The following is a 57,671-nucleotide window of genomic DNA, read 5'->3' as shown; positions in this document are numbered from 1 at the left end:
ACCGAGGCGATCGCCGCGGTCGGGGCAATGGTGCCGTCGTCGAAGTTCTCGCGCAGGCCGGCGCCGCGCGAGGAATAGTGCCGGAACTGGCGCTGCTCGCCACGGAATTCCTGCGTGGTGTTCTGCGGGCCATCGCTGGCGGTGAGGCCCCACACGTTTTCGCCATACTCCTTCCACTGTGCCGGGTTGGCGATGGCGTATTCGCGCTGGGCCAGCGCGGCCGAACGGCTGTTGAGGAAGTAGGTGCTGCCGCGCTCGCGCATGTACGCATCCTGGATGTCGCGGAAGTCGATCCAGACGTGGGTGTACTGGTGGCCGAACAGCGGGCCGAAGGACAGGTATTCCTGGCCCTGGAACACGCCCCAGTCGTTGTCGTAGGTGCGCGTCCACACCGTCCACGCATCCGGGCTCACCGGGTGGGTGGGCGAGCCGAGCGCCAGGATGTAAACCATCATCGCCTCGTTGTAGCCCATCCAGTCGTGGTCGATGAAGCCGCTTTCGGGGAACCAGCCCATCGAGATCAGCGGGGCGCGCTGCTGCAGCCACGGCCAGTCCACGCGCTTGTACAGCGTATCGGCGATGGCGCGGATCTCTTTTTCGCGCGAATCATCGCCGGTGTAATAGGACTGGGCGAACAGCACGCCCATCATCAGCAGTGCGGTGTCCACGCTCGACAGTTCCACCCAGCTGTCATAGCGGTGGCCCTGCTGCATGTCCAGGAAGTGGTAGTAGAACCCCTTGTAGCCGCCCTTGCCGGTGCGCTGCGGGCCCATCGGCATGTCGCGGAAGAACTTCAGCGTGGTCAGCGTGCGGTCCACGGCCTGGGTGCGGCTGACCCAGCCGTTCTCCACGCCGATCGGATAGGCGGTCAGCGCGTAGCCCACCGAGGCGATACTGGCGAACGGGCGCGACGGATAACGATCCGGGCTGAGCCCGTTCACTTCATTGGTCGTGTCCCAGAAGAACTGGAACGTGCGGCGTTCGATATCGTCGAACAGCGGAGGCAGTTCTGGTTTCATCGGGCGCGGGGGAACGTCGGCCTCTACGAGGATGACCGGCGGCTTGGGTTTGGCCGGCGTTTCCTGCGCCTGCGGCTTGCAGCCGACCACGGCTGCCGCCATTACTGCCAGCGCCAATACGCGGGGTACCTTCATCGTGCCAACCCTCCGGAATCTGGAAATCCAGGCCAGCATAACGGGCCTTGGAGTGAAATCGTTTACAGCTGGGGTTCATTAAAAGCCGGTTCTCCCCAGCCCGCGTGACACGCATGGCGTGTCACTACGGACTGGGGGACCGGCCTTCATTCACATCAGAAGCGGAAGCCCACTTCTGCCTTCACCTGGCGCGGCGTACCGACGATATCGCCGGTCTCGTTGTAGCTGGCCAGCAGCTTGCCGTTGGACTTGGTGTAGTTGTAGTTGGAGAAGTTGTCGAAGTTGAACACGTTGATGATGTCGATACGCGCATACAGCTCGGTGTCGCCCGGCATCTTGAACGTCTTGGTCGCCTGCAGGTCCACCGAACGGTAGCCCCAGATCTTGCCCCCCACCAGGAAGCGGCCGTTGCCGTCCGGCACGGCGGCGCCCGGGGTCGGCAGGTCGAAGCCGGTGGACTGCTGCACCGGGTACCAGTCGTTCACCGCGGTCGGGGTGGCCAGGGTGATCTTGCCGCCGAAGGTGATGTCCCAGAAGCCCGCGTACGAACCGGTCAGCACGATGCGGTGGCGCGGTGCACCGTTGGAACGGATGGTCGGGTAGTCCTCGATCAGGCCGCGGTCAAAGGCGTAGTGCTCGTTGATGTCGCGGTTGTGGCGGGCCGTGGTCCAGGTGTAGGCGATGGAGGTACCCCAGCCGCTTTCCTTGGTGAACGGCTTCTGCGCCGACAGCAGCACCTGCGTGGCACGGGTCTTGATGCCCTGCTGGCCGATGATCAGGCTGCCGAAGCCCGGGATGTTGCAGCTCCATGCCTGGCTCAGGCCCGGCTCGGTGCCGCCGCACAGGCGCGGGTCATCGAAGAACTGGCCGGTCGGGTAACGGTTGCCCAGGGTGAAGGCGAAGCCGTCATAGGTCAGCGTGCGGGCGATGGTGGCGTCGGTCAGCCAGTCGCCGATCTGGTTGGACATGCCCAGGCTGAACTGGTCGGCGTACGGGGCCTTCAGGTTGTTGTTGAGCAGGTCCACTTCCAGGCCGGCATTGCTGGTGGAGCCCACCAGGGCCTGCAGGTTTTCGATGCCGTTGAGCAGGTTCGGATCCCAGTCGTAGCAGGCGGCCTGGCCATTGAGGCAGGCGCCGGTGCCCGGGTTGCGGAAGTAGATGGTCGGCTGCGGCAGGGCCAGCTTGGTGGTTTCCAGCTGCAGGTAGTCGAACAGGTCGCGGTCGTAGGAACGGCCGGCACCGCCGTGGATCACGTGCTGCTCGTCGGCATTGATGTCATACGAGAAGCCCAGGCGCGGCTGCCAGGCATTCTTGAACGCCTTGCGGTTGTGGCCGTTGCTGATGTAGTCGTTGATGTTCAACCCGCTGGCAGCCAGCGAATCGGCATAGGTCTGGCCGGCGGGGCCGCGCGGATCCTGGCTGTAGATCGCCGCCACCACTTCCGGCGGGGTCACGAAGTCCAGGTAGCTCGGGTTCTTTTCATAATCCCAACGCAGGCCGAGGTTCAGTTGCAGGTGGTCGTTGACCTGCCAGTCGTCCTGGATGAACAGACCGATCTGCTTGACCTTCGAGCGCACTTCACCGGTCACGCCGGAAACACCCGTCACCGGCTTGACGAACTGGGCCTTGTACGGGATGTCGGACGGGAAGTCCGGATCGCCCAGGGTGTAGGTGAACTGCGGGTTGATCTCCTGCGCGTCGGACGCGTACAGGTCGATTTCCTTGTACTTCGCACCCATCTTGATGGTGTGGTCGCCGGCCCATTCGATGCCGTCCAGGGTCAGGTTGTCTTCGATAGACCAGCCCTTCTGCCCCTTCACCTGCGAATCCAGCGCCGAGGCGCCGCCGATCTGCACCAGGGTGCGGTCGTCGGTGCCGTCCGGCGCGGTGTACACGTAGCCGTTGCCGATGGTCAGCGGCACCGGGTTGTTGAACGAATCTTCGTGGGTGAGCATCAGTTCGTTGTAGAACCGCTCACCGCTGTGGTTCCAGCGCAGGGCGTAACGACGGTCGGTGTTCTCGGTTTCCTTGCCGTGCGACGGCGCGGTCTGCCCACTGAACTGCTGCTGGGTTTCGTCGCGGTCCTGGAAGGTCAGCTCGATGCGATCATTGTCGGTCGGCTCCACATCGATCTTGGCGAAGATCAGGTCCTGCTGGAACGGCTGGCTGGCCGGGCCCAGCTGGGCGGCCGCATCGGCCGGCAGCAGGCCGACCCGGTTGGTCACCGAGCCTTCCGGGGCGATGGTGACCGGCAGGTCGAAGCGCTTGGCTTCGTAGGTCACGAAGAAATGTGCCTTGTCCTGGACGATCGGGCCGCCCAGGGCGAAGCCGTATTCCTTCTCGGCCGAAACTTCCTTGGTCTTGCCTTCCTGGCGCTCGGCCGGGGTCTTGGCGCGCATGTCTTCGTCGGTGTAGCGGTAGAACGCTTCACCCTTGAATTCGTTGGTGCCCGACTTGGTCGCGGCGGTCACTGCGGCGCTGGAGACCTGGCCGTATTCGGCCTTGTAGTTGCCGCTGATGACCTTGTATTCGCCAATGGCCAGCTGCGGGAATGGGTTGCCGGCGCTGCCGGACTGGCCGGCCACGCCGCCGCCCTTGACGTAGCTCTTCTGGCCCACGCCGTCGATGTAGACGTTGGTGCCATCGGCATTGGTGGCACCGCCGCGCAGCGAGGTGTTGCCCTTGGCGTCGCGGGTGAAGATCATGCCCGGCACCGCGTCGGCGAACTCCAGGAAGTTGCGCGACACCTGCGGGGTGGTCTGGATCTGCTGCAGGCTCACCGTCTTGCCCACTTCGGAGGTTCGCACTTCCTGCAGCAGCGTCGGCGCGATCACGTTGACGGTGTCGAGGTTGGTGGCGTTGGCGGTGCTGCCGTTGGCCGGGGCGCCGCTGAAGTTCAGCGTCGCGGTCGAGGCGACGGTCACGGTCACCTTCTGGGTCTGGCCATTGGCCACCACGTCATAGGTGCCCGGATCCAGGCCCATCAGCGAATAGCTGCCATCGGCGCGCGTGGTGGCGCGGCGCACGCTGCCACTGGCGACATTGGTCGCGGTGACTTCGGTGCCGGCCCCGGCCTCGGCGACCTGGCCGCGCAGCGAAGACGTGGCCGACTGGGCCATCAGGGAAGGCGCAGCACCCAGCAACAGGCAGCTGACCAGTGCGCTCGACAGCAGGCGGCGGGCCGGCATGCGGGTGCGGTGATTGGAATACGTCATGTAAATCTCCGGGTGGTGGAAGCCGTCATTGCGGCCGCCTGTCTTTTTTCTGGTTACGTGAATCAGCGATACCGCGTTCCGAACATCCAACGTGTCACGACCAACGGTCGTGACCTACCGCGTTCCGAACATCCAACGTGTCACGACCAACGGTCGTGACCTACCGCGTTCCGACCTTCGGTCGGAACGCTGGAATCACGCACGATCAGGCGCGGTACAAGGGTCTGCTTGTCACCGGCCGTTTCCGTGTTGTTGCCATCCATCAACTGCAACAGACGCGTCGCCGCCTTATCGCCAAGCTCGGCGATACTCACCTGCATCGTTGTCAACGACGGGTGAACGAAACGCGCCAGCGGGATGTCATCGAAGCCTGCCAGCGCCACGTCGGCAGGCACGCGTACGCCAGCCTGCGCGAAGGCATACAGGCACCCGAGCGCCATCATGTCGTTGGCCGCGAACACCGCATCCGGCAATGCACCGGCGGCCAGCAGCTCCTGCCCGGCGCGGTGGCCGGACGCTTCATCGAAGTCGCCGGGCAGCTCGATCCCGTCGGCGGCAGTGCCGAACGCCGCCAGCGCATCGCGGAACCCGCGCAGGCGCTCGCGCGCATCGAAATTCAGCTCGGGGCCCCCGATGAACGCGATACGCCGGTGGCCGGCATCCAGCAGATGCCGGGTCATCGCCATCGCTCCGGCATGGTCATCGATGCTCAGCACCGGATGATCCTGCTCGGGCAGATAGGTATTGATGAGCACCGTGGGCAGCGACTGCGGCAGGTTGTCGGTCAGGAAGCCGGGGCTCTCCGCATACGGAGACAGCACCAGCAGCCCATCGACCCGGCCGCGCATGGCCCGCAGGGCCGCGCCCTGCTGCTCCTGGTCGCCGTGGTAGCTGGACACCAGCAGGTGCTGGCGGCGTGCGCGCGCCACCCCGTCGATGCCGCGCATCAATTCGGAGAAGAATTCGCCGTAGAGGTCGGGCAATACCACACCAATGGTGTTGGTACGCCGGCTGCTCAGGCTGCGCGCCGCCGCATGCGGGGTGTAGCGCAGGCGTGCGGCCACCTCCAGCACCAGCTTGCGCACCGGTTCGGCGACGTTTTCATGGCCGTTGAGGGCACGCGATACCGTCGCCACAGAGACGCGGGCTTCGCGGGCTACATCTTTGATTGTGATGGCTGCCTTGTTCACCTCGCCGCCCTCCACGGCTTAGAGATCTGGGCTTGGCGCGGAATGTAAGCGTTTTCAAACCCAGATGTAAACACTGCGTTAGGCAAATGTCGCACGGCGGTAACCTCGGGATGTCCTGGATAGGTCGGCCCGGGACTCACCGGGACAAGGCGGGACAAGCGTTTCAGCCCTTTTTTGACGGTGCTTCGGCACGAATGGACAGCGCGTGGATATCGGTCTCCATCAGCGTGCCCAAGGCGTTGTAAACCGCGCGATGGCGCGCAAGGGGCAGCTTGCCGTCGAAGGCGGCGCTGACTACGTGCACATTGAAGTGCCCGCGCCCATCGCGCGCGCCCTCATGGCCGGCATGGCGGTGGCTGTCGTCCTCCACCTCCAGCAGTTCCGGATCGAACGCAGCCTGCAGGGCCGCCCGGATCAGCTCGACCCGGCTCATGGCAGGACCTTGCGGAACGGACGGACCTCGGTGCGCACATAGACGCCCGCATCCACGTAGGGATCGGCCGCCGCCCAGTCCTGGGCCTCGGTGAGCGAATCAAACGCGGCAATCACCACGCTGCCGCTGAAGCCGGCCGGGCCCGGGTCTTCACTGTCGATGGCCGGGCACGGGCCGGCCAGCAGCAGCCGCCCTTCGTCGCACAGGGCCTGCAGGCGGGCCAGATGGGCCGGCCGGGCCGACAGGCGGGCGGCCAGCACATCGGTGCCGTCATAGCCTTCAATCACATACCACACGGGCAACTCCTGGGGTTCAGCTAAACAAACGCCGCGATTCTAGCCCGCCTCGCTGGACACTGCCGTTGTGAAGCCGTACTCTTGACCACATTGCACGTGGCTGGACGCAGCAACCCTGTGGCTACAGGGCCCCACTGCCCCACACCAGCACACGTAGACGACCTCCCGTAGTTCTGTCGCTGCATCTGAGCAGCGCGTCCTGCTGCTGTTTGAAATGTCATGGCTAGCGATCCTGCCGCCCGGGTTGTCCGGTTGCGGGCCAGGCGCAGCAAACTGGTCCGTTGCAATACCGACGTCAATCTTGATGACCTCCGAACTCGCGCTCGACGCGAACCCGCAAATCCGGCCGACCGCCCCTCAGCAGCAGGAAATGCCGCTGGCCGTGGTGCATGGGCAACCGGTGCTGCAGATTCCGCAGGACCTGTACATCCCACCGGATGCGCTGGAAGTCATCCTGGATGCGTTCGAAGGCCCGTTGGACCTGCTGCTGTACCTGATCCGCCGGCAGAACCTGGATATCCTGGATATTCCGGTGGCCGAGATCACCCGCCAGTACGTCGAATACATCAACGTCATGCAGGAACTGCGCTTCGAACTGGCGGCCGAATACCTGGTGATGGCGGCGATCCTGGCCGAAGTGAAGTCGCGGATGCTGCTGCCGCGGCCGCCCAGCGTGGAGGGCGAGGAAGCCGACCCGCGTGCGGAGCTGGTGCGCCGGCTGCAGGAGTACGAACGTTTCAAGCAGGCTGCCGAAGACATCGACGCCCTGCCCCGCCAGGATCGCGACACCAGCCTGGCCCATGCCTTCGTGCCCGACCGCGCGGCGATCAAGCTGCCGCCGCCGGTGGACCTGAAGGAGATGCTGATGGCACTGCACGACGTGCTCAAGCGCGCCGAGCTGTTCACCGGCCATGCGATCAAACGCGAGGCCCTGAGTGTCCGCCAGCGCATGGGCGATGTGCTGGGCCGTCTGGAAGACGGCAGGTTCTACCGCTTTGAAACGCTGTTCACCGCCGAAGAAGGCAAGCTTGGGGTGCTGGTCACCTTCCTGGCCCTGCTCGAACTGGCCAAGGAGCAGCTGCTGGACATCGTCCAGGACGCTCCGCTGGCGCCGATCTACGTCAAGTCCCTGGCCGCCGGCAATACCAACGAACCGCTGCAGTTCAACAGTGAGTTCGACGACAACGACGCCGCCAACGAATCCGACTGAGCACCCGACCCACGCATGGATCAACCGCTGATCAACCGTATTGTCGAAGGGGCGCTGCTGGCCTCCAGCCAGCCACTGACCCTGGCCCAGCTGCAGGGCCTGTTCCCGGAAGAGGAACCGGCCCCGCCGGGCAGCATCGAACGCGCGCTGGAACTGCTGCGCGAAGGCTGCGCCGACCGTGGCGTGGAGCTGGTCGAGGTCGCCTCCGGCTTCCGCTTCCAGGTCACCAACGAAGTCCATGGCTTCATTACCCGGCTGTGGACCGAACGCAAGACCCGCTACACCCGTGCCACCCTGGAAACGCTGGCGCTGATTGCCTACCGCCAGCCGATCACCCGCGGCGAGATCGAACAGGTCCGTGGCGTGGCGGTCAGCAGCAACATCATCCAGGCCCTGGAAGAGCGCGAATGGATCCGCGTGATCGGCCACCGTGACGTGCCCGGCAAACCGGCGCTATTCGGTACCACCAAGGGCTTCCTGGACTATTTCGGGCTCAAGCGCCTGGACGAGCTGCCGCCGCTGTCCGAGCTGCGCGACCTGGGTGAACTGGAACCGCAGCTGCCGCTGGACAACGACGGCCAGCTGGCTGGCCGCATCACCGCAGGTGTATCGAACCCGGACGGCGAGGAAGGCACCGCTGACCCTGCAGAGGCAGGTGACGCACAACCGGAGCCGGAAACCATCCCGGAACCGGAATCCGGACCGGAGCCCGAACAGGACCCGGCCACCGCCCGCTCCGCTGCCCGCGCCGCCTTGATGGCCGCACGACTGGCGGAACAGGACGCCGAGTCAGACAATAGCGATACCCCATCCCATGCGTCGCCGTCGCCCCCCGACGACGACGCGGATACGACTGCCAGCGATGGCGACCCCGATACCGCGCCGGGAACACGCGCGGGGTACCAGAACGAAACCGAAAACAACGCCGTCGCGAAGACGACCGTGGCTGTTGACGAAGCCGATCCCGAACCAGAGGCCGACGAAACCGTCGCCGGCCGGAGCCAAGTAAATGAGTGACACCCCCCGCAAGCTGTCGTTGAACAAGCTTTCGCTCAAGCGCGAGAACGAAACCGACCAGCCCAAGCTCGAAGAGCGCCTGCACAAGGTGCTGGCCCAGGCCGGCCTCGGTTCGCGCCGTGCGCTGGAACAGCGCATCGCCGACGGTCTGGTCAAGGTCAACGGCGAAGTCGCCCAGACCGGCCAGTCGATCAAGAGCGGCGACAAGGTTGAACTGGACGGCCGTGGCTTCGTCGCCACCGCGCTGACCGAAACCTCGCGCGTGCTGGCCTACAACAAGCCCGAAGGCGAAGTGACCACCCGCGAAGATCCCGAAGGCCGCCCGACCGTATTCGAGGCGCTGCCGGCCCTGAAGGGCGCACGCTGGATCGCGATCGGCCGCCTGGACATCAACACCACCGGTCTGCTGCTGGCGACCACCGACGGTGAGCTGGCCAACGCGATGATGCACCCCTCCTACGAGGTCGAGCGCGAATACGTCGTCCGCGTGCGGGCACCGGAAGGCGAAGAAAAGGTGCCCGACAGCATCGTCGACCGCCTCTCCCGTGGCGTGGCGCTGGAAGACGGCCCGGCCAGGTTCGACGAGATCGAACGCATCGGCGGCACCGATTCGCACGACTGGTTCCGCGTGGTCGTCAAGGAGGGCCGCAACCGCGAAGTGCGCCGCCTGTGGGAATCGCAGGGCTGCCAGGTCAGCCGCCTCAAGCGCACCCGCTACGGCAAGGTCTCGCTGCCACGTGAACTGCTGCGTGGCCAGTCGGTGGAACTGCCGGCCAAGCAGGTCGAAGCGCTGCGCGCCGAACTGAAGCTGGAAGAAGGCGCGCCGTCGGCGCTGACCCTGCAGCCGGTGATCGGCCAGCGCCGCGCCGCCAAGACCACCGTGCGCGTGTCGCGCGAAGGCGGCCGGGGCAACGCTTACGTCAACGGCCACAACCAGGCCGATGAGGGCCGCGAACTGCGTCGCTTCGACAATGTCCGCGAAGAGCGCGGCCGCGGTCGCGGCGGCAAGGGCGGCGGCTTCAAGGGTGGCCTGACGGTCACCGGTGAAGCGGCGGCCAAGCAGTCGCAGCGTCCGTTCAAGCAGCGCCCCGACAAGGGCAACCGCGCGCTCCCCGAAGGCAACCCGGCCGCGTTCCGCAGCTGGTACGTGCCCGATGGCGTGAGCACCGGCCCGAGCAACCACCGCAATGCCGGCCCGGGCGCAGCCCGTGGCCCGGGTGCGCGCGGCCCGGGTGCCGGCGCGGGTGGCCAGGGCCGTCCGTACGGCAAGCCGAAAGGCCCGGGCGGGGCCGGCGGCCAGGGTCGCGGCGCTTACGGTGAACAGGGTCGTGGCGGCTTCGGTGGCGAAGGTCGCGGCGAAGGCCGTGGCGGCTATGCGGGCCAGGGCCGTCCGGCCGGGGCCGGTGCGGGCAACCGCAGCGGCCAGGGCGCACAGCGCCACCCGTACGGTCATCCGGGCAATGCGCCGAGCTTCCCGTCCGACCACGCCAATCCGGGCGCCAGCCCGTATGGCACGCCCCGCCCGGCCGGCCGTCCTGGCGGTAACCGCGGTCCCGGTGGCAACCGTGGTCCGGGTGGCCCCGGCGCACGAGGCCCCGGCGGTCCCGGCGGCAACCGCGGCCCGGGCGGTCCCGGCGGTCGTCCCGGCGGCGCACGCCCGGGTGGCAGCCGCGGTCCGGGTGGCGGTGGCCACCGGGGTGGCGGCCCGCGTGGCGGCTGATTGAACAGAAAAAACCCGGTCAATGACCGGGTTTTTTTTCTGGAGATCGCGCTGGCACGGGTTACCGGGGCCTGCTCCAGTCCGTGACCTTGAAGAAGCTGCCGTAATGGTTCGGGGTAACGTACACCGCGTGCATGCCGCCGCTGTAGCTGCTGGCGGTAACGATGCGCCAGCTTTCGTACCCATGCCCCCTGCCCTGATACACCGGGTAGCGATGATAGAAGCTACTGCCACGCGCCGGGGGCAGCAGCCTGTCTTCATTGAAGAATGGCTTGGCTTTCGGCACCCTGCCCGGATCCGGAGCAAGCCCGCGGGGGCCGAACTCACGGATCTCGGTGATCTTGCGGCTGACTGGCGAGGGCAGCTCGGACATCGATTTGACCACCGTCCCGCGTTCGTCACGGCGGACGGCATCCACCGACGAATGAGGACTGGGCGAGCGGCTGCGGGGGGTCGTCGCGCGTGAGACAGGCGCTGAGGGGGCGGTGCGCACGCTCGGCGATGCGGCACCCACTCTGCTTGCCCACGACCCGCCCGGTGCACCCGCACTTGAATTGCCCAGCTTCATCAACTGCTGCCGGCCGGCCATCCCGACGCTCGCAATCAACCCCACCGCTGCGATCGCACCGCCAATGATCCAGGGCAGCGGGGAATTGCCCCCGCCTTCGCGGTCACCTGCGCCGGCCGCGGCCGCGATGCCCGCTCCGCCTGCCCCGGCCAGCAGGCCAAGCAGCATCACCGGAAGCGCGAATCGTCCGCTGGGATCGCGGAAGTTGAGCGGATCGCAGCCGCAGTAGGCGTAGGCATTGATCCCGCCGCGGCCGAACGGACTGAGCGGGTCCGGACTGTGGAACCGGTGCAGTATCGGGTTGTACACACGTCGCCCGTTACCCAGCATCTGCCAGTGGGCACCGGCCTCGTGCAGCTCGCCGTTGAAGCCGATGCGGGCGAAGCGGTTCCCGCGTTCGATGTGTTGAAGCGACATCCGCTCACCCCATCCTGGTACGGCCGGGCCTCACGTGTCCCCCGCAGGCACAGCAAGTGTCGGGAGAGGCGCGTTGTGCCCATGTGAGGGATGTCGCCTGCGTCGGACTGGAGCGGTCAGCGGCGCTCGATGGTGAAGCGGCTGCCGGCCACCCCCAGGTCCCAGCCCTTGCCGGTGCCGGCCAGCGCCAGTGAGACATCGCCCTTGGTCACTACCTGCGCGCTGCTGGATTTGTCGGCGCCGGCGTGGGCTTCCACCGCCGCGTAGGAGCCGATCAGGTCGTTGGTCGAATACGCGCCAGAGAACTTGCCCTTGCCATCGGTGATCTTGGACTTGCCCACGGTCAGGCCGCCGCCCTTGACGCTGATCTTGACCGGGATGCGGGCGCCGTTGTCGCAGGTGATGGTGCCGGTACCCGAGGCCGTCTTGTAGATCACCGACCAGCCGGCCAGGTTGTAATGCAGTTCGCAATCGATGTTGCCGGCGGCCTGCGCGGCCGGGACCGCGCCCAGGCCGGCCAGCGCGATCAGTGCCAGGGAAAGCTTCTTCATAGCCATGCACTCATGCAAAGGTGGGAACGGCCCCGAATCTAGCAGCGCGCGCGTAGCGCCGGCATGAGGCTTCCGGCCTGCATGTGGCAACCATTCACGTAGTGACAGCCCATGGCTGTCAACCACGCACACTGGATTCAATCGCGCTCGTGCAGGCTGAAGGTATCGGCATCCAGCATCGCCGGGAACCGCGCCCGGTGCGCGGCCAGCGCGGCAGCGGAGATGGTGGTGGTCACCACCTGTTCGCGCTCGCGGATTTCCACCTGCGGCTGCCCCAGGAAATCAATCACCGCGCTGTCGCCGGCATAGTGCAACTCGTTGCCATCCACACCCACGCGATTGACCGCCGCCACGTAGCACAGGTTTTCAATCGCCCGCGCACGCAACAGCGTCCGCCACGGATACGCACGCGCCGACGGCCAGTTGGCCACGAAGATCTGCAGGTCGAAATCGAGGTCGTCGGCACGCTCCACGTTGTAGCGGTTGCGGCAGAACACCGGGAAACGCAGGTCATAGCAGACCAGCGGATTGATCCGCCAGCCCTTCCATTCCACCGTGAGGCGCTCGTTGCCCGCCGCATAACGCAGGTGTTCGTTGCCATACCGGAACAGGTGGCGCTTGTCGTAATGCTTGAGCTCGCCGTCCGGGGTGGCCCACAGCAGCCGGTTGTACACGCCCTCGCCCACCCGCAGCTGCACGCTGCCCGTGAGGGCGGCCCCAAGGGTAGCCGCCTGTTCGCGCATCCACGCCACGGTCGGGCCCGTCATGTCTTCGGCGCGGAAGATGGCGTCGTTGGAAAAGCCACTGGTGAAGGTTTCCGGCAGGATCACCAGATCGGTCCGGCCGGCCAGCGGGGCCAGCAACGCAGCATAGTGCTCGCGGTTGCCTTCCGGGTCGTGCCAGCGCGTGTCGCCCTGGACCAGGGTGATACGCAGGTCGGTGCGGGCAGTCTCAGCCATCACAGCACCTGCAGGCGTTCAATCGCCGCATCCAGGGTGGCGGCGTTCTTGGCGAAGCACAGCCGCACCAAGCGCTGGCCGTCCGGCGCGGTCTCGTAGAACGGCGACAGCGGAATGGCGGCCACGCCCTTTTCGATGGTCAGCCACTTCACGAACTCATGGTCCGGCAGGTCGCTGATGGCCGAATAGTCCACCAGCTGGAAGTAGCCGCCCGGCACCGGCAGCGGCTTCAACCGGGTGGTGAGCAGCTGCTCGCGGAACGCGTCGCGCTTGGCCTGGTAGAACGCGCCCAGTTCCAGGTGATGCGCGGGTTCGTCGCGGATCATCGCGGCAAAGCCGTACTGGGCCGGGCCGAAGCTGGTGAAGGTGTTGTACTGGTGCACCTTGCGGAACTCGACGGTCATCGCCGGCGGGGCCACGGCGTAGCCGATCTTCCAGCCGGTGCAATGGTAGGTCTTGCCGAAGCTGGAGATGACGAACGCGCGCTCGCGCAGTTCGGGGTAGCGCAACGCCGACTCGTGGCGGCGGCCGTCGTAGATGATGTGTTCGTAGACTTCGTCGGAAATCAGGTAGATGCCGGTGCCGCGCAGCACGTCGGCCAGGGCCTGCATGTCCTGCGCGGTGAGCATGGCGCCGGACGGGTTGTGCGGAGTGTTGACCATCAGCAGGCGGGTGCGCGGGGTGATGGCGGCACGCACGCGGTCCCAATCCACCGCGAAGGTCTGCGGGTCCAGCGGCACGTGCACGGCGCGGGCGCCGGCCAGATCGATGGCCGGTTCGTAGCAGTCGTACGCGGGGTCCAGCACGATCACTTCCTCGCCGGGGCGGACCACGGCGTGGATGGCGTTGAAGATGGCCTCGGTGGCACCGCTGGTGACGGTGATTTCGGTATCCGGATCGATCCGGGCGCCGTACAGGTCCAGCGACTTCTGCGCGATGGCCTGGCGCAGCGGCGCCACGCCGGTCATCGGCGGGTACTGGTTCAGGCCGCCGTGCATCGCCTTGACGGTTTCATCGACCAGCCGCTGCGGGGCGGAGAAATCCGGGAAGCCCTGCCCCAGGTTCACGGCGCCGTGCTCGGCAGCCAGCTGGGACATCACGGTGAAAATGGTGGTGCCCACCTTGGGCAGCTTGGTCTGGGGGTTCATCGGCAACCGGGGATCAAAGGCGGAGACCCTGAAGTGTACGAAATCCACTCCGGGCGTGACGGCCGGATCTGGCCATTGGGTTCGGCCTCCCTGCACCGGTACACTGCGCCGATGCTGAATTCTTCGAATACCCCTCCGTTGCTGGCCGCGCATGGCCTGGCCTTCAGTCGCAACGATGAACCGGTGTTCGGGCCGCTGGACCTGCAGGTGGATGCCGGTGAGGCATTGCTGGTGCAGGGCGACAACGGCGCCGGCAAGACCACCCTGCTGCGGGTGCTGGCCGGGCTGCTGCGCGCCGGCAGCGGCAGCATCCAGATCGATGGCCGCCGCGCCGGTCATCGGGAGCGGGCCCAGTTCGTGGCCTACCTGAGCCACATGACCGCGCTCAAGCCCGACCTGGACACACTGGAGAACCTGAATTTCCTGTGCGGCCTGCACGGCCGGCGCGCCCGGCAGATGCCCGGCAATGCGCTGGCGATCGTGGGCCTGGCCGGCTTCGAGGACACGTTGGTGCGGCAGCTGTCGGCTGGCCAGAAGCGACGGCTGGCGCTGGCGCGGATCTGGTTGTCGCCCGCCCCGCTGTGGCTGCTGGATGAGCCGTACGCCAACCTCGACCTGGACGGCATCACTCTGGTCAACCGGATGATCTCCGCGCACCTGCGCAGTGGTGGCGCGGCCTTGATCACTACCCATGGTGCCTATGCGGCCCCGCCGGTGCGCACGCGGCTGGTGACGCTGGCGGGTGCCGGCCAACGGCCAGCGTTTTCCGGGGATGCTGCATGATCGCGCCGGGGACCCAGCCGGGCCTGTGGCAGACCGCGCGCGCCTTGGCCGGGCGCGATCTGCGCCTGCTGTGGCGGCGCCGTGGCGATGCGCTGCAGCCGCTGCTGTTCGCGCTGCTGGTGGTGGTGCTGTTCGCGCTGGCGCTGGGCCGCGATCCGCCGTTGATGGCCAAGGTGGCCGCCGCCGTGCTGTGGCTGGCGGTGCTGCTGGCCGGGCAGCTGTCGCTGGACAGCCTGTTCCGCAGTGATGCCGAGGATGGCTCGCTTGAACAGTGGCTGCTGGCCCCGGTGCCGCTGGCCTGGCTGGTGCTGGTGCGCGTGCTGGTGCACTGGGCCACCACCGCCCTGCCGGTGATCGTGGTGAGCCCGCTGCTGGCCGAAATGCTGCATCTGCCACATGACCAACTGCCGATATTGCTGGCATCGTTGCTGCTCGGCACGCCGCTGCTCAGCCTGATCGGCGGAGTCGTGGCCGCGCTGACGGTGAGCATCCGGCGCTCTGGTATTCTCGTAGCGTTGCTGGCGTTGCCGCTGTTTGTGCCCGTTCTGGTGTTTGGTGCGGGCAGCGTGGCCGCTGCCGCGCGCGGGCAGGATCCGGTCGGGGCGTTGCTGCTGCTGGCCGCCGGGTTGGTCGTGGCGCTGGTCTTGGCGCCGCTGGCTACGGCGGCCGCCATCAGGATTTCATTGAGTTGACGTCGCATCCGTTTTTGTTGGTTTGTTTTTCCCTAGCTGGATAGCCATCGCTGCATGAATAGCCTTGTCCGCTGGTTCCACCAACTTGGTTCGCCGCCCACCTTCGACCGCTTTGCGTCGCGCTGGTCGCGTGTGTTCACCATCGCCGCCCTGCCCGTGCTGTTGATCGGAATCTGGCAGGGGCTGCTGGTGGTGCCCGCCGAGCAGACCCAGAACGATGCCTTCCGCATCATCTACATCCATGTGCCCAGCGCCTGGATGAGCCTGTTCGTGTTTGCATTGATGGCACTGTATTCGGCCATCGCGCTGGTCTGGCGGATCAAGATCTGCGAAATCCTGGCCATGGCCTGCGCGCCGATGGGCGCCGGCTTCACCCTGATTACCCTGCTCACCGGCAGCATCTGGGGCAAAGGCACCTGGGGCACGTGGTGGGATTGGGACCCGCGCATGACCAGCGAACTGATCCTGCTGTTCCTGTACCTGGGCGTCATCGGCCTGTACCACGCCATCGAAGACCGCCGCAGCGCCGCGCGCGCGGCCGGCCTGCTGGCCATCGTGGGCGTAGGCCTGCTGCCGATCATCCGCTACTCGGTGGACTGGTGGGGCGGCCTGCACCAGCGCCAATCCGTCAATGTGTTTGGCGACAACGCCGTGCGCCCCGAGCTGATCGCGCCGCTGTGGTGGATGGTGGTCGCCACCAAACTGTGGTTCGTCGGTTCGCTGCTGGCCAAGGCCCGCGCCGACAACCTCAGCCGCGAAGCCGGCAAGGCCTGGGTGGCCGAGCGCCTGGGCAACGAAGCTGCTGGAGAACCATCGCGATGACCCACGTTCCCTTCATCATCGCCGCGTACGCGGTGTTCGTGCTGGTACTGGTCGCCGACGCGCTGGGCTCGTGGCTGCGCCTGCGCAGCGCGCGCCGCCAGGCATTGCGCCGGGTGGAACGCCTTCGCGCCCGCGACGCATCCACGCCGGCCGCGCCGCTGGCCACGGAGCTGAGCCGATGACACCGGTCCAGCGCCGCCGCCTGGTCTGGGTGCTGCTGCTGCTGCTCGCCTCCGGGCTGGCCACCACGCTGGTGGCGTTCGCGCTCCAGCGCAACATCGCCTACCTGTACACGCCTTCGGAAGTGCTGCGCGGCGAACAGGGCACCCAATCGAATTTCCGCCTCGGCGGCATGGTGGTCAAAGGGTCGTTCCAGCGCGCCGAAGGCTCGCTGGACGCGCACTTCGTGGTGACCGATGGCGATGCCACGCTGCCGGTGACCACCTCGCGGATCCTGCCGGACATGTTCCGCGAAGATTCCGCCGTGGTCGCGCTGGGCACCCTGAAGAACGGCGTGTTCGTGGCCGACGAAGTGCTGGCCAAGCACGACGAGAACTACATTCCCAAGGAAGTGGCCGACAAGATGGGCGCGGCCCACACCAAGCACGACGTTCCGGTGCCGCCCGTGGAGACACGCTGAGTGCTGCCTGAGCTGGGGCAGGTTCTGCTGGTCTGTGCGCTGCTGGCCGCCCTGCTGCAGGCGGTGCTGCCGCTGTGGGGCGCGCAGCGCGGGCGCAGCACATGGATGGCCGTGGCCGTACCGGCCGCCTTCGCGCAGCTGGTCCTGGTGGCCGGCGCCTTCGTCGTGCTCACCATCGCCTTCGTGCAGCAGGACTTCTCGGTGCGCTACGTGGCCGAGAACTCCAATACCCTGCTGCCGCTGGCCTACCGCTATTCGGCGGTGTGGGGCGCACACGAAGGTTCGTTGTTGATGTGGGTGCTGGTGCTGGCGCTGTGGGGCGGCGCGGTGGCGCTGTGGTCCAAGCGTCTGCCCGATACCGTGCGCGCCCGCGTGCTGGGGGTGATGGGCATCATCAGCCTGGGCTTCATCGCGTTCCTGTTTTTCACCTCCAATCCGTTCGCACGGTTGTTGCCGGCGCCACCGGAAGGCCGCGACCTCAACCCGCTGCTGCAGGACCCGGGCCTGATCATCCATCCGCCGATGCTGTACATCGGTTACGTGGGCTTTGCGGTGCCGTTCGCCTTTGCCATTGCCGCCCTGCTCGATGGCCGCGTGGATGCGCGCTGGCTGCGCTGGACCCGGCCGTGGACCAATGTGGCCTGGGGCTTTCTCACCCTGGGCATCGCGCTGGGCAGCTGGTGGGCGTACTACGAGCTGGGCTGGGGCGGCTGGTGGTTCTGGGACCCGGTGGAAAATGCCAGCTTCATGCCGTGGCTGGCCGGCGCGGCGCTGATCCATTCGCAGGCCGTGACTGAAAAGCGCGGCAGCTTTGCCAGCTGGACGCTGCTGCTGGCCATCGCCGCGTTCGCGCTGTCGTTGCTGGGTGCATTCCTGGTCCGCTCGGGCGTGCTCACCAGCGTGCATTCGTTCGCGGCCGATCCTTCGCGCGGTGCCTTCATCCTGGTCTTCCTTGCGCTGGTGATCGGCGCGGCGCTGCTGCTGTATGCCCTGCGTGCCGGCGCGCTGGGCAGCGATGATCCACGCCGCGGCTTCATGCCCACTTCGCGCGAAACCCTGCTGCTGGCCAACAACCTGCTGCTGGCCGGCGCCTGCGCCATGGTGCTGCTGGGCACGCTGTACCCGCTGCTGGCCGATGCCTTGGGGCTGGGCAAGGTCTCGGTGGGGCCGCCCTACTTCGGCACCCTGTTCATCGTGTTGATGGCGCCGCTGGTGGCGCTGCTGCCGTTCGGGCCACTGGTCAACTGGCAGCGCGACCAGGCCTCCAGGCGCCTGGCACTGCTCGCACCGTGGGCGGTGCTGGCGCTGCTGCTGGGCGTGCTGGCGTGGTTCATGGCCCCGCAGGGCAAGCTAAAGGCCGCGGCCGGCGTGGCGGCAGCAGCGTGGGTGGCATTGGGCACCGCGCGTTTCATCTGGACCCGCCTGCGGGGCAACGGCCGCTTCAACGCCGAAATGGTCGGCATGCTGCTGGCCCATACGGGCGTAGCGGTGTTCCTGGTCGGCGCACTGCTGGTGGAAGCCTTGAACGTGCAGCGCGAAGTAGCACTGAGCCCCGGGCAGGACCTGGAAGTAAGCGGCTACACCCTGCGCTTTGAAGGCGTGGACCACCAACAGGGCCCCAACTACGTGGCCGACCGTGGCCATGTGCGCGTACTGCACGACGGCCGCGAGCTGGCGCTGCTGCATCCGGAAAAGCGCGCCTATGCCAGCGGCGGCCAGGTCATGACCGAAGCCGGCATCCATGCGCGCGTGCGCGGCGATGTGTACGTGGCGCTGGGCGAGCCGCTGGGCAACAATGCCTGGGCGGTGCGCGTGCACATCAAACCCTTCGTGCGCTGGGTCTGGCTGGGCGCCCTGCTGATGGCGCTGGGCGGGTTCGTCACCGCTGCCGACCGCCGTTTCCGTCGTTTCCAGGAGTAGTCCCGTGTCTGATCCCCGCCCCGCCTCCCGTCCCCTGCCCCCGGTCGCCATCGTCATCGGCGTGCTGTTCTTCTTCGGGCTGCTCGGGCTGATGGTGTACGGGGTGATGAAGTCCGGCGCGCCGGACCGCGACATCCTGCCCTCGGCGTTGATCGGCAAGCCTGCGCCGGCATTCGAGCTGCCGGTGCTGCACGATCCCACCCTCAAGGTCAGCAGCGTCCAGCTGCGCGGCGCGCCGTACGTGCTCAACGTGTGGGGCAGCTGGTGCGCGGCGTGCCGCGAAGAACACCCGATCCTGACCCGTTTCGCCGAAACCAAGCGCGTACGGGTGATCGGCTACAACTGGAAGGATGAGCCGGCCGACGCGCTGCGCTGGCTCGAACAGCTGGGCAACCCGTTCGTACTGGTACTTACCGACATCGAAGGCCGCACCGCCATCGACTGGGGCGTGACCGCCGCGCCGGAAACCTTCCTGGTCGACGCCAGCGGCGTGGTGCGCTGGAAATACAGCGGCGCGCTGACCCAGCGCGTGATCGATACGAAACTGCTGCCTGAACTGGAGAAGCTGGAGCGTGCCAATGCACAACCGCGTACTACGCCGCCTCCGGCGAGCTGAGCCCGGGGTCGTGCGCCCGGCAACGCCGGCACGGTGCGGGCGCGCCATGCGTGCGCTTTTCGGCCTGCGGGTTGCTTTTGTGGCGGTAGCGCTGCTGCTGATGCCGGTGCTCGCGCTGGCCCAGGTCGTCTCCGACCCCACCCCACTCCAGTACCGGGATGCCGCCGAAGAAGCCCGCTTCCACGCGCTGGCCGCCGAGCTGCGCTGCGTGCAGTGCCAGAACCAGTCGCTGGCCGATTCCAACGCGCAGATCGCGCACGACCTGCGCCGCGAAGTGCTCACGCTGATGCAGCAGGGCAACAGCGATGCGCAGATCAAGCAGTTCCTGGTGGAGCGCTACGGCGAATTCGTGCTGTACCGCCCGCTGATGGATACCCGCAACAGCCTGCTGTGGTTCGGGCCGCTGGTGCTGGTGCTGGCCGGTGCCGGCGTGCTGGTGTGGGTGGTGCGTCGGCGCAGCCGCCAGGTGCAGCCGATGGGTGACAGCGAGGAACGCTGGTGAGCGCCTGGATGCAGGCGATTGCCGGCCTGGCCGCCGCCGTGGTGGCCATGGTGGTGCTGTGGCCATTGCGCGGCAGCGGGCGGCGCGGGCCGTTCCTGGCGGCGGTGATCGCCCTCGGCGTGGCCGGGGTGGCGCTGTACATGCTGGTGGGCACGCCGCAGGCGGTAGATGCCGTGGCCGATGAGGGTCCTGCTTCGTTGCAGCAGGGGGTGCGCGAGCTGGAAGAAGCGCTCGAACGCGAGCCACAGCGTGCCGATGGCTGGGCGCTGCTGGGTCGTTCGGAACTGGCGCTGGGCAACCTGGACAAGGCCAATCAGGCCTTTGCGCGCGCCGTGGCTTTGGCGCCGGATGAAGTGCCGCTGCTGGTGGAAGCGGCGCAGGCGCGTGCGCAGGCCGATGCGGGCAAGCAGTTCGATGACACTGCGGTACGGTGGTTGAAGCATGCGCAGCAGCTGGACCCTGCCAGCGAGCGTGCGGGCTGGCTGATCGGCATCGCGCAGCGCCAACGTGGGCAGGATGCCCAAGCGGCGGCCACCTGGGAGGCGCTGCTGCCTCGCTTGGAGCCGGCAGCGGCCACGGCACTGCGTGAGCAGATTGCCATCGCGCGCGAGAAGGCCGGCATGCCGGCCGCGGCGCCTGCTGCGGCGGCCTCCCCGGTCGGGCTGGATATCGAGGTGACGCTGGACCCGGCGTCTGCGGCAAAGGCGTTGGCTGCTGGCACGCAGGTGTTCGTGATCGCACGTATGCCCGGTGGGCCGCCGATGCCGGTGGCCGTGGAGAAACATCCCGCAACGGCGTTGCCGTTGAAGATCCGCCTGGACGATGCCGACAGCCCCATGCCTACGGCGATGCTGTCGTCGCTGAAGGAAGTGGAGGTGTTCGCGCGGCTGTCTGCCTCGGGCACCGCCACCCGGCAGGAAGGCGATGTGGATTCCAAGCCGGTTCGGGTGGCCCTGCCGCACGGAGGCACGATCAAGCTGATGCTGTAGCGGCACACCATGCCGCCCGTCACCACGGCGCAGCCGCCCGCCCCGGTTAAACTGGCCCCATGACCGAATTCATCCCGCCAGGCACCCGTTACCACGCCCTGCCCTCGCCCTTCACGTTCAAGCGAGGCGGGCAGCTGCACGGCGCGCACGTGGCCTTCGAAACCTGGGGCACGCTCAGCGCCGATGCCAGCAATGCCATCCTGATCGTCACCGGCCTGTCGCCCGATGCGCATGCCGCCGCCAATGACGCCAACCCCTTGCCCGGCTGGTGGGAAGGCATGCTCGGCCCGGGCAGGGCGATCGATACCGACCGCTGGTTCGTGATCTGCGTGAACTCACTCGGCAGCTGCAAGGGCTCCACCGGCCCGGCCAGCGTGAATCCGGCCACCGGTGAACTGTACCGGCTGAGCTTCCCCGAACTGTCCATCGAAGACGGCGCCCGCGCTGCGGTGGAGGTGGTGAAGGCACTGGGCATCACCCAGCTGGCCTGCGTGATTGGCAACTCGATGGGGGGCATGACCGCGCTGGCGGTGCTGCTGCTGCACCCGGGAATCGCGCGCAGCCACATCAACATCTCCGGCAGCGCGCAGGCGCTGCCCTTCTCCATTGCCATCCGCTCGCTGCAACGTGAAGCGATCCGACTGGACCCGCAGTGGAACGGCGGCCGCTACGATGATGCGCACTACCCCGAATCCGGCATGCGCATGGCGCGCAAGCTGGGCGTGATCACCTACCGTTCGGCGCTGGAATGGGATGGACGCTTCGGCCGCGTGCGTCTGGATTCGGACCAGGCCGATGATGATCCGTTCGGGTTGGAGTTCCAGGTGGAAAGCTATCTGGAAGGTCACGCCCGAAGGTTCGTGCGCTTCTTCGACCCGAACTGCTATCTGTACCTGAGCCGTTCGATGGACTGGTTCGACCTGGCCGAATATGCCGATGGCGATGTGATGGCGGGACTGGCCAGGATCCAAGTGGAAAAAGCGCTGGCCATCGGCGCCAACACCGACATCCTCTTCCCGGTGCAGCAACAGCAGCAGATTGCCGATGGCCTGCGCGCCGGTGGAGCCGATGCGCAGTTCATCGGGCTGGACTCGCCGCAGGGACATGATGCCTTCCTGGTCGATTTCGAGCGGTTCGGGCCGGCGGTGCGTACGTTCCTGGATGCGCTCTGAGCCATGCGCCAGCAGGGCAGGCTGAGCGAGTGGAATGACGCCCGCGGGTTTGGCTTCGTGCGGCCCAATGGCGGCGGCGACCGCTGCTTCGTGCATATCCGCGCGTTCCCGGCCCGCGACCGACGGCCTGTGCTGGGTGATGTGATCACCTATGACGTGCAGCGCGACGCGCAGGGCCGCTTGAATGCCGCCAATGTGCGCTTCGCTCTGCAGCGTGATGGACACAGGGCCGGCACCGCCAGAAAGACTGATGGCGGGCGCGACTGGATGCCTCGACGCGTAATCGCCCTGCTGTTCCTGGCTGGCGTGGTGGCAGCCACGACGCTCGGGCACTGCCCGGCATGGATTGCCGCACTTTACATCGGCTTGAGTGTTCCCACCTTCCTGGTCTACTGGCTCGACAAGAGCGCGGCGCAACGCGGTCGGCAACGAACGCCGGAAAAGGCGCTGCAGCTGCTGGCCTTGGCTGGCGGATGGCCGGGCGCGCTGTTGGCGCAGGCAACCTTGCGGCACAAGAACCGCAAGGTATCGTTCCAGGTTGCGTTCTGGACGGCGGTGGTGATCAATATCGCAGCACTGGCGTGGCTGGCCAGCGCTGACATACGCCTCGCCGGATGATGCACGAGGGCCGGCCAACGGCCGGCGTGCGACGGACGAGTCTGCGGTAGCGTCGTGCCGACCGACGGACCGGCGCCCGGCCTGGCCCAGACTTTCGGGCCTGGCGCGGGTGATCAGGTGCATGTGGGTGAAGTTCACCAGGCGAAGAACGGGGTGTCGTCATCGGCGGCCTGCTTGATGAAGCCTTTCGCGCGTTCAGCGACGTTGTCATCGCAGGTGACCATTCTCGCCGAACTGGCCGTGGTGCAGCCCGCGTTCTTCAGCAGCGCGGCGACGGTCGGCGACAGGCGCTGAGGGACGCGCGTCAGGCAATCAGAGTGGGCGACAAGCGGGGGAAGTTCGGCGTCGTCGGCCAGCTCCCGCCGGCATCGAAGCTCACGCTGACGGTCACGTCGAACGTCGCGTTGCGTTTGAGCCCCTCCAGTACGGAACGCGGTATCACCAGATCGCCCTGCGCGCCAAGGCCATCGAGCGCTTCCTGCGGGGTGACCCGGTGTCTGTCCAGCACCACCTCAGACACCGCCGTGCCGCTCGAACTCAGGCCTTGCATTTCGATGGTGACGCACTGGTCGGTGCTGATCAACATCCATCGGGCCAAGGTCAGCTTCGCTCCGCCGGCCGGCACCGCCGCCAGGCTCAGGTTGCCGCCGTAGACGCCGGCGCACTGCACGGTGGGCAGGCCGTTGACCGGCAAGGTGCCGACCTTGACGCCGCGATGCGGCGACGGGTGCAACTGGTCGGCCGCATCGATGATCTCGTAGTGCAGCGCCACGGTCCCGCCGATGTATGCGGCCACCGCTTCTTTCGGAATGCGGAAGCTTCGGCCGCCGTCACTGATCGGCACCTTGGTGCGGTAGGCACCGACGCTGCCCGGCTCGCCCCATTGGATCCACACTTCCTTGTCGTCGGGCCGGATGTCGGCGGTGTCGGACAGCACCACGGTCACCCCACTGAGCGCGTTCAACGGGTTCAGGTTCAGCGTTTCGCCGCTGCCGGTAGCTTCGCTCACGCCCGGCCAGTCCAGCTCGCGCGGACGCACCGAGGTTTTCACTTCAAGGGTGGCGTAACCGGCGAAATCGCCCAGGTTGCCGGCGCGGTCCTGCACCCGGTAACGCGCCAGCCGGGTGCCATCGCCGCTTTCCCGGATCATGTCGCTGCGGAAGCCGATTTCAATCGGGTTTCCGATATCGGCCTGGGCCAGCACACGTGCGCCCACCTGGCGGTTCTCGTCACGGGTTTCATCCCAGAACCAAGTGAGCGTGTCGCCTGCCTTGGGCGTGGTGTACACCGGTACCGTGGCCATCACGTTGTCGTGCAGATCCAGGTACTCGCCGGTGATGCCGTCGGCGATCACATCCGGTGGGAACACCAGCATGCCCTGCCCTGACGCGAACGTGGGCTTGGTGGTGTCGACGGTGATTTCAAGCACGTGTGAATCGGCCATGCCCCCATTGAAGGTCATGACCTCATAACGGATCTGATGCGTTCCTTCGTGTGAGTGCCTGTCCTCGACGTGGAATATGCGGTCCTGCGGGGTGACCGGTGCGGTGAACTCCCGGACCGCTATTTCGGTTTCATTCCAGAACAGCCACACCCGTTCGGGCGAACCCGGCGTCGGGATCGAGTTCTTCCACATGGGCACTTCCACTTGCAGCGGTTCGTCCAGCGCCGACACGGGCAGGAGATTGGGTTCACCGCCCGCGATATCCGGTAGCACGGCGTCCACGATGGGTGGAAGCAGTAGATTCCTGCTCATCCTTCCTCCTCGCCGAAGTTCAGGCTGCACTCCCCTGCACCGGTGAACATGCCCACACGCGCCTCCGTGACGTCAGATGTCGCCGGCTGCCCCTGGTAGTCGAACGCGTAGTGGATGCGCGCCCGCCCAGCGGGTCCGCCAGGACCATCGGGATCGTGCGTTGGGGCAATGTGATCTTCGAACGGCTGTACCCGCCACACAAAGCCGGTGGGCTTGTGCGCTGCATCCAGCGTGATGGGTTCTACCTTGATCGCATCCGTGAGCACGTCTTCTCCGTCCAGTTTGGCCAGAGGGGTCCAGGTGAGCGTGACTTGATCGCCTTCGGCAAGGTATTGGGAAAGATCAGGAACCTGCACCAGCACCGCATGATCGGCGCCGTCGAGTGAGAAGCAATTGAGCCATCCTTCCGGGCTGAGGTTCAGGAACGTGGGCGCTTCGGGGGTGACCACTACCGCCGCCACCTTGACGTGGGTGGTAGGCGAAATCTGCTGGTTGGGTGAGCCCGGGCCATAGATGCGGTACTCCACCGGGACCTGCGCCGCGTTGCCGGCCTGTTCCACGAAAGACCACGGCACGGTCACTGAGACGACCCTGCCCGGCGTGTCGCCCGCCTGGATGATGTATTGGGCATCCGGCACCAGCACGCCGCCCCAATACACATCGATCAGCTCGTTCTCATTCACCGGGTCGTAAAGGGCGATATCCACGCGGACGTCCTCACCCGTGTCTTCCGGCGTCAGCTCGTCGAGCAATCCAGACACCTTTCCGAACACTTTGGCCTTTTCCAGGTTCGGATTGTTCAGGTTTGGCCAGTCCGGCAGCACAGGGCCGATGTACGACAGGTTCACGTCCGTAGAGATCGCCTTTGCTTCCGAACCCACGGCACCGCGCAGGATGCGGTAGCTGACGTGGGTGCTCTTGGCGTCCACCGCGTCGCCATACTCCGCCTGCACCGTCTCGGTGGGCACCAGGATCGGCACCGGCCAGTCCGGCGCAGAGCCGAACTCCTCTGGTTCCAGCACCGTGTCGCCCCAGGTCACCTCGATGCGGTCGGTAGCCTTCAGGTTTTCAAATTTCGGGATGCGCACGAGGACGCCCTCGAGAACATCGGCCAGGTCGATCTGGCCGTCCTCGGCTTGCTGCACCAACGGATCCTTCAGATCGGCGGGAAGCATCCCCAGCGCGACCGCCACATCCCGCCAGACCGACAGCCGACTGCGGTTGAGGGCTTTATCGAACAGCACGTAGACGATCGCGCAACCTCCGTCCCCGGCTTCACGAACCACCTGGGCGGGAACGATCACATCGAACGGAAGTTCAGTGATGATCGCGCGACCGGCCGGCTCAAGATCGGAAGGCTCCTCGGGGCGCTCTTCGCCCACCCACCAGTACGTGATCCTGTCACCTGGCTGGAAGTCGTCGTACGCCTCGAGCGTGCACGTCACTCCCTCGGGATGGGCGTCAAGATAGTCGTCTGTAATGGCCACGTCCGGCGCGGTCAGCGGCGGCGGCTCCGTCCCTTTGAACGGTGGAGCGGTGTCTGCGATCAGCGTCACCACCTCTGACCGTGCCTTTCCTCCATTCCACCCTTGCACCGCATAACGCAGCTTGAAGGGCCCATCTGGACGGAGTGCCACATCGGGCAACGTAAAGGGAATGGGGAAGCTTTCAGGAGGAATCGGCCCCACGATCTCAACGACCGGAGTCGCCTCGTAGTCCGCGTCCGCAGGGTTCTCCTTGCGGGTGTATTCCAGCCAGAGCGTGTCCTTGAGCCCCGGCAGTGCCTGGTTCTTCCAGGGCGGGATCAGCACTTCCAGTCCTTGTTCGGCGGTGATCACCACCGCGTACAGCGTATTGTCATTCCGGTCTGCGATGTCGCGATCGTGGAATAGTGGCGGGTCCATCAGGTCTGACGGGGCGTCTTCCTTCACCTCCAGCGACACGTACCTGGAGAACCCGCTGGGGTTGCCCGCGCGATCCTTCACCTCATAGCGCACCTTCCACGTTCCTGTACCGTGCTGACGAATGCTGGCGCCGGGGATGTCCAGGCTGATGGGCTCCTGGTAATCGTTGCTGTTGAGCACGCGCTGGACCATGACCGTGTCGTCGTCATTCTGCGCATCCCAGTAAGCGGTAATCACATCGCCAATCTGCGGGCGGGTGTACGCCGGCACTTCGGCGACGATCTTGTCGCCATTGGCGGCAAGATACGCTTCGGTGATGCCGTCCTGGAAGAGCTTCGGGTCGAAGACCAGTTCGTTGGGGTCGCCCAGTTCGGGCACTGACGTGTCGATGACGATGGTGATGCTGTGTGACGTCAACTCCAGCGGTGGATCTGGCGCGTCCTGGATGATCGTGACCGAGTAGCGGACTTCAAAAGTACCTTCCTCGAAGAACCGGATCGGCACCCGCAGTGTTCTTGCACTATCTGGATTGGGGGCTGTCGCCGACGTAAATGTGACAATTGCGGCGGGATCGGTCCCCCAGAGAATCTTCAGCGTATGGGTGTTGGTCTCGTTGGGTTCCCCGTCCCAGCGGGGTGCCAGCACTGGCAGCTGTTCGGTGAGCATGTCCGCCGGCAGCAGGTTGCCTTCCAGCAGTCCCGTCACGATGGGCGGGGGAAGCAAGTCTGTTGGTGCATTCGTCTTCATGATCCGCTCCTCTGCATGACTTCCATGCCGCGACCAGGTCCCGCGTTTACCGCGCCGCTCTACTCAAGCGAGCAGGATCCGTTGGGCGTGTGCATCGCCATGATCGCCACCTCTTCCAACGAGGTGACCGGGTCGCCCTGGTAGTCGAATGAATACTTGATCCTGCCGTGACCCGAATGAGAGATATCGGCGTCATATACTGGCAGAAGGTGATCTTTGTACGGTTTAACAAGCCAGACGAAGCCCGTCACCGTCGTTGCGTCCAACTCGACCGGTTCCGTCAGGACCGCGTCGGTGAGCACTGTTCCGTTATGCATCGGCGATGTCGGCGTCCAGGTCAACGTGACCGTATCTCCCGCTGCGAGGTACCTGGTCAGATCCGGCACCTGAACCCGCACCGCGTGCTCGGGCCCATACAGCGAAGCGCAGGTCAGCATATCGCCTTCATCGGTGGGGATCACGTCCATGAACGTCGGCGCCGGCGGCGTGTGGACAACCGCCTTGGCGGTGACGAGTGTATCGGTGGAGTGTTGTTCGTTCGGCGAACCCGGCGCGCTGATCCGGTAGTGAACGGGCAGCTCGGGCAGATTGCCCGCCTCAAGGATGTACTTCCACGGAATGGGGCGCTCAATGATGTCGCCGGTCGCATCGTCGGCATTGACTTCATAACGCGCTTCTTCCACCAGCACGTTGTTCCAGTAGACGTTGATGAGCTCGCCGGCGTTGAGCGGCTCGTAGAGCTTGATTTCAATGCGCGCGTCCTGCTCGAAATCGTCACTGGTCAGTTCGTTGGGCGTGTTGGAAACAGCTCCCAGCACGGTTCCGGGTATCAACGCGGGGTTTACCGGGTCCGGCCACTCCGGCAGGTCCGGGCCTATCACCTTGAGGTCCACATCGACCGTGGTCTGCATGACGGCGGAGGCCACGTCTCCGCGAAAGACCACATAGCTCACCACCGTACTGACCGGGCCGTCGGCCAGTCCGTACTCGGCCTTCAGTACATGCGTTGGTACGCGGATGGGAATGGGGAAGTAGGGTGCCGAACCGATCTGTTCCGGCTCAAGCGGCGTTGTGCCCCATGTGACCTGGATCATGTCCGTGGGCTTGCTGTTGAGGAAGGTGGGAATGTGAACATCCACGCCGACGAACACATCCATGAGATCCACCTGACCATCCTCGGCAAGCGGTACCTCGGGCGGGCCAAGTTCATCCGGCAGCGCGCCCAGTGCAACGGCTACCCTGGCGACGTGTGAAAGGGCACTGCGATTGGTTGCTTTGTCAAACAGGATGTACGCCAGGTAGCAGCCACCATCGCCCGTTTCCTTCACCAGCTGCGCGGGCACCACGATGTCCAATGGCACCTGGGTTACCGGTCCCGATCCAGCGGAGGGAACATCGACGGGCTCGTCGGGGACTTCATTGACCCACCAGTAAACGACCTCATCTGTTGGCTGCCATCCCTCATAGGCCGGAATGGTGCAGGTAACACCTTGCGTGTTGGTGTCCAGGTAGGCATCGGTGATGGGTTCGGCGGGAATTCCCGGCTTTTCCGGTACCGCGACGCCCCACGGCGGTGTAGCGTCGGCGATCAGCGTAATGGGGTGGGAGTACTCTTGGCTGTTGTTCCAGGCGATGACGCGATAGCGCACGGTGATGGGACCGTCCGGCTGCAGGTATTCCCGGCCAAGCGTGATATCCCATGGAAATTGCGACGCGTCCGCAGGTGCGGGAATGGGCTCGGAAGCAACCTGTTCGAATTCTTCCTCCGGCGGTGAGGTCCCTCGCGCGAATTCCAGGTACAGGGTGTCATCCAAGCCTGGTATGTTCGGCAGATTCGCCCACGCCGGTACCCGCACCACCAACCCCGCTCCGGCGGCGATCACATCCTTGTTGAGCGTGTTGTCGGCGGGGTCGACGATGTCTTCGGGTCGAAGGTGGGGAGCCACCAGCGCAGGTCCCTCGCCATTCCGGACCTCGCCACTGCGTATCGCGACGCTGCGCTCGGCCCGCTGCTTGCGCCATGCTGCCCGGGTCTGCTGGGCCAGTTGTTTTTTGTCGACAGTGTTCATGGGCTGCTCCGTTGAAGGGTTCAGGAATGTCCTCGGTATGGATTTTCCATGTCCAGGACAGCGTGGTGGTCGGCGACGGTGGAGCGTTCGTTGAGCGTCTCAGTGACCCCTTTGTCTACGGATTTCATGGGGTACTCCCTGGAAGTTGCAACGTGAGATGGGTTACTCGGGCCACGCCAGACTGTTCGCTTTTACAACGCGTACGCGGTCCGCCGCTCGCGGCCCCTCGCCGCGGTACACCGGCGCGGGCACCGCCATGACCCTTTCAGAAAAGGCGACGTGTTTCTGCAGCGCGGCGGTTCGGGGCGCAGGCGGTGGTTGCGCCGGGCGCATGGCGTCGGGCAGCGCTGGACGCGTGCGCGGGCCAATCTTGGCGTAGACGTGACCCCTGCGAGCGCCAGACAGGTAGGAGCCAGACGACGAGCTGACTGAACCACTCCCCTGATACCCGGGCGGGGACACGCTGGAAGCCCTGCTCACGGAGCCGCCTGCGGGCATGCCGCCGGTTTGCGCCATCTGTGCATGCGCGCGGTCGCGCGCCCGGAACGCATCGAGGGCCTGCTGTTGGGACGCGCTCACGCTGTCGTCCAGCGCCTTGACGCTCTTCTGCCAGCCTGCGGGTTCGGGGCTGGCGACGGGACCGGCCCGTGTGTGCCGCAACGCCTTGGCCCCCAGGCCAAAGGTAAGCAGGAGCGCCGCCGTTCCCAAGGTAAACAGCGCGGCCCTTGCCGCTTTGTCCTTGACAATGAACCCACCGGCAAAACCGCCCAAACTCACCATCAAGGATACTGCCCACCATGCGACGTGGCCGCTGGGATCCACATAGTTGACCGGATTATTGAACACATAGCCGTAGCCATTGGCCCCGCCTTCCTTGAAGGGACTCATCGAATCCCGGCTGTGGAAACGCATCAACGCCGGGTTGTAGCTGCGGTACCCACTGCCCAGCAGCTGGCACTGGGTGTCCGGCTCATGCAGCTCACCGTTGTAGCCTAGTCGGCTCCAGAGGGGCGGATGACCGGGAAACCCATAGGCGGTATAGGCCACATCGTGCTCCGCGCCCTGGCGCACCTCCCGCAGCACCGAGTTTCCCAGGTCGGTGGCCAGCAGGATCGTGCCGGAGTCATCGCCGTGCATCTGTTCGGCCAGCAGCCGTCCTTCCGCGCGCAGGAACATCGAACGGCTGTTGTCGTCGGCACGCGCAACCAGCGCCTCGTCCAGGTAGAAGCGGCGCTCGCTACTGCCGTTGGCGCTGCTGCCCACGAGCAGGTCCAGCGCGTCGAAGTGGTAACTGCGAGGCGCCATCGCGCCCAGGCCGCAGACCTGGGTCAGGCGGCCCAGCGCATCGTAGCTCAGGTCGCGTCCCCGCTCGTCGAGGATGAGGTTGCCATCGGCGTCGTAGTCCAGCGCGATGTCCTGTGGATAATCCGGATGGCAGTTGCTGATGCGCTCCAACTGCACCGGATCGGTCTGTGAATAGTGGTACGTGGCGACGTTCTCGCCGCCGTCCCAGCTGGTCCGCACCTGGCGCAGGTTGTCCAGCTCGTCGGAGACGAATATCTGTCGGGTGAACGTCTTGCCCCATGCATCCTGGGGCAGCTCGGTGCCGCTGCACCGATGGATCTGCAGCCGGCCCCGCTGGTCGTAGGTGAAGGTCTCAGCCCGCACCGTGCTGCCGCCCTCGCTCAGTACGCGGGTGGCTATGGCGTCGGCGGCGTCATAAGTGAGCGCCAGTTCGCGTACCGGGCCCCCGCTGTCGAAGCGGCGCAGGGTTTCGCGCCCGAAATCGTCGTACTCCACGGTCACGGTGAGGGTGCCACCACGCGCGCTCTGCGGATGTGCATCGCGGTCGATCGGGCCGCTGGACAGCGTGCTTACCCGGCCGAAGCGGTCGTACGTCACGCGGGTGACGCTTTGCCCCTGCCGGGCGACGCTGACCCGCCCGGCGGCATCGTACGCGTGCGCCTGCTCCATGCCCAGCGCCGTGTAGCTCAGCAAGCGACCGCCCAGGCTGTACGAAAAGTGCGCGACGTCTTCGTGCTCACCTTGCCTGCGGGTCTCCTTCCTGATCTGGCCGGTACTGTAGTACTCGCGATCCAGTTGCACGCCCTGCTCCATGCATGCGACAAGGTCCGAGCTCTGCGGGTCATAGGTATAGTTTGCCGCGGCACCATCCAATTGCCGAAGCGTGACTTCTTCACCCAGCAAGGGCTGGTACTCGTAGAAAATTTCGCGCTGTGCGGGGGTCAGCACGCGGGTCGGACGTGCGTCGCTGCCGGTATAGAAAAACGTACGGCGACGGCCTCCGGTGACGGCCTCGACCATGCGATCCAGGCCATCGAAGGTCTGGGTGCCCAGCACTACTCCGCTTACGCTGATCTCGGTAGGCAGGTCCTCGGCGCTATGCGGCGCGTACACGCGTGTGATCGCATGCCCGCCCGGCACGGTGATCTCAACCACGCGGTCAAACGCATCGTAGCGGTAGGCGGTCGTTTCGTCGCGGGCGTCGATCTGCGCCGCCTGTCGCCCGAGGCCGTCGTAGTGGTTGCGCACCAGGCTCACCGACACGCCGGCGCTGTCGAAGCGCTCGATGCGGGTCGGTTTGCCGAACGCATCCAGCCAGGACTCGGTCACGCCACCGGCGATGCCCGCCGTGTCTGCCAGCCAACTGCGGCGGATGCCGCCGGTCGCCTGCGCGCTGCCGACCGGGTCCAGCACGTCCCATTCGGTAACCCCGTCGGCCCGCGTGGTGTGGCTGCGTTCGCCCCAGCTGTCGTAGCCGTACCCGGTTGGCAGCGGCAGATCGCGCGCATCCAGCCAGTCGATCCGCACCTCCTGGACCAGCTCGCCCAGCGCATTGTGCAGGGCCCTGTAAGTCTGGCGGAACGGTGCCGCCGCGCGGTCGGATCCGCTCGCATCGGCCGCATCGACATCCTGGCGCTCCTCGCCCACCGGCCGTGACACGCCATCGAACCAGGTCCGCGTCTGCACGCCCTTGACGTCGGTCATCACCTGCCAGGCCTGGTCAACGCTGCTGTGGTCGAGCAGGTGGTAGCTGTACTCGCGCGTGGCTTCGAACTCCGTGCCCGGCGCCACCGTCTCGTGGGTGACACGGGCCAACGCATCGTAACGGTAGCGGATCTCGACGCCCTCCTCATCCTGCAGCAACAGCAGCTCGCCGTTGAGCAGGGAATGCTCCTGGGTAGTACTGCGATGGGTGCCGTCGAATCCGGTTACGCTGTCCACCACCTGCAGTACCTGCTCGCCCAGCCGTGCGCTGTCCAGCAGCGTGTACTGGTGGTCGGTCACCGTGGGGTGTCCATTGAGGGTCTGGGTGACGCTCTTTTCGCGTCCCAGCCGCAGGCTGTCGCCCGGGTCATCGAAATACTCGGTCTCGGTGCGCATGACCTCGCCGACGCCGACGTCGACCATGACATCGGCTGCTTCGGCCAGGAACGTGTTGGCATGCGCGCCTGCAAGCGTCGGCAACGCTACGTAGCGGTACTCCGAGCGCAGAGTGGGCGCACTGCCGTGCGTGGCAGGTGCCGGGTACCGGGTCTGGCTGCGCAGATGCCGCACGAACCCTTCCGGGTCGGGCGGACAGTCGCTGCCCTCGCCTGGTGCCGGATAATAGGTGTTCACTTCCCGAGTACCGTTGGCTTCGATCCGCTCAAGCAGGTTGCCGTAATCATCGAAGCGCGTTTCCACGGTTTCCTCGCGGGACCGGCTGGGGCCGTCGGTCAACTCCCAGCGGGTCACCATCGTCTTGGGCAACTGGCAGTAAGGCGGTTGCTCGGCAAACGGCTTGTTGCGGTTCTCATCGCTGTCGGCGTGGTGGGTGGTGGTCACCCGCTTGCAGCAGTTTCCCTGGGTGGTTACTTCCTCCACCAGCAGGTGGAAACGACTGAAGGTGCGCTCGATGCGTCGCTGCACGCGGCCTTGGCTGAGCTGCTCTTCTGTGGTGCCGTAGGTGTAGCTGGGGCTGGCGTCGTACAGATGGTCGCGCCCGTCGTCCGGCCAGCCGTCCAGCGCGCCAAAGCCGAGGAAATTGCCGACCGGATGACTGGACCCGCTCCGGTAGAGATATTGGGTTTCCATCACCGCCTGGCCGAAGCCCGGGTCTACCACATGCCGGGTGACCCGCGGCAGTGGCGCGAACGCATTGCCGGGGAATACATGCCCCGGGTCGCCACCGGTACCGTAGTAGATGCGCTCGTGCCCCCCCATCGGCGTCCACACTTCGGTAATGCACACGATGTCGCCGCGCTTCTCGTAGTCCAGCTTCCAGGCTGCACCGTCCTCGGTGGGCAGGCGTATCCGGGTGACCCAGCCGTCGCCGTTGAGTTCAAGCACAACGCGCGCCATGGGATCGCCACCCGCCCCTGCTCCCGGGAAGAACTGGAGTTCGACCTCGTTGTCGCCCGAACGCAGCACTTCGAGCAGAAGGCGGCCATCGCCTTCCTGGATGCTGCTCAATCGTTGGCCGCCCAGGAACGGGACATAAGCCAGCTCGATCCGTCGTCCGTCCGGACCACACACCTGCACCGGAAGTGCGCGGATATCGCTGCCGCTGCCGCCGTTCTGAAGCACCTCCACCAGCCCGGACCGATGCACCACGGTATAACGGCCGCCGCCATCGATGTGGAAGTGGAAGCTGTCGAGCTTCTTCTCTTCGATCGTCGGGATCGCGCTGTCGCCGGTTACCGTGAAGCTCTCGCCGGTGCTCAACGACAGCTGCCGACCCCGTTCCCGGAACTCGCTCAGGCCGATGCCCCACCCCACGCCGAAGCCATCGTCGCCTGTGTTCATGGGGTTGAAGCTGATCGCAAGCGGGAACTCCGGTCCGGCCAGCGCATTGCATTTCAGCGCTGGCAGAGAAAGGGACATGGTGTATTGGCCGGTACGTTCGTCCACCCCGTGCTGGAGGTAGCTCAGGAAGTTGAAGGCATTGGAATGCACAGCGGTTGACGACATGTTCGTGCTCCTCGATGCAGCTGTTGTCAGCCGAACCACATCACATCGGTCGACGGAAAATGGAACCAGGTCTGCCCGCCGTCGAAGCTGACCTTCGCGCGGATGATGAACCGGAAGTTGGGTTTCAGCGTCGTGAGGAATGCTGTCGGCAGTGAGCCACCGACACTGCGCGCGCCCAGCTCCTCCTCCGAGACCGGAACGGCATCGCGAACGACAACTTCAGTGGGTGCGTTGGCCGGCGTGATTCCTTCGACCTGCAGCGTAAACGGCTGACCAGCGGCGGCGAACGCCCAACCCGTCACGTATAGGTCCGCGCCGTTGGGAACGTCCTGCAGCGAGATTCCGGGTTTTCCCTGTGCCTGCCGACACTGCGGGTTTCCGGTGAGCGGCAGCGGGCGGACCCAGAGATGAAAGGGATCGGAGCGATGTACCCGGCCACTGGGCAGCGTCATCCTGTAGAACACGTCGAAACGCTTGGCTTCCCCGCCCATGTTCGCGGCCACGAACGCCGGCGGCACGAAAAAGCGGCGCGGCGCTGCCGGGTCCTGCGGCGCAGTGGCCACATAGCGGCCGCCTTCGGCATGTCCGTCCCAATGCAGCTCCAGCGCCGCCCCGTCTTCGATCTCGACCGATTCGGGGATATCGATCAGCGCCCCGCTGATCGCATTGGCCGCGAGCAGGTACCCCTTGTTCTCGCCCGCCCCCCCTTCGGATTGAGCGTCGTCCACCAACGGCGGTGGCAGCACCAGCGGTGCAACGATGGTCAGGGTGACCGGCTCGGACGACTTTGCATCACCGAGCCGGGCGTACTGGTAGCGTACCTGGATGGTCGTGCCCACCGAGCCCTGCAGCCACTCCGGGCCAATATGGAGCGGAATGCTCCCTGCGCCGATCTCCGCCTCCGTCACCCGATGCCAGGCCAGCGTGCTGGCGTCCTGCTTGCCCTGCCAGTACAACAGCACCCAGTCGTCTCCGGCGGCGCCCGGATAGAGCGGAACCAGCACATTCAGACCCTCCGGGAACAGCGACGGGTCCAGCTCCGTGCCGGCCTGCCCTTCGATCGTCGCTACCGGCAACAGCGGTGCCACCGGTGGCTTGATCGTGATGAGCTGTATGAAAGACTCCAGGCTTTCGCCGCCCGCCCGTGCCACGCGGTAACCGGCCTCGACCTGCTCGTCCAGCATCATCAGCAGCTCGCCCTGCGGCAGCGACACGGTCGCCGCGACGCCCACGCCAGCCGCGTCCAACGTGACCGACTTGCTCCACCCGGGCAAGCCGCTCAGCGGATCCAGGGCAAACGTGATCTTGTCGCCCACTGCCATGTCCGGGTAGGGCACGGCAACCACCAGGGTGGACGCACCCATCGTCTCGGCATCGATGGCAAGATCATGCCCGTCGCGGATCTGAGGCACGGGCAGCGTGGCTGCCACGCGCGGCGCCGCGAGGCCGGCAGCGGCCTTCGATGCGCGTTGAACATTCGCTACTGCGGTCATGGTGCGTTCCTCAGCTGTCCAGCAGCCAAAGGAACCAACGCCCATCGCTCAAACACCGACTCCCTGCCGGCATGACATCACCGGTAGTGGCCTCCCCCGAGGCGCACCGTGGTTCGTGGCTCCACATACCCGTTACCGATCTGCTCCAGCCTTCTCACCGACAGATCGCATCACTGGGAGGCAAAAAGTAATCCCGGTACAATTAAGATTACGTGACAGAAGCCCGGAGCCAACAAACGCGGCTCCGGGCATCGCATTTTCCGGTTCACCACACCGTAGCGCACTTGTAGTACGTAGGCTTTCGCTCGTCACCGAAGTGCGAGCGGTAGGTCATCACCTGGTTTGCGCCACAGACGAACCTGCCGTGGTAATACTCATCGTCGATCTTCTGGGATGGGCCGCTGCTGATGAACAGCTCATCGCCAAAATGGTCGAACAACGCCGCGCATCGATACTTCGTACCTTCGCCGGGCTTGTCGCTTTCCTCATCTCCGTCATGCTTCCGGCCAACCATCACCTTGTTCTGGTGTTGGTCTTCGTCGCACGAGTATCTGTGATCCTGCTCCGGCAGCAGGTCTGACCATGGCACCACCTCTGTGGTTGTCGCCTCTCCACCCGAGACGACGGTCGCGCACAGATGGCGAGTGCCTTTGTTCTCATCCGCCTCCCACACCCTCTCCCGCCCCACCAGCACCTTGCCGGGGTCGCACTGAAACTCGCTGTTGTTCTCCGCTTGCCACTCGCTCCAGGTCGCATCCTTCACGACGGTGGCCATTGCCCTGGTCGTACCTTTGGGAGCTTGTGGGAGCGTAGGCGTTTGCGCCGTGCATGCAGCGACGCAGAACATCATCGCGGTGCCGGACAGAGCACGTCGCCAGCCATTTTTTGAAGATTGCATGAGGATTCTCCAGGAAACCGCTGCACACCAACACGTCAGCGGGCCATGCCGCTGAGTAGGGTGTGCACAGACAGTCCCCCGCGAGGCGGAGCATATGGCACCACGTCGCGTCCCACAACCACGTTAAGCTCCGCATAGCGCTTCACCCTGCCTTAATGAGCGGCCCCCTAGGGTCTGGCTGCGGCGCGGAACACAGCCACGCATCGGCGTGCCTCGGGGGAGGCCGTTTCGGCGCGCCCATGTCGACAGGAATCGCCATGAACCAATCCGACCCATCCGGGAAGACCACGATGGCCGAGGTGCTCGCCTGGCTGAAGAAGTCGCCGCGCACGCATGGGTGGGACTGCCTGATGATCTTCGACCGCGAACAGGTCAACGGCCTGCTGATGCAGGCTTACGTCGCCAACCTCAACAGCAGCACGTTTCTGGGCCCCGTCACCGACACGGTCACGATCCATCCAAACACGCACTGGGAGCACATTTACGATTACGTTCTGGATACGCCGCGACTCACGTTCAATCGGGGCTCGATCCGGACCGCAACAATCACCCTGACGATGCGGGTCATGGGCGGAACCCAACTCACCGTACGAAGCATTGGCGCGGGGCCAAAATACGTCAGCAGCATAACCGCGATCGACCCATTGCAGGGTCCGTCCCTGACTGCACAGGTGGACCTCAATTCTGCCCATGTCACGGTGGACGCCAACGGGCGTTCTCGCATGAAAATCGCTGCAGCACGTGATTTCAACCTGACGTTCAACGACGAGAGCGGCGGTCGCATGATCGGCGGATCCTTCTTCGAGGTGCTTTTCAGGGCGCTTCCAGACGACAGGAAGTATCTCCTCTTGAACACGCTTACGCCTGCCCCGGGCTATGGCGCCTTTCTTCCAACAAAAATTACCTTCAGGATGTTCCAGGGACAGAATGGAAAGCATGCCCTCATGTGCTTCGTTGGAAGTGCTGATACACGCGAAGCGAGTCTTCCGTCCGATGAGGCTGGCTGGGTTTATCCACTGCCAGACGGATACTTCACGCTGATGCTGTTTGGGAATCATTTCCTGACTCGAAAAGCGATGCTCGATTGCATTCATGGTCTGACTTCGGACACGGAAGTCATATACAAGAGCCAGATCAGCCCCGGCGCTGAGCCCGGGGAGGTTGCGATAACGGCAGGAGAAACCGCCAGACTGCATCATACCGTCGAGAACGCCGCGCCCTTCAGCACGTTCGAACTCGATTACAGTTTTCCGCTGATCCACGCCTACGGAAACGTCCAATGCCTGGTGACGTGTCGCCATGCAGATCTGATTTATCGATGGTCAGGGATAACCCCCAACGGCTATTACCTGAAGGCAACCACGACCAGCCCCACCCGCAGCTGCAACTGGAAGATCGACTGGAATTCCGAACAGGGGTTCGACCTTCGCTGCACCGCCGACGATGTGACGATGGTACGAAGATTCGCCTGGTTGCATCTGCACGCCAACCCGGTTGCGCCAGTCGATTCCTACTATGCGCCGCACCTTCCCACGATGACGGAGTCCATTGCGCTCCACCTGGATGAGTTCTTTCGGCAAGGGCCCGCCTACGCCCCAAGCCCGACAACGCGGATAGACATCCTGCAGCTGCACAGCCTGCTGTTCCGTACCCAGCACCTGATGACCCTGGAGGAGGCTTCGCACGAGATGGACCTTGCCCTGTTCGGAAAGCAGGTCGCGCGCAGAACGCTGTTCGATGTGGTTCCGCCGGATGCCACCATGGGAGCGGCCTCCACCCTGCAGTTCTCCATCCACTCCACGCTCCCTCCAACCGCCCAGCCGTTCTGGTGGGTATTTGGCGTTCCGGGATTCGTTGGGGACCGCGGATCCATCGACAGCAACGGACTTTATACCGCGCCGCCCACCGACAAGATACCGGGCTCCTACAGCCTGGTCCGGGTCCAGGCATCGGAGGGCGACGCATCCAGTTCGGCGATGCTGCGCATCGTGAAGCGGGGTGTGGCGGTCAATCCGCTTGCAATGACCACGTGGCTCGGCGCAAATCCCAGCAGAATGGGCGCAGGCACCCTCGACCGGGGACCGCTCGACTGGACCCTCAGGAGCCGGACTGGCGCGACCTTGAGCGCCATCGACATCGGGCAGCACCCACAGTACGAAGAAGGCGACCACTTCTACGTTCCCGGCACGTCGCCCTCGGGCAAACCCTTCAGCGTGGACGAGGTCATCGTCACCAATCCAAGGACCCAACAGTCGCATAGCGCCTGCGTGGTGGTGATGGAGCAGCGGGCCGAGTTCTCGATTACCATCGTCGACACCCCCGCCCTGCCCGACAACCAGGTGCAACTGCACTTCGGCGGAAACGATGAGACCCCTACGGTGAGCTGGGAGCTTCTTGCAGGATCCGGATCGCTCAGCAGCACGGGCGTCTACACCTTCGACACGTACTCCGCGCACAGGTTTGCCGTGATCGGCGCGTCCTTGACCCTGTATGGCATGCTGTTCGCCAATGTGCTGATCCTGCCCATTCCCCTGCTCGAGCTCGATGAGGTCAAACGCGTACTGCGATGAAGGGGAGTTCGATTCACCTGATCTTAATGCCGACAGGCATAGCGTTTCGCTTCCGCGACCTGCAGTTTCCAGAATGCCTCGCGGAATAAGTGGGAGCCACCCACACGGTGCGCCTCGGGGGAGGCCACTTCCGGTGAAGTAGACCGGCAGGAGTCGGTGTCAGATCGTCGGCCATGCCCGACGTAGAGTGTTGGTCCAAGGTTCCCTGTGCTGCCGCAGCGCCAGGGGTTTGCCATGACTGTGTCGACACCGCAACACCGGATGATCAGATCGCGACGCGGGCCGCCTGTGGCCGCCGGGCGCCTGCCCGCCTCGTAGCGCCCCCAAAACGGGTTTCCCTTCCCCTTTTCGTGCGTCCGGCCGCAGGCGCGCCCTGTATTGCCGTACCTGACGTCCGCGGTGTCCTCTGCCTGAACAACGGAGAAGCCTCATGTCCAATACCTCGAATTCACCCGCACTGAAGTCCGAGCAGGAGATCGTGAACTGGCTCAACAAGCACCCACGCACCTCCAAGTGGGACGCGCTGCTGATCTACGACCGCCTCAAGGCCAACCAGCTGTTGTTGCAGGAGTACATCGACCGTTTCACCAGTGGGACCTTCCTCAAGCCGATCACGGACAAGGTAACGGTGGACCCCAATACGCACTGGGTCCATCTGTACGACTACGTCCTCGACTACCCGCGCATTTCATTCGAGAAGAACTCCTTTGGCGATTCCACGGTGTCCCTGACCATGAACATCATGGGGGGGACGCAGATGACGGTACAGAAGGATGCAATGTCACCGAAGGTGGTCACCCAGATCGAATGGATCGACGCGCTGCAAGGGCCCAAACTTACGGCAGACGTGAAGCTGTGGTCGCTTCCCATCCAAGTAGATGAACGCCATCAGGTCTGGTTCGATATCGCCGCAGCGCAAGATTTCCGACTGTCATTTGCCGACACCGACGCCGTCCGGGAATCGGGTGGCACTTTCTTCTATCAACTGTTCCAGGACCTGCCCGACGACCAGAAGCGGTATTTCCTCAATACGCTTGAGCCGGTGGACGAAAACGACTTCCTCGACCCGATCCGCGGGGCCATCATCATCTTTCCGGCGCCCGGGTCGAAGCAGCGCAGTTCGCCGCATTACGGCGACGGCGCGCTGCTGTACTACGTCGCCGTGAAAGGCACCGAAAACACCGAGCTTCCGGCCGACGAAATCGGCTGGGTGTACCCGATACCGCAGGGTCGCAGTTCGCTGGTGCTGCTCGGAAATCATGCACTGATCAAGAAGATCGTGTCCGATGGCATTCGCAAGCTTTCCGCTTCCGCCGAAATCGAGTACGAGAACGAGGATAACGCCGCCGCACCGGTAGGCACGGTGAGCGTGACTTCCGGGCAGACCGCCAAGCGGATGTTCAACCTCACCTCGCCCGCGTTCAGTATCGTCGAATTTTCCTACGGCCTGCCGCTGGCGGCCGGAAAGACGGCGTTCACCATCGTCACCAATGAAGGCAAACTGAGCTACTCCTGGAGCGGAACGTCCAGTGACAGTACGCAGGAAGCGAAGTTGGTCAGCTCCGGTCCCGCCGCATATTCGCTGTGGACGTTCAATTGGCGCGTGGAGGCCGTCGGGAGATTCCAGCTGGTCGATGGGACCGTCGTGCTGCGCCGCGACGATGATGTCACCATTGAGGTCAGCGCACGTCCAAAACATCCGATGGCTGTCGAGCACGAGGCGGATCTTGCCACCCTGGTGCCCGCCATTGAGCAGGGGCTGCGTGAGGATTTCATCCAGCTGCTTGACGTCGTCATGGCGCCGTCCAGGGAGATCGACCTGTTCCGCCTGCATGGACTGCTGTTCCGTGGCGACAATCTGGTTGAACTCAACTCGGTTCACTTTCCCACCGATCTGGCGATGTTCGGCGATGTAAGCCCCAAGCGCACCACCTTCGTCGTGGACCCGCTGGAGCCGATCGTGGCGCCCGGCTCGAAGACCACCTTCAAGGTCCTGCCCGAAGCACCAGCGGGCCAGACAATCCGCTGGAGTGTGGAAGAAGTGCCGGGCTATGGGGCGCAACAGGGCAGCATCGATCAGAACGGGGTCTATACCGCCCCGGCGGCGAGCACCATCCCGGGCAGAAACTACACCATCGCCAAGGTCAGGGCGTCTACCGATGCGCACGAAAGCTCCGCCCTGGTCCGGGTGGTGGTGCGCGACGTGGTTGTCAATCCGCTGGTCAAGACCAGCGAGTTGGGCGGGGCCAAGACCAAGCTGGGCGCGGGTACCCTCGACCGGGGCGCGCTGGAGTGGACAATCAAGAGCCAGACCGGCGCCACCATTGAACCCATCGACCTCGCCGAACACCCGGAATTCGAGCCCGGCGACCATTACTACATTCCGGGCAACACCCCCAGCGGCGAACCGTACAGTGTCGACGAAATCATCGTCACCAATCCACGCACCAACAATTCCCATTCCGCCTACGTGCTGGTCGCCGAGGTAAAACCTTCGCTGACCATTACCGTGGTCGACGATCCGGACCTGCCCGAGCATCAGATTCAACTCCAGTACGGCAACGACGAGACGCCGCCGGCCACCTGGACCCTGCTGGCCGGTGGGGGGGAACTCAGCAGCACGGGCCTCTACACCTACGACCCGACGTCGGTGCACCGATTCGCCGTGATCAGCGCTACATTCGATGGGATGGGCATGAGCTTCGCCAACGCGCTCATCCTCCCGGTACCTCTGGTGAACCTTGAAGAGATGCGGCGGGTTCTGGCCTGACCCTCGACCTTTCCAGCCAATGGGAGAACCACCATGGCTTCACATTCGGTAGATGACATCCTGGCGCAGCTGGAGAAGGGCGCGTTCACCCATGGGTGGGGGGCGGTTGCGGCCTTCAGCAGGGAGCGCCTCAACGCGATGCTCGCTCAGCAGTTCACGGCGGCTTTCTCAGCGGCCACCTTCCTGCCACCGCTCAGTGGCGAGATGCCTCTGGATGAAGATGGGCACATTACGCTGCGCTTCGACAACCTCATCTTTGGCGCGCCACGGCTGTCGTTCGAATCGTCCACATTCAGCACCAACCGTGCAACGTTCACCATTCCGCTGATTGGAGGCGACGTCACCCGGATTCGTCGCTCCCCCCTGCTGCCCGACCGCCTGCTTGCCACGGCCCGCATCACCGAAGGGATGGACTACGTGTTGCAGATGGAAGTCAAGCTGCGCGAAACGGGCAGCAGCGTGGAGGATGCGGGCCACATTTCGATCAGCCCGTTCAACGAACCGCGTGACCCGCGCTGCAATCTGATGACACCGGGCTTTGCACAGACGCGGATCGGCCAGTTCCTGCTCGAGCACCTGCTGGATCTTCCCCTGCAGCGCTCGACTTACACCCTGGGCCTGCTCAACGCCGGTACCCATGGACCGCTCAGCCCCACCGACTTCACCGTTCTCACCTACGCCGCCCCGGGTGCTGAACGGACAGGGGCCGCCAACCACGGCGATGGCGCCGTGCTGATTTTCATGAAGCTGAAAGGCTGGGACAACCACGAGGTGCAGCTGCCGAGCGATGAAGCAAGCTTCCCCTACCTGATTCCAGATGACGTGCGCGACGGCAGGCCGCTGTACTCCGCTGCGATCCTGATCACCCACAGGTTGTCCCACTTCGTGGACGACACGCAGCTCGCCGCACTGTCCAGCAGCCTTCTGCCGCGCGGCTATGCCTTCGTGGAAGGAGAGAACGCGCGCCACACGCCGTACGATGTGGTGGCATTCGGAAACCTGGACACCACCGACGAGCTCGTCACCATCGAGCCCCTTGTCATCAGCCTGCGCGACGGTGCGTCCCAGCAGTTCACCGCGCGCGACGGCAGCGGAGCCGTCGTCCAGGCCGCCGGGTGGAGCAGCGAAAGCATCGAGAAGCCGCTCGCATCAGGTTCCATCAGTGCAGGCGGGCTTTATCGTACCGTCGACGAACCCATCATGGGCAGCAATGTGCTGCCCACGGTGGTGACCGCGCACTACATCAAGGATGGCCAGCAACGGCAGACCTCTGCGCTGGTCATGGCCCGTTTCGAATCCTTGAATGTCTCCCCGCTGGCGTGCACCACCTACCCGGGCGCCGAGGAGCCGATCGAGCTGGCCGCCTCGTCGGTGAGCGGCGGTACGCTGCGCTGGCGCCTGCTGGCGCCGGCGCTGGGCACCCTGACCGATCTGGGCAACGGCCACGCGGTCTACCAGCAACCTGCCGACATGGAAGAAGAGCTGCTGGTCCAGCGCATCGAAGTACTGGACGAAAGCACCAACGAGGCCGTGGAAGCAGTGGTCGTGCTTTACAAGAAGGCTGGACTCGCCCTCGATCCTCCATGGACCGGTGCATTGACCGGACGGGGGCAACATGAGTTCCAGGTACCGCAATCCACGCTGGACGACCTGGTACGCCAACATCGCAGCTCGATCGACCAGGACGCGTTCACCTGGCGGCTGCACGGCGACGGCGAGATCAGCGCCGTCGAAGGGCGGGCGGTGTATACCCCGCCCGCCACGTTGTCGCGGCAGCCGGTTGCGGTGGTGGAGTGCGAACTCGCCATCGCCGGCATGACGCTCGTCGGGTTTTCGGTGATCGAACTCACCACCCGCCTGCGCGAACATCCCACCTGGAAAAGTGTGCATGACTTCAGGCTGGAGCCGATGCAAGGCACACAGGCCTTTGCCAACGGCATGCAGCAGATCCCGGTGAGGGTCACCATCGAGACCGCCCCGGTAAACATTGATGGCGTCTCCTACTTCATTCCGATCAGCCTGGTGGAGGAGGCCACGCTTCGCCTTGTGGACCTCGGCAGCAAGCACGACGTGCCGTACGTGGACAGTGACGCCGAAGGTATCGAACACGACACCGGCTTGGTCTGGGCGACGTCTGATGTCCGCAACCGGTTCCGACCGTATGCTTCGGCAACCCTGACGCCCACGCCGGGGCGGCGCGGAAACGAGGAGGCCACCCGCCGCAAGGAGCTGTTCATCCACCTGGCCAACCCGGTAACACCGGAATTCTTCGCACGTTTCACTGACAAGGATGACCGCATCTGGGACTCGCTGGGCATCAGCGAGAACGACACCATCAGCGTGCAAGGCATGGCCGTCCCCACCCCGGTCCTTGAGGATTACACCTTCGAGTACACCCGGGTCTGGAACGGCGAAGGCGATATCGTGGAGGACGACGCCTTCAGCTACATGCTGGAGTCAGTGGACTTCTGGCGCCTGAGCTACCGGCGCATGGGCGTCGCGATCGGTTTCTCCAGCCTCAAGATCGAAGGCAACACCTCCACGCTCCAATACGAAAGCGAGCTTCTGGACGAGACATTCGCCAGCTTTACCGGGTTCGCCTTCGTTCCCATCGTCCATGGCGGCAACCGGCCGACCGAGCCTGCTGGCCTGTCGTTCGACCCCTACCTCACCGGCTTGTTCAACAGCGTGGCGCACGCACCGCCGGACGGCAACTTCTGGCAGCAGCCGCCCTCGCCCGGCGAACTGCTGGTCAGCAACCACCGCGCCGCCGACCTGCCCTACTGGTACGACGGCATGTCGCAGGGCGACGCGCTGCGCAACTACCGCAGCATCCTCGACCGGCCGGTGAGGTACGTACTGCGCGACGAGGACGGCAACCGGCACAGCCTGCAGATCGGCTACGCCGACACGAGCATTCCCGGCAGCCGCAACCAGCTCATCCTCGTGCGTACGCAGAAAACCTGATTCTGCGGCGCACCCCCGCTCACTCCCCAACACATGGAGCATGCCATGTCCAGCACCCCACTTCCGCTTCATTGGACACTCGCACTGCTGGCGTTCCTCGCCATCATGCCGTGCCATGCAGGCGCGCAGACGCTTCCCGAAACGCGGGTCACCATCGTGCCCGACGCTGTCTGGTCGCCCCCCGAAACCGAGGCAAAGCAGGACTTCAAGTGCGAGACTGGCAAGGTGTTGATCGGCCGCAAGCGCCACCTGGGCGACGACGAAAACTCCGACGAGAACGACGATACCCAGTACCTGTGTGGCAGACCCATGCAGCATGGCGCGCCAGTGACCCTGAAAGACCCGGAACACTCCCCTTGGTACAAGGAACACGACCACGTCTTCGTCGCGCCCGCGGATGCCTTCGTGACCGGCAGGTATCACTGGAAGGACGAGGAGGGGAATTCGCGGTATCAATTCCACCGAGGAGTCAACACGCGCGGCGAGAAGGTATGGACCCAACCGGAAGGCGAGTGGTACAAGCACTCGGAGGGTGGCGCGCCCACGTTCACCTGCCCCGACAACCAGGTCATCATCGCCCGCTCCCACGACGGCGACGAGAACGGCGAGACCGGGTATCTATGCGCCTCGCTCTGGGCAGCGCCGCAGCGAGATGCCGTCGGTACGATCGTCCTGCTCGACTCGAAGAATGTTCCCTGCACATTGGATGTGCCCAACATTCCGACGGGCGCCACCTGGACCTACATCCTGCGTGCCGTACATTCGCCCTGTCGCCCCGATGATGCCACGGCGATCCAGCTGTTCATGGTTCCCTCCGCTACGCGCATCGTGCTCGGCGACGGCGATACCTGCGAAAAGAGACTCAGCTGGATCGAGCTGCGCACCAACCAGCAGCCCACCCGGATGGAGGGCCAGGGAGAGGGCGTCAAATTTCCGGACCTTTTCAAGGTGGCCAACAACCGCGTCATCCGCCCGGGTGTGATCAAGGTCGATGGCGACCCCAAGACCAACGATCTGCTGAAGGTACTGAGCTGCGTACGCATCACCGTTTCTGCCGAGCCGCCGGCACCGACCCGGTAGACCGCACTTTTCCAGGAGCCAGACCATGTCCTCGACCTCCGTGCACTCCAACGCATTCAACTTCAAGAGCTACTTCGACCACGGGGTGGACCCGCGCACCGGGTTGTATACCCTGTCGCTCTCGGTTCCGGAGCTGAAATGCAATGGTCTCACCGGACCGACCTTTCCGTTGTCAATCACCTTCAATCCGATGAACACCATGGATGAAGGCTTCGGTGTGGGGTGGAGCATGAACCTCACCGAGTACCGGGCGCGCGACCACCAGCTGTCGTTGAGCAACGGGGAGTCGTTCACCGTCACCGGCTCTGGCGCAGACCTGGGCGTCGAGGAACAGAAGCTCGACAGTTTTCACCTGCATGATGACGGCGGCGGTCAGCTCACCGTGGTGCATCGCGACGGCCGCGTGGAAGTGCTGCGTACCGGGGGCAGCGCTGACAAGGCGCGGGCCCTGCCAGTGACCGTGATGTCGCCGGAGGGCCGTCGCCTGGACATCGACTACGTGTCTTTCCGGGGCGGCCAGCGCCTGTCCAGCGTGCGCGAGCACAGTGGCAGGGTCTTGTTGGACGTACTTCGTCCGGGCGACAGCGAGGTGGAACTGCAGTTCTTCCCGGGCGCCGGCGAGGACGGCGCGCCGCTCGCACGCTACCTGCTCACCCTCAATGGCGATGGCTGGGTCGATAAGATCATCCTGCCAACCCAGGAAGAGGCCTGCTGGCAGCTGGCCTACGAGGTCCACAACGACTACGTCCACCTCACGGAGCTGTGGTCGCCTACCGGCTCTCATGAAGTCGTTTCGTATTTCACCGGTGGCGACGAGGGCCACCGGTTTCCGGGCGACGCCAGGCCAGCGGTGCCGCGGGTGACCCGCCATCTGCTGGAGCCCGGCTTTGGCCAGCCGCCCATGGAAACCCGCTACCAGTACCGCAGTACCCGCAGCCACCCGGCCGGAAACTTCCTCGGCCAGGGCGCGCTGGACGACTATCCCGACGACGGCCGCGACAATCTGTACCGGGCCAGCCCCGATTTCCACTACGGCACCACGATCGAGCTGTGGGCGGACGGCGCGCTGCAGCGCAGCGTGGAGCGCACCTTCAACCGGTTCCACCTGCAGGTGGAGGAGGTCAGCACGCAGGGCAACTGCGTCACCCGCGTCACCACCACCCACTACGCCGACACCGATGAAAACCGCAACAAACCGTTTGCTGAGCAACCGCCTTACTGCCAGTTGCCCAAGACCGTGGTGAGACGCTGGGAGCTGACCGACGACCCCACCCAGGCTCGCGAAGAGGTGGAAGAAACACGCTTCGACGACCACGGCAACCTTGTCGAACGGATCACCGCCGACGGCGTCCGCGAGGTCAATACCTATTACCCGGCCTCCGGGTCGGGCCAGCACTGCCCGCCCGACCCGGAGGGCTTCGTGCGCAGCCTGCACACCCGCACCCGCCACCCTGCGCCTTCGGAGTACGGAAACGCACCGACGTTGTGCAGCACGCGCACCTATACCGCACTGAGTGCCCTGGACGGCGCGCACGCCGACAGGTTCCTGCTGGAGCACGAGGACGTGCAGGTCCAGGTGGATGCAGATAACCGGGAAGTCCGCCGTGCGACGCGGACCTGGTTCGAAGATCCGGCCGACGAGCTGCGTTTGGGTCGTGCGCGCACCACGGTGGAAACGATGAACGGACTGAGCACCACCACCGCCCACGACTATCGTGCGTTCACCAATGCGCGGCTGGGCGCGGACGTGCTGGAAATCACCGAGACCGTGACCGGCTTCGACGGCAGCGTGCAGACCGCGGTCGAAGAGCATTCAGTACTCAACGGAAATACCCTGCGGGCGCAGACGGCTGACGGTGCCATCTTCGAGTATGCGTACGATGCGTTGGGTCGAGTGACGCTCGAAACGGTGTCCCCGGGCACGCCCTTTGAAGCGTCGCGCCGCTATGTCTACCACCTGATTGGCGAAACTGGGCGCAGCGACGATCAGGCCTGGCAGGAAGTCATCAATGCCGCGCAGATCACCACACGCACCTGGTTCGACGGCCTGTCCCGTGCGATCCTGGAAGAATGCCAGGACGTGGACGCGGCGGCGGCGCGCGGCCTGGCGCCCGCAGATGCTGCCTTCCGCACGGTGTATCGGGCCCGGCACAACAGCCTGGACCAGGTGGTCTGTGAGACGCACGTCGACTGGCACGGCGAAACCGACCTGGAACTGGTCAGCCAGCATGAATACAACGATTGGGGCCAACGACGCCGCACCACCACGCCCGATGGCGTGAGCGAGATCCATGAGCGTTCCCCGTTCGGTGGAGTGGGCGAGGTGCAGCGGCACTGGCTGGAAAGCGCCTCTACCCCTCCCCAGCGCAGCAACGTGGAGGTGATGTGGTTCACTCTCTCCGGCAAGGCCGCCAAGGAAGAACGACAGGACGCAGAAGGCAACGCCGTGTTCACGGTGACACGATATTTCGACGGCCTGGGGAACTGCGTGGAATCGCGCGACGATCTGGGCGACAACGAGGAACGGGTGACCCGCTTCGACTACGACGTCTGGGGTCGGGTGATCGGCACCACCCTGCCCGACGGCACCCTGGTCGAGCGCGGTTACGCACCGCACACGGTGGACTCCATGCCAACGCGGCTGCAGGTCACCGATGTCGAAGCCGAACTGCCCACCGTCCTGGTCGGCGAACAGACCTTCGACGGCCTGTCGCGGTTGTCGACTCGAACCGTGGGCGGACGTCGGGAGCAGTACCTCTACGAGGGGGGGCACCCGCAGGTACACCAGCGGATCACGGCCGCCGGCGAGACCATCGAATATACCTACCAACGCAGCCTGGTCGACTCGCCGCAGGCCATCCTGAGCACCGATGACACTGCGCGCTTCGACTACCACCCGAAGAGCGGTATGGTCACCGCAGCCCACAACGACACCGGCAGCCAGGTCTACGACTACAGTGCCAGTGGCCAGTTGGTGGCCGAACGCCGCCTGCGCGGTGAACAGACCGTGCATGCCAGTCATTTCACCGCGTCGCGGCTCGGGTTGCAGATGCGGCGACTGGACACCGGGCCCAAAGGTGGCGACGTGGAGACCGTGTCCACCTACAATGCGAAGGGTCAACTGGTGCGCACCACGCAGGGCGGGCTGGTGGCGCGCTTCCGGTACGACGCATTCGGTCGGCTGCAGCGCACCACCACCGACGACACGATCAGCGGCGAACGGGTGGTGACCCGGCAGGCTTACGATGGATTCGGCCGCGAAATCCGGCGCAGCATCGACGCAGCCGGTCAGGTGCTGGAACAGATCCAGGACTGGCGCGGCGACAACCAGATTGCGCGGCGGGTGCAGACACTGGACGGCGTCGTGCAGCTGGAAGAAACCTTTACCTACGACCTGCGCGGGCGCCTGCAGATTCAGCAGTGCGCCGGCGACAGCCTGCCGGTGGACCGCCATGGCAACGCCATATCCATGCAGGCTTTCACGTACGACGCGTTGGATAATCCGCGCATGTGCACCACGCGGTTTGCGGCCGGCGGCATGGATCGGGCGCGGTACACCTACAGCAGCGAAGACCCCTGCCAGCTGATCACGGTGACCCATGACCATGCGGACTACGCACTGGAGGAGTACCGTTACGACGCGGACGGCAACATGCTCAATGACGAGCAGGGCCGCACCCTGCGCTACGACTGCCTGGGCCGGCTGCTGGAGGTCGGCGGAGGGCCCTCCGGAAACGTGCTGGAACGCTTCCACTACAACGGCTATGACCACCTGAGCAGCCAGTTTGATGGCGCCGGCAACGAGATCCAGCGCTTCTATGAAGGCTACCGCCTGCACCATGAGGTCAGCGCGGGCGCCACCCTGCACTATCTGCACGTGGACGACACGCCGCTGGCAGAGCACCAGGCCGACCTGCCGGGCTCGACCCGGCTGTTGCTGGCCAGCGCGATCGGCAGCGTGATCGCCGAGCTGCACGGTCAGCAGCTGCTGCAGCGGGTATACAGCGCGTATGGCGAAAGCGCCGACGCCGGAGGCAGCCACCTGGGCTACAACGGCGAACGGCGTGAAGCTACCGGGTGTTATCTGCTTGGAAACGGCTACCGCGCGTACAACCCGGTGTTGATGCGGTTCCACAGCCCGGACACACTGAGCCCCTTCGGGGAGGGCGGGATCAATACCTACATGTACTGCAGGGGCAACCCGGTGCTGTTCCGCGACCCCAGCGGTCATTACCAGGAGGGGCCGGACTACATTGAAGAGCCCAAGCAGGAGGGAAGGAGCGACTTTCTGGCGTGGCTGGGTGTGGCCGGAAGTGCGGTGATGGCCGCGATATCCCTGTTCTCATTGCCTTGGACCGGCGGTCTGTCGGTGGCACTGGTAGCGGGTGCCGTGGGTGTGCTCGTACAAGCAGCAGGGGTGGGACTGCAGGTTACAGGGGTGCTCAAAAACGACAACAACTTGTACTACGCAGGCATGGCCGCCGGCCTGGTGGGTTTTGCCACAAGCATGTCGCCGCAGATGTTCAGCGGATTGAAGAATTTCGGCGGGTGGGTCAAGGCAAAATTCGGCAGCGGCGCAGCAGCAGGCGGCAAAGCCGCGGCGGCCGCGGCGGCGGCGGGCAAGGGCGCCGCTGCAGCAGGACCCGGCGTGGCGGCATCGGCGGCCGCAGCGCCGGCCCCCATTTCGCTGTCGGTTCGGTCGACCGGGCCCAGTCCGCGCAGCTCCGTGGATCTGGGTGCGGGTGCGGGTGCCGGAACGGGCACCGGCGCGGGTGGAGCCTCGCCGGCGGTGGTGGCGCCGACGGGAACCACTCCGCCGCCTTCACCGCCAGCGACGCCGGTGCCGCAGGCGCGCGCCGAGGCGCACCAGTTCCTCCGGCCCAAATTGGCCGCCAATGCCGACCAACTGGAGAATCTGCTTGCCGCGGTGAGGAGCAGCAACCTGTTCCGCGCTCAGCGGCTCAAGCACGTGGGCCCGAACCCAGTGAGCTGAGCTCGAGCCAGCCCAACGAACAGGACAGCGCTGGCCAGCAAACGGTCAGCGCTGTCCCCGCGAGGTTGAGGACGTCACTGCGGTCATAAGGGTGGCAGCCCCAGCGCACCCGCATCCAACCGATAACGCCGATGCACGATCCCGTGCGGCAATACGTCATGGGTAATCATCACCAGACTGCGTCCGTCCAACGCGGCCACCATGTCCTGCAGCAACGCATGCGCGGTATCCACATCCAATCCTTCTGTCGGCTCGTCCAGCAACAGGATGGGGGACCGGCGCAGAAGAGCTCGTGCCAGCGCCAGCCGCCTTGCCTGCCCGGCAGACAGGGTGGCGCCGTTCTCGCCCACCCACGCCTGCAATCCACCCAGTCGTTCGGCCCAGGCCTGCAGGCGCACCTCGGCCAACACCTGCCACAGCCGCGCGTCGCTCGCATCCGCATCGCCCAGTCGCAGATTGTCGGCAATACGTCCGGCAAACACCGGCGCATGCTGCGGTAACCACGCGATCTGCCGGTGCCAGTCGGCCTGGGCCAGGCTGCGGATGTCCTGCCCGCCGTACAGCACGCGCCCTGCGTCAGGGTCCCACAACCGTAACAGCAGCGAAGACAACGTGGTCTTGCCACTGCCACTGTCGCCACCAATGGCGATGCGCTCGCCGGGCGCAACGCGCAGCTGCACGCCCTCCAGCAACGCACGGGCCTGGCCCGGCCAGCGGAAGCTGACGTTTTCCAGCGTCAGTTCACCCGTCTGCGCAGGCAGCGCCAGCGGCACGTCAACGTCGTCCACACCCGCGGGTTGATCCACAATGGCCTCCAGCCGTGCCGCCGCCACCCTGCCGGACAACCACGATTGCCACGCCAACCCGATGCCGGCCCACAGTTCGATCAACGCAACAGTCAGAAACACCAGCGCAGAGGCGATTGCGGCGTCGATCGCGCCGCGCTCGAACCCGCCCAGCGCCACCCACAGCATGCCGACCAGCCCAACGCCTGCGCACACCCCATGCAACGCGTTGCCTGCCACCAGCCGCCAGCGCCGCCGCCGGTCGCGCGCACGCAGCTGCCTGGCTGCCACCAGCACACGGCGGTTCCAGTCTTCGCGGGCGTGCAATGCGGTCAGATCGGCCGCGCCTTCCAGTCCTTCGAACGACTGCGCGCGCAACTTCGCACGGTGCAGCGCGCGGTCGGTTTCGTGCGCGCCGGCTCCGCGCACGGTCAACCACGGCACGCCGACGCCGATCGACAGCGTCAGTACCCCCAGCAGCAGCGCAGCCGGCGGATAGATCAGTGCTGCCGACAGCACCGCCACCAACGAAACACCGCCCAGCGCCAGCAACGGCCCGATGGCGCGTACCAACAGGCCATCCACTTCGCCGATGTCCGACATCAGGCGCGCCAGCAGATCGCCGGTACGCACCCCCGCCAATCGGGCCGGCGCCAGCGGCAACGCGCGGCGGAAGAACCACACGCGCAGGTCGCGGGCGATGCGCAGGGTGACGTCGTGCCCAACCAGCTTTTCGAAATAGCGCGAGACGATGCGCGCCATGGTCAGGCCGCGAATCCCGGCCGAGGGCGAGAAAAAGTTGAAGCCGCCGCCCAGCCCGGCCGCACCGGCCAGCGCGGCGGCGGTGAGGAAGCCACCGGACAGGCCAAGCAGCGCGGTGCCAGCGAGCATGGTAATCCACAGCAGCAGCACGGTAAGCAGGAGGCGGCCGCGATGGCGGGCGAATACCTGTTTCAGCGAATCGAGGCGGGAGGCGTTCATGCGAGTTCCCCTTCTACCTGCGCGCGCCCGGCGGCGGTCAGGACCAGCCGCGTGTCGGCCCAGCGCATCGCGGTCTCGCTGTGGGTTGCAATGATCACCGCGCGGTCGCGCGCGAACGCGGCCAATGTCTGCAGCAGCGCCGCTTCGGTATCGGGATCGAGAAACGCAGTCGGCTCGTCCAGCAGCAACAGCTGCGGGTCACGCAGCAGCAGCCGGGCCAGGCCGATGCGGCGGGCCTCACCGCCGGAGAGCCCGAACCCCCGTTCGCCGATCACCGTATCCAGCCCCTCGGGCAGGTGCGCGGCGAAGCGCATCACCTGGGCCGCTTCGGCCACCGCCTGCAGGCGCGCATCGCTCACGCCGGGATCGGCCAGGCGCAGGTTGTCGGCGATGCTGCCGTGGAACAGGTAGGGGCGCTGGCCGGCATAGCCGACCTCCAGCCCGGGACGCAGCACGATGCTGCCTTCGCGCGGCGGCAGCCAGCCGGCCAACGCTTCCAGCAGGGTGCTCTTGCCGCTACCGCTCGGCCCCACCAGCGCCAGGCGCTGGCCCGCTTCGATCTGGAACGAAAGCTGCTGCACCACGTCGTGATCGGCCCCCAGGGGCCGCAGCACGAGGTCACGCACCACCACCGGCGGGGCGTGCTGCTCCACCAGCTCGGGCGCGCGCACCGGAGCGATTGCGCCCTCGCCCGCCGCCTGCTGCCCGGGCAACTCGCCGAGCAGCCGCTCCACTTCAGCAGCAGCAGCCAGCGCATTGGCGCGGTCGTGGTAATGCGCGGCCAGCCGCCGCAGCGGCGCATAGAACTCCGGCGCCAGCAGCAGGCAGAACATGCCCGCCCCCAGCGTGGGCACTGCCGCGTGCAGCGACATCAGGCCCAGGTAGCTCAAACCCAGGTACAGCGCGACCATCGCCACGCTCACCGAGGCGAAGAACTCCAGCACGGTGGAAGACAGGAAGGCGATCCGCAGCACCTTCATGCTGCGCTCGCGCACCCCCTCTGCCGCAGCAGCCACGCCTTCCAGCTCCGCTTCACCGCGCCCGTACAGGCGGAGCAGCCCCAGCCCCTTGATGCGATCGGCAAAATGCCCGCTCATCCGCGCCAGCTCGCCCAGCTGCGCCCGCCCGGCCGCTTCGGCGCCCCAGCCCACCAGCATCATGAAGAACGGCACCAGCGGCGCGGTGAACAGCAGGATCAGCGCCACCACCCAATCCACCCAGGCCACGGCCAGCAGGATCAGCAGCGGAACGACCACGACTTCGGTCTTCACCGGCTGGTAGCCGGCGTAGTAGCTCTCGACCGCGTCGCTGTGGGCCAGCATCAGCTCGCCCAGCTCGCCGGTGCGCTGCTGGCGCAGCCACAGCGGGCCCAGCGCCATCAGCCGGCGATAGATACGCTCGCGCAGGGTCAGCCGGGCCGCATCGGCCACATCGCCGGCGGCGGCCTGGGTGGCGCTGCCCAGCAGGGCGCGCACCGCCAGTATGGCCAGCAGGCCCAGCAGCACCGGGGTGGCGGCCGCCAACGGACGGCGCTCCACCAGCACCGTCTGGATCAGCCAGGCAATGGCCGCGGCCTGTCCGATCAGCAGCGCGCCGGACGTGCAGATACACAACGCGGCCAGGCGCTTGCGGCTGCGGGCGCTGGCGGCCAGGCCGTCGAGCCACTGCAGGCGTTGGCGGCGAAGGCCGGTGGACTCGATGGCGGGCGCGTCGGGGGGTATGCTCAAAGCGGGTCACTGGCGGCCACAGGGAGGTGCCGACCATTGTAATGGGCGCCGGCGTACCCTCCCCGTGCGGCACGCGGTCGCAGTGGGGGCTGCCCACGATCCTCGCATCTGCCTGTTCATACATTGATCTCAATCAAGGCTGTTTGAAGTTGCTGGTCACAGAATTCATCCCGTAGACCCCTTCCCGCCACCTGATACGGCAAAACCCCCAACGAGGTAGCCAGGCCATGATCGATTCGACAGTCGTAGAACTGTCGCGGCTGCAATTCGCTTTGACCGCGATGTACCACTTCCTTTTCGTCCCTCTCACGCTTGGCCTGTCGTTCCTGGTGGCCATCATGGAAAGCGTGTACGTCATGACCCGCAAGCCGGTCTGGCGCCAGATGACCCTGTTCTGGGGCACGCTGTTCGGCATCAACTTCGCCATCGGCGTGGCCACCGGCCTGGTGATGGAGTTCCAGTTCGGCATGAACTGGTCCTACTACAGCCATTACGTGGGCGATATCTTCGGCGCGCCGCTGGCCATTGAAGGGCTGATGGCGTTCTTCCTGGAAGCCACGCTGGTGGGCCTGTTCTTCTTCGGCTGGAAGCGGCTGAGCCCGGTCAAGCACCTGGCGGTGACCTGGTTCATGGCGCTGGGCACCAACCTGTCGGCGGTGTGGATCCTGATCGCCAACGGCTGGATGCAGAACCCCACCGGCGCGGTGTTCAACCCGGACACGATGCGCATGGAGGTGGTGGATTTCGCCGCCGTGCTGTTCAACCCGGTGGCGCAGGCCAAGTTCGTGCATACGGTCAGCGCGGGCTACGTGACCGGCGCGATCTTCGTGATGGGCATCAGCGCGTTCTACCTGCTGCGCGACAAGCACAAGGACATGGCGCGCCGTTCGTTCGCGGTGGCAGCGGCCTTCGGCCTGCTGTCGTCGCTGTCGGTGGTGGTGCTGGGTGACGAAAGCGGCTATGCCGCCAGCGAACACCAGAAGATGAAGCTGGCCGCGATCGAGGCGATGTGGGAAACCGAACGTGCCCCGGCCGATTTCACCGCGTTCGGCATTCCCAACCAGCAGACCCAGCAGAACGATTTCGCCATCAAGATTCCGTACCTGATGGGCCTGATCGCCACGCGTTCGTTCAACCAGCCCATTCCGGGCATCCTGGAACTGGTGGAACGCGCCGAGCACCGCATCAAGGGCGGGCAGCTGGCGTACGGGGCGCTGGAGCGCGTGCGCAAGGACAAGAACGATGTCGAGGCGCGCGAGATGTTCGACCGCCACTGGCAGGATCTGGGCCATGGCCTGCTGCTCAAGCGTTACCGCGATGACATCCTCAACGCCACCCCGGAGGAAATCTCCAAGGCGGCGATGGATACCGTGCCGCGCGTTGCGCCGCTGTTCTGGACGTTCCGCATCATGGCCGGGCTGGGCTTCTACCTGATCGCGTTCTTTGCGGTGGCCTTCTACTTCTCCTGCCGCAACACCTTCCACGAGAAGCGCTGGTTCCTGCGGTTGGCGGTGTGGTCGATCCCGGCGCCGTGGATCGCGATCGAATGTGGCTGGTTCGTGGCCGAATACGGTCGCCAGCCGTGGGCGGTGGATGGCGTACTGCCCACCTTCTATGCCGCCTCCGGTCTGGCCCTGCATGAGATCCTGACCACGCTGGCGGTGTTCACGCTGACCTATACGGTGCTGCTGGTCATCGAGGTGAAGCTGATGCTCAAGACGATCCGCACCGGCCCGGCCGACATCCTTCCGTCGCTGCAGCCTTCGCGCACCCCGCTTCCCCACCATGCCGCCGCGCCGGCCCCCGGCCAGGCATAAGGCAGGAGAACCCAGATGGATATTCTTGGACTTGATTACACCACGCTGCGCGTGATCTGGTGGCTGCTGCTCGGCATCCTGCTGGTCGGCTGGGCGGTGATGGACGGTTTCGACCTGGGCGTGGGCACCCTGCTCCCGTTCGTGGCCAGAACCGATGAGGAGCGGCGCACGGTGATCAACACCGTAGGCCCGGTGTGGGAAGGCAACCAGGTATGGCTGGTGCTGGGCGGCGGCGCGATCTTCGCCGCCTGGCCGCCGCTGTATGCGGTGAGCTTCTCCGGCTTCTATCTGGCCATCTTCGCCATGCTGTTCGGGCTGATCCTGCGACCGGTCGGCTTCAAGTACCGCAGCAAGATGCCCAGCAAGCGCTGGCGCGACACGTGGGACTGGGTGCTGTTCGCAGGTGGGCTGCTGCCGGCGCTGATTGCCAGCGTGGCGGTGGGCAACGTGCTGCTGGGCGTGCCGTACCACTTCGATGACAGCATGCGCATCTTCTACACCGGTTCGTTCTTCGGCCTGCTCACCCCGTTCGCGCTGCTGGCCGGACTGGTGGGCGTGGCGATGATGGTGTCGCACGGAGCGGCCATGCTGGTGCTCAAGACCGACGGCCCGGTGGCCGAACGTTCGGCGCGTTACGGCAGCATTGCCGCACTGGTCAGCTTCGTGCTGTTCGCTGCAGGCGGTGCCTGGGTGGCCTTTGGCCTGCCGGGTTATGAGATCACCTCGCAGGTAGTCACCGACGGCCCGACCAACCCGCTGTTGAAGACCGCTGCGGTGGGCACGGCCGCCGGTGGCTGGCTGCGCAACTACAGCAGCATGCCGCTGACCCTGGTGTTCCCGCTGCTGGGCCTGGCCGGTGCATTGGCCAGCGCCGTGCTGCTGCGGGCCCGCCGCGGCATGGCCGCGTTCCTGGCCTCGGGCGCGTCGATTGCCGGCATCATCCTCACCGTAGGCTTTGCGATCTTCCCGTTCCTGTTGCCGTCGTCCAGCCAGCCCAGCGGCAGCCTGACGGTGTGGGATGCGTCCTCCAGCCAGCTCACGCTGTTCATCATGCTGGTGGCCACGGTGATCTTCCTGCCGATCATCATCGCCTACACCAGCTGGGTCTACCGGGTGATGAAGGGCAAGACTACGGCCGAAGACATGGCCGACAACCCGAACGCATATTGATACGGTCGTACCGACCAACGGTCGGTACATTGAACGGTAGGTACCGACCGTTGGTCGGTACACATTGGGAGAAAACACATGTGGTATTTCGCCTGGATCCTCGGCACCGGCCTGGCCTCGGCCGCCGCCATCCTCAATGGCATGTGGTTCGAAGCGCGTGAGGCTGGCGCGGCCGACCGCAACGCGCGGTAGGAACCGACCATTGGTCGGTTCTCCTCGTAAAAAAAGGTTGCCGATAATCCCTTCACACCGTATCCTTGTCGGCTCCTTCGGGGTGTAGCTCAGTCTGGTAGAGCGCTACGTTCGGGACGTAGAGGTCGCAGGTTCGAATCCTGTCT

Annotated in this window: 39 protein-coding genes and 1 tRNA gene (2 of these 40 only partly in view); 23 read left to right on the top strand and 17 right to left on the bottom strand. The window is 65.3% G+C overall.

The window, feature by feature from the left end:
- The 5 genes from ACGFZ3_RS12505 to ACGFZ3_RS12485 form a co-directional block, all read right to left on the bottom strand.
- Positions 1-1,154 carry the 5' portion of a glucoamylase family protein gene (locus ACGFZ3_RS12505; RefSeq protein ID WP_392921408.1) on the bottom strand. 460 nt of this gene lie to the left of the window's left edge, so the window shows 1,154 of its 1,614 coding nt (coding positions 1-1,154); it begins with the start codon at positions 1,152-1,154; its stop codon lies off the left edge, out of view.
- A 155-nt stretch (positions 1,155-1,309) separates the two neighbouring features.
- The gene (locus ACGFZ3_RS12500; RefSeq protein WP_392921405.1) at positions 1,310-4,369 is read right to left on the bottom strand and encodes a TonB-dependent receptor domain-containing protein; all 3,060 of its coding nucleotides are present in this window, start codon (positions 4,367-4,369) and stop codon (positions 1,310-1,312) included.
- 140 nt (positions 4,370-4,509) lie between these two features.
- Positions 4,510-5,574, bottom strand: coding sequence for a LacI family DNA-binding transcriptional regulator (locus ACGFZ3_RS12495; protein WP_392921402.1), 1,065 nt, complete (start codon positions 5,572-5,574; stop codon positions 4,510-4,512).
- Between the two features lie 148 nt (positions 5,575-5,722).
- Positions 5,723-5,992: a BolA family protein gene (locus ACGFZ3_RS12490; protein ID WP_392921399.1), complete on the bottom strand. Its 270-nt coding sequence runs from the start codon at positions 5,990-5,992 to the stop codon at positions 5,723-5,725.
- Positions 5,989-6,288 carry a YciI family protein gene (locus ACGFZ3_RS12485; protein WP_392921396.1) on the bottom strand — a complete coding sequence of 100 codons (300 nt, stop codon included), beginning with the start codon at positions 6,286-6,288 and terminating at the stop codon, positions 5,989-5,991. Before ACGFZ3_RS12485 ends, ACGFZ3_RS12490 begins: the two co-directional genes overlap by 4 nt.
- A gap of 304 nt (positions 6,289-6,592) precedes the next feature.
- Between ACGFZ3_RS12485 and ACGFZ3_RS12480 the strand changes: the two genes are divergently transcribed.
- The 3 genes from ACGFZ3_RS12480 to ACGFZ3_RS12470 are packed head-to-tail and all read left to right on the top strand — an operon-like array spanning position 6,593 to position 10,235.
- Positions 6,593-7,498: a segregation and condensation protein A gene (locus ACGFZ3_RS12480; protein ID WP_392921394.1), complete on the top strand. Its 906-nt coding sequence runs from the start codon at positions 6,593-6,595 to the stop codon at positions 7,496-7,498.
- 15 nt (positions 7,499-7,513) lie between these two features.
- Positions 7,514-8,515 (top strand): SMC-Scp complex subunit ScpB, encoded by a 1,002-nt coding sequence (gene scpB / locus ACGFZ3_RS12475; RefSeq protein WP_392921391.1) that lies wholly within the window; start codon positions 7,514-7,516, stop codon positions 8,513-8,515.
- Positions 8,508-10,235, top strand: coding sequence for a pseudouridine synthase (locus tag ACGFZ3_RS12470; protein WP_392921388.1), 1,728 nt, complete (start codon positions 8,508-8,510; stop codon positions 10,233-10,235). The genes scpB and ACGFZ3_RS12470 overlap by 8 nt, the downstream gene beginning before the upstream one ends.
- Before the next feature lie 61 nt (positions 10,236-10,296).
- On the opposite strand, the gene ACGFZ3_RS12465 is transcribed toward ACGFZ3_RS12470, so the two are convergent.
- From ACGFZ3_RS12465 to ACGFZ3_RS12450, 4 genes are all read right to left on the bottom strand, one after another.
- Positions 10,297-11,220, bottom strand: coding sequence for an RHS repeat-associated core domain-containing protein (locus ACGFZ3_RS12465; RefSeq protein ID WP_392921385.1), 924 nt, complete (start codon positions 11,218-11,220; stop codon positions 10,297-10,299).
- Between the two features lie 116 nt (positions 11,221-11,336).
- A complete protein-coding gene (locus tag ACGFZ3_RS12460) occupies positions 11,337-11,771 on the bottom strand; it encodes a hypothetical protein (protein ID WP_392921382.1) in 435 nt (144 codons plus the stop codon).
- 137 nt (positions 11,772-11,908) lie between these two features.
- On the bottom strand, positions 11,909-12,730 hold the full coding sequence (locus tag ACGFZ3_RS12455; RefSeq protein ID WP_392921378.1) for an amidohydrolase: 822 nt from the start codon (positions 12,728-12,730) through the stop codon (positions 11,909-11,911).
- A complete protein-coding gene (locus tag ACGFZ3_RS12450; RefSeq protein ID WP_392921375.1) occupies positions 12,730-13,878 on the bottom strand; it encodes a pyridoxal phosphate-dependent aminotransferase in 1,149 nt (382 codons plus the stop codon). The genes ACGFZ3_RS12455 and ACGFZ3_RS12450 overlap by 1 nt, the downstream gene beginning before the upstream one ends.
- Positions 13,879-13,989: 111 nt before the next feature.
- On the opposite strand from ACGFZ3_RS12450, the gene ccmA reads away from it, so the two are divergent.
- The 11 genes from ccmA to ACGFZ3_RS12395 are packed head-to-tail and all read left to right on the top strand — an operon-like array spanning position 13,990 to position 22,632.
- Complete coding sequence (ccmA, locus tag ACGFZ3_RS12445) at positions 13,990-14,661, top strand: heme ABC exporter ATP-binding protein CcmA (protein WP_392921371.1); 672 nt, start codon at positions 13,990-13,992, stop codon at positions 14,659-14,661.
- Positions 14,658-15,353, top strand: a complete 696-nt coding sequence (gene ccmB, locus ACGFZ3_RS12440) for a heme exporter protein CcmB (RefSeq protein WP_392921369.1) — start codon at positions 14,658-14,660, stop codon at positions 15,351-15,353. Before ccmA ends, ccmB begins: the two co-directional genes overlap by 4 nt.
- 54 nt (positions 15,354-15,407) lie before the next feature.
- Positions 15,408-16,175: a heme ABC transporter permease CcmC gene (ccmC, locus tag ACGFZ3_RS12435; protein WP_392921366.1), complete on the top strand. Its 768-nt coding sequence runs from the start codon at positions 15,408-15,410 to the stop codon at positions 16,173-16,175.
- Positions 16,172-16,357, top strand: coding sequence for a heme exporter protein CcmD (locus ACGFZ3_RS12430; protein ID WP_392921363.1), 186 nt, complete (start codon positions 16,172-16,174; stop codon positions 16,355-16,357). Before ccmC ends, ACGFZ3_RS12430 begins: the two co-directional genes overlap by 4 nt.
- Positions 16,354-16,815, top strand: coding sequence for a cytochrome c maturation protein CcmE (gene ccmE / locus ACGFZ3_RS12425; RefSeq protein WP_392921360.1), 462 nt, complete (start codon positions 16,354-16,356; stop codon positions 16,813-16,815). Before ACGFZ3_RS12430 ends, ccmE begins: the two co-directional genes overlap by 4 nt.
- Positions 16,816-18,735, top strand: coding sequence for a heme lyase CcmF/NrfE family subunit (locus ACGFZ3_RS12420; protein ID WP_392921357.1), 1,920 nt, complete (start codon positions 16,816-16,818; stop codon positions 18,733-18,735).
- A 34-nt stretch (positions 18,736-18,769) separates the two neighbouring features.
- On the top strand, positions 18,770-19,351 hold the full coding sequence (locus ACGFZ3_RS12415) for a DsbE family thiol:disulfide interchange protein (protein ID WP_392922015.1): 582 nt from the start codon (positions 18,770-18,772) through the stop codon (positions 19,349-19,351).
- A 46-nt stretch (positions 19,352-19,397) separates the two neighbouring features.
- A complete protein-coding gene (locus tag ACGFZ3_RS12410) occupies positions 19,398-19,853 on the top strand; it encodes a cytochrome c-type biogenesis protein (protein WP_392921354.1) in 456 nt (151 codons plus the stop codon).
- Positions 19,847-20,842, top strand: coding sequence for a tetratricopeptide repeat protein (locus tag ACGFZ3_RS12405; protein ID WP_392922012.1), 996 nt, complete (start codon positions 19,847-19,849; stop codon positions 20,840-20,842). Before ACGFZ3_RS12410 ends, ACGFZ3_RS12405 begins: the two co-directional genes overlap by 7 nt.
- 59 nt (positions 20,843-20,901) lie before the next feature.
- Positions 20,902-22,014: a homoserine O-acetyltransferase gene (locus ACGFZ3_RS12400; protein ID WP_392921351.1), complete on the top strand. Its 1,113-nt coding sequence runs from the start codon at positions 20,902-20,904 to the stop codon at positions 22,012-22,014.
- 3 nt (positions 22,015-22,017) lie between these two features.
- Positions 22,018-22,632, top strand: a complete 615-nt coding sequence (locus tag ACGFZ3_RS12395) for a DUF1294 domain-containing protein (RefSeq protein WP_392921348.1) — start codon at positions 22,018-22,020, stop codon at positions 22,630-22,632.
- 304 nt (positions 22,633-22,936) lie between these two features.
- Here ACGFZ3_RS12395 and ACGFZ3_RS12390 read toward each other — a convergent pair whose 3' ends face one another.
- The 6 genes from ACGFZ3_RS12390 to ACGFZ3_RS12365 form a co-directional block, all read right to left on the bottom strand.
- The gene (locus ACGFZ3_RS12390; RefSeq protein ID WP_392921345.1) at positions 22,937-24,388 is read right to left on the bottom strand and encodes a hypothetical protein; all 1,452 of its coding nucleotides are present in this window, start codon (positions 24,386-24,388) and stop codon (positions 22,937-22,939) included.
- On the bottom strand, positions 24,385-27,039 hold the full coding sequence (locus ACGFZ3_RS12385) for a hypothetical protein (protein ID WP_392921343.1): 2,655 nt from the start codon (positions 27,037-27,039) through the stop codon (positions 24,385-24,387). Before ACGFZ3_RS12385 ends, ACGFZ3_RS12390 begins: the two co-directional genes overlap by 4 nt.
- A gap of 59 nt (positions 27,040-27,098) precedes the next feature.
- Positions 27,099-29,108: a hypothetical protein gene (locus ACGFZ3_RS12380; RefSeq protein WP_392921340.1), complete on the bottom strand. Its 2,010-nt coding sequence runs from the start codon at positions 29,106-29,108 to the stop codon at positions 27,099-27,101.
- 162 nt (positions 29,109-29,270) lie between these two features.
- Positions 29,271-34,082 (bottom strand): RHS repeat domain-containing protein, encoded by a 4,812-nt coding sequence (locus tag ACGFZ3_RS12375; RefSeq protein WP_392921337.1) that lies wholly within the window; start codon positions 34,080-34,082, stop codon positions 29,271-29,273.
- A gap of 26 nt (positions 34,083-34,108) precedes the next feature.
- Positions 34,109-35,575 (bottom strand): hypothetical protein, encoded by a 1,467-nt coding sequence (locus ACGFZ3_RS12370; RefSeq protein WP_392921335.1) that lies wholly within the window; start codon positions 35,573-35,575, stop codon positions 34,109-34,111.
- 265 nt (positions 35,576-35,840) lie between these two features.
- The gene (locus ACGFZ3_RS12365; protein WP_392921332.1) at positions 35,841-36,473 is read right to left on the bottom strand and encodes a hypothetical protein; all 633 of its coding nucleotides are present in this window, start codon (positions 36,471-36,473) and stop codon (positions 35,841-35,843) included.
- A gap of 257 nt (positions 36,474-36,730) precedes the next feature.
- Here ACGFZ3_RS12365 and ACGFZ3_RS12360 point away from each other — a divergent pair, with 257 nt between their 5' ends.
- From ACGFZ3_RS12360 to ACGFZ3_RS12340, 5 genes are all read left to right on the top strand, one after another.
- A complete protein-coding gene (locus ACGFZ3_RS12360; protein ID WP_392921328.1) occupies positions 36,731-39,043 on the top strand; it encodes a hypothetical protein in 2,313 nt (770 codons plus the stop codon).
- 430 nt (positions 39,044-39,473) lie between these two features.
- Positions 39,474-41,813: a hypothetical protein gene (locus ACGFZ3_RS12355; protein WP_392921325.1), complete on the top strand. Its 2,340-nt coding sequence runs from the start codon at positions 39,474-39,476 to the stop codon at positions 41,811-41,813.
- Positions 41,814-41,846: 33 nt separating this feature from the next.
- Positions 41,847-44,780 (top strand): hypothetical protein, encoded by a 2,934-nt coding sequence (locus ACGFZ3_RS12350; protein ID WP_392921322.1) that lies wholly within the window; start codon positions 41,847-41,849, stop codon positions 44,778-44,780.
- A 45-nt stretch (positions 44,781-44,825) separates the two neighbouring features.
- Positions 44,826-45,860 (top strand): hypothetical protein, encoded by a 1,035-nt coding sequence (locus ACGFZ3_RS12345; RefSeq protein WP_392921319.1) that lies wholly within the window; start codon positions 44,826-44,828, stop codon positions 45,858-45,860.
- A 25-nt stretch (positions 45,861-45,885) separates the two neighbouring features.
- The gene (locus ACGFZ3_RS12340; protein ID WP_392921316.1) at positions 45,886-50,853 is read left to right on the top strand and encodes an RHS repeat domain-containing protein; all 4,968 of its coding nucleotides are present in this window, start codon (positions 45,886-45,888) and stop codon (positions 50,851-50,853) included.
- Between the two features lie 83 nt (positions 50,854-50,936).
- Here the strand turns inward: ACGFZ3_RS12340 and cydC are convergent, their stop codons facing one another.
- Both cydC and cydD read right to left on the bottom strand, forming a co-directional pair.
- On the bottom strand, positions 50,937-52,619 hold the full coding sequence (cydC, locus tag ACGFZ3_RS12335; RefSeq protein WP_392921313.1) for a thiol reductant ABC exporter subunit CydC: 1,683 nt from the start codon (positions 52,617-52,619) through the stop codon (positions 50,937-50,939).
- Positions 52,616-54,346, bottom strand: a complete 1,731-nt coding sequence (gene cydD, locus ACGFZ3_RS12330; RefSeq protein ID WP_392921309.1) for a thiol reductant ABC exporter subunit CydD — start codon at positions 54,344-54,346, stop codon at positions 52,616-52,618. Before cydD ends, cydC begins: the two co-directional genes overlap by 4 nt.
- A gap of 227 nt (positions 54,347-54,573) precedes the next feature.
- On the opposite strand from cydD, the gene ACGFZ3_RS12325 reads away from it, so the two are divergent.
- The 4 genes from ACGFZ3_RS12325 to ACGFZ3_RS12310 all read left to right on the top strand — a co-directional run.
- The gene (locus ACGFZ3_RS12325; RefSeq protein WP_392921306.1) at positions 54,574-56,163 is read left to right on the top strand and encodes a cytochrome ubiquinol oxidase subunit I; all 1,590 of its coding nucleotides are present in this window, start codon (positions 54,574-54,576) and stop codon (positions 56,161-56,163) included.
- Between the two features lie 15 nt (positions 56,164-56,178).
- Positions 56,179-57,333 (top strand): cytochrome d ubiquinol oxidase subunit II, encoded by a 1,155-nt coding sequence (gene cydB / locus ACGFZ3_RS12320; protein WP_392921304.1) that lies wholly within the window; start codon positions 56,179-56,181, stop codon positions 57,331-57,333.
- A gap of 78 nt (positions 57,334-57,411) precedes the next feature.
- On the top strand, positions 57,412-57,525 hold the full coding sequence (gene cydX / locus ACGFZ3_RS12315) for a cytochrome bd-I oxidase subunit CydX (protein WP_392921301.1): 114 nt from the start codon (positions 57,412-57,414) through the stop codon (positions 57,523-57,525).
- A 78-nt stretch (positions 57,526-57,603) separates the two neighbouring features.
- Positions 57,604-57,671 (top strand) — tRNA-Pro (locus tag ACGFZ3_RS12310) (it continues 9 nt past the right edge of the window).

Origin of the sequence: Stenotrophomonas sp. NPDC047960, assembly GCF_043204395.1 — a bacterium.
GTDB lineage: Bacteria > Pseudomonadota > Gammaproteobacteria > Xanthomonadales > Xanthomonadaceae > Stenotrophomonas.
Note: the sequence above shows the minus strand (reverse complement) of the source record. Positions and strands in the feature narration are given on the sequence as shown.

Bases quoted from the DNA above. Each gene is read 5' to 3' on its own strand.
- ccmA (WP_392921371.1), top strand. From the start codon at position 13,990: ATGCTGAATTCTTCGAATACCCCTCCGTTGCTGGCCGCGCATGGCCTG.
- ACGFZ3_RS12490 (WP_392921399.1), bottom strand. From the start codon at position 5,992: ATGAGCCGGGTCGAGCTGATCCGGGCGGCCCTGCAGGCTGCGTTCGAT.
- ACGFZ3_RS12325 (WP_392921306.1), top strand. From the start codon at position 54,574: ATGATCGATTCGACAGTCGTAGAACTGTCGCGGCTGCAATTCGCTTTG.
- ACGFZ3_RS12385 (WP_392921343.1), bottom strand. From the start codon at position 27,039: ATGAAGACGAATGCACCAACAGACTTGCTTCCCCCGCCCATCGTGACG.
- ACGFZ3_RS12350 (WP_392921322.1), top strand. From the start codon at position 41,847: ATGGCTTCACATTCGGTAGATGACATCCTGGCGCAGCTGGAGAAGGGC.
- scpB (WP_392921391.1), top strand. From the start codon at position 7,514: ATGGATCAACCGCTGATCAACCGTATTGTCGAAGGGGCGCTGCTGGCC.
- ACGFZ3_RS12470 (WP_392921388.1), top strand. From the start codon at position 8,508: ATGAGTGACACCCCCCGCAAGCTGTCGTTGAACAAGCTTTCGCTCAAG.
- cydC (WP_392921313.1), bottom strand. From the start codon at position 52,619: ATGAACGCCTCCCGCCTCGATTCGCTGAAACAGGTATTCGCCCGCCAT.
- ACGFZ3_RS12500 (WP_392921405.1), bottom strand. From the start codon at position 4,369: ATGACGTATTCCAATCACCGCACCCGCATGCCGGCCCGCCGCCTGCTG.
- ACGFZ3_RS12355 (WP_392921325.1), top strand. From the start codon at position 39,474: ATGTCCAATACCTCGAATTCACCCGCACTGAAGTCCGAGCAGGAGATC.
- ACGFZ3_RS12465 (WP_392921385.1), bottom strand. From the start codon at position 11,220: ATGTCGCTTCAACACATCGAACGCGGGAACCGCTTCGCCCGCATCGGC.
- ACGFZ3_RS12380 (WP_392921340.1), bottom strand. From the start codon at position 29,108: ATGAACACTGTCGACAAAAAACAACTGGCCCAGCAGACCCGGGCAGCA.
- ccmB (WP_392921369.1), top strand. From the start codon at position 14,658: ATGATCGCGCCGGGGACCCAGCCGGGCCTGTGGCAGACCGCGCGCGCC.
- ACGFZ3_RS12365 (WP_392921332.1), bottom strand. From the start codon at position 36,473: ATGCAATCTTCAAAAAATGGCTGGCGACGTGCTCTGTCCGGCACCGCG.
- ACGFZ3_RS12430 (WP_392921363.1), top strand. From the start codon at position 16,172: ATGACCCACGTTCCCTTCATCATCGCCGCGTACGCGGTGTTCGTGCTG.
- ACGFZ3_RS12375 (WP_392921337.1), bottom strand. From the start codon at position 34,082: ATGTCGTCAACCGCTGTGCATTCCAATGCCTTCAACTTCCTGAGCTAC.
- ACGFZ3_RS12410 (WP_392921354.1), top strand. From the start codon at position 19,398: ATGCGTGCGCTTTTCGGCCTGCGGGTTGCTTTTGTGGCGGTAGCGCTG.
- ACGFZ3_RS12455 (WP_392921378.1), bottom strand. From the start codon at position 12,730: ATGGCTGAGACTGCCCGCACCGACCTGCGTATCACCCTGGTCCAGGGC.
- ACGFZ3_RS12340 (WP_392921316.1), top strand. From the start codon at position 45,886: ATGTCCTCGACCTCCGTGCACTCCAACGCATTCAACTTCAAGAGCTAC.
- ACGFZ3_RS12390 (WP_392921345.1), bottom strand. From the start codon at position 24,388: ATGAGCAGGAATCTACTGCTTCCACCCATCGTGGACGCCGTGCTACCG.
- ACGFZ3_RS12450 (WP_392921375.1), bottom strand. From the start codon at position 13,878: ATGAACCCCCAGACCAAGCTGCCCAAGGTGGGCACCACCATTTTCACC.
- ccmE (WP_392921360.1), top strand. From the start codon at position 16,354: ATGACACCGGTCCAGCGCCGCCGCCTGGTCTGGGTGCTGCTGCTGCTG.
- ACGFZ3_RS12360 (WP_392921328.1), top strand. From the start codon at position 36,731: ATGAACCAATCCGACCCATCCGGGAAGACCACGATGGCCGAGGTGCTC.
- ACGFZ3_RS12395 (WP_392921348.1), top strand. From the start codon at position 22,018: ATGCGCCAGCAGGGCAGGCTGAGCGAGTGGAATGACGCCCGCGGGTTT.
- ACGFZ3_RS12480 (WP_392921394.1), top strand. From the start codon at position 6,593: ATGACCTCCGAACTCGCGCTCGACGCGAACCCGCAAATCCGGCCGACC.
- ACGFZ3_RS12345 (WP_392921319.1), top strand. From the start codon at position 44,826: ATGTCCAGCACCCCACTTCCGCTTCATTGGACACTCGCACTGCTGGCG.
- ccmC (WP_392921366.1), top strand. From the start codon at position 15,408: ATGAATAGCCTTGTCCGCTGGTTCCACCAACTTGGTTCGCCGCCCACC.
- ACGFZ3_RS12400 (WP_392921351.1), top strand. From the start codon at position 20,902: ATGACCGAATTCATCCCGCCAGGCACCCGTTACCACGCCCTGCCCTCG.
- ACGFZ3_RS12370 (WP_392921335.1), bottom strand. From the start codon at position 35,575: ATGACCGCAGTAGCGAATGTTCAACGCGCATCGAAGGCCGCTGCCGGC.
- ACGFZ3_RS12460 (WP_392921382.1), bottom strand. From the start codon at position 11,771: ATGAAGAAGCTTTCCCTGGCACTGATCGCGCTGGCCGGCCTGGGCGCG.
- cydX (WP_392921301.1), top strand. From the start codon at position 57,412: ATGTGGTATTTCGCCTGGATCCTCGGCACCGGCCTGGCCTCGGCCGCC.
- cydB (WP_392921304.1), top strand. From the start codon at position 56,179: ATGGATATTCTTGGACTTGATTACACCACGCTGCGCGTGATCTGGTGG.